This window comes from Aequorivita aquimaris (genome assembly GCF_001573155.1).
Taxonomy (GTDB): Bacteria; Bacteroidota; Bacteroidia; order Flavobacteriales; family Flavobacteriaceae; genus Aequorivita; species Aequorivita aquimaris.
The window spans coordinates 1-57,671 of the sequence record NZ_JRWG01000002.1 but is presented as its reverse complement, the minus strand read 5'-3'; the positions used below and the strand labels follow the sequence as shown (position 1 = coordinate 57,671).

Here is a 57,671-nt window from a genome sequence, read left to right as displayed (position 1 = left end):
TGAAATTTTGATAAAAATAGCTTCGGAAAACACTTCCGAAGAATTATTGCTGGAAATAAAAGACCATTTCCGGGCAAAACTTCGTGTGGCACCAAAGGTTGAATTTGCTACTTCCGAAGAGGTTGAAGCACTTCGCTTTCCGCCATTGAGTAGAAAACCTGTTGATTTGATTGATAGAAGATTATAATATCAATCTTCGATGGAAATACTTTCACTCATAAGTTTCCAAGTATATTTCTTTTCGCTTTTCCTATCCATATCAAAAACAGAATAGTACCGCACGAGCCGCGTGCTATCTTTGGGATCGTTCATAATGGGGGTAAGTGTGTCCGTCACATTGCTTTTATGAATATCAAAGCGGTTTACGGGTTGTTTCCAAAGGGAGTCTTTCCAAACAAAAACATAGTATTCGTTAAAATTGGTATCCTTCAACTTCGCGTTTACCAGTAAAACATCGTTTTGAAAATTCTTAAGTTTTAAAATTTGTAATTGGGCACCAATACTTTCAGGAATAATTATCTCCGGTAATTGCTCATTTTCAAAACCAATCAGCGTGGTTCCGGTTGAAGCGTCAACTTTCCTTACAAAAACATAGATAGAATCTTGGTTTCCCAAAAAGTCAGCTTTAAAGGCGCCTTCGGGTAGGTCAGGTTTTTCAATTACAACAGTAGAAGGTTCTTGAATGGGTAATTCTGACGGGGGGCTCTTCTCACTGATTTTTTTACAGCCAAGAAATAGAAACGGTATCGCAAAAAGCAAATACTTCATTTAAATTTTAAAAGTTATCACCGGCATATTGGCGTGGTTCACCATATCTTCACTAATACTGCCATTGAAGAAGTGCGAAATGCCTTTGCGACCGTGGGTGCCCATTCCTATGAGCTGTGCATTGATGTGTTTGGCAAAATTGAGTATTCCCTTTTCTACGGAAGTGTCATTGTAAATGTTTAAGGTATAGTTTTCAACGCCCATTCCCCTAACAAAATTTTCCATAATGTTTTGTGCCTGAACAGAAGTTTTAAAATCTCCCGGGGTGTTCACAAAGAGTAGGTGCATTTTTGCTCCAAGTTTTTTTGCAAATTTTTGTGCCTTGTCCAATGCCCCACGGCCCTCTTCTGAAAAATCTGTAGCAAATACAAAATCCGTAACGTTGAATTGCTCATGATTGTTTTTAATTACCAGCACCGGTATTTTGGAAGTTCTGACCACTTTTTCAGTATTACTTCCTATAAACATTTCCTTAAAGCCGCTGGCCCCACTGGAGCCCATAACAATTAAATCTATTTTGTTCTTTTTGCAAGCCTCTTCAATATCCTCGTAAATTTCGTTGTGGCCAATGGCTTCATTTACCGTAGTTCCTTTCAGATACGGTTTTGCGCGCATTTCACTAAAACGTTTTTCAGCCAATTTTATAAAAAACAGCGATTCGGGAAGCGTCCCTGAATCACTTGAAGTGGCCAAGTGCAGCGGCATTTCCATAGAATGGAGGACAAATATTTCACTTTTATGCTTTTCGGCGAGTTTGAGAGCTACTTTCAATGCATTTTCAGCTTGCTCGGAAAAGTCGGTTGGGACGAGGATACGTTTCATAAAATTGGTCGGTTTTGTGTTTTTTGGAAGCATTAAAGTACAAAAATAAATCGTTTGCGCTTGGTTTTTATAATATTAAAAAATGTAGTATATTTGCACCGAATTTGATATGAAACTATCTGAGGGGACTAAAGTCCCCTCTTTTTATAGCTTAAAATGATGCGTGAAAAAGTAGCAGAACTGCTGGAAAATGCGCTGGAAGAAAACAAATCACTGTTTTTGATCGACCTAAATATTTCTGAAGACAACCAAATAAGGGTCATCCTGGACGGCGATAAGGGCGTTACGGTTGAAGATTGTATTGCGGTAAGCCGCGCCATAGAGCACAATCTGGACCGCGAGGAGTATGATTTTTCCTTGGAGGTGATGTCAGCCGGCGTTTCAGAACCGCTCACATTGCCCAGGCAGTACAAAAAAAACATAGGCAGAAACCTAAAAATAAAAACCAAGAACGGCGAAAAGCTGGAAGGCGAATTGACCGCCGCAACAGAAGATAGCTTTACCTTAACATGGTCAGCGCGTGAGCCCAAACCTGTTGGCAAAGGAAAGGTAACCGTTCAAAAAGAGGCAACCTTGCCTTACAAAGATATTATGGAAGCAAAAGTGATGATAACATTTTAATTGATATGGAAAACTTAGCACTAATCGAATCTTTTTCGGAATTTAAGGACGATAAACAAATAGACAGGGTAACGCTTATGGCGATACTTGAAGAAGTTTTCAGAAATGCCCTGAAGAAAAAGTACGGGAGCGATGATAACTTTGATATTATTGTAAACCCAGACAAGGGCGATCTTGAAATATGGCGAAACCGCGTAGTTGTGGCCGATGGGGAAGTGGAAGACCCGAACGAGGAAATTTCATTGAGCGCTGCCCGAAAAATTGAGCCTGATTTTGAGATCGGCGAGGATGTTTCGGAAGAAGTAAAACTTATAGATCTTGGTCGCCGTTCCATCTTGGCATTGCGCCAAAACCTCATTTCAAAAATCCACGAGCACGACAATACTATCATTTACAAGCAGTTTAAAGATCTTGAGGGAGAAATTTACACTGCCGAAGTTCACCACATCCGTCACCGTGCCGTTATTCTTTTGGACGATGAGGGCAATGAAATAATTCTTCCGAAGGAAAAACAAATTCCTTCAGATTTCTTCAGAAAAGGAGACAACGTGCGTGGAATTATTGAAAGTGTTGATTTAAAGGGAAACAAGCCGACCATTATTATGAGCCGCGCCAATCCGGTTTTCCTTGAAAAACTCTTTGAGCAGGAAATCCCAGAGGTTTTCGATGGATTAATTACCGTAAAAAAGGTAGTGCGTATCCCTGGCGAAAAAGCAAAAGTAGCCGTAGATTCTTACGATGACCGTATTGATCCCGTAGGTGCTTGTGTGGGTATGAAAGGTTCCCGGATCCACGGCATCGTTCGTGAGTTGGGCAATGAAAATATTGACGTTATCAATTACACAAACAACCTGAACCTATATATAACGCGTGCTTTGAGCCCGGCAAAAGTAACTTCCATAAAGATTGACGAAGAGAAAAAGCGTGCTGAGGTTATTCTTCGTCCAGAAGAAGTAAGTAAGGCAATTGGCCGCGGCGGACACAACATTCGTCTTGCGGGACAGTTGACAGGTTATGAAATTGACGTACTTCGCGAAGGCGCAGAAGAAGACGTAGAGTTGAGCGAATTCTCCGATGAAATAGAAGGCTGGATCATCGAGGAATTCCACAAAATAGGTTTAGATACCGCCAAAAGCGTATTGGAGCATGACATCAACGATCTGGTAAAACGTACCGATCTGGAGGAGGAGACAATCCGCGACGTTATAAATATATTAAAAGAAGAATTTGAAGAGTAGTTGAAACTTTAACTACTTTTATACAAATTTTTTAAAAAGACAAAACAGGAAAAAGCATTTATGGCTGAAGTAAAAACGAAAAGACTAAGTCAGGTATTACGTGAGTTCAACATCTCGTTGGATCGTGCCGTGGAATTTTTGGGTTCCAAGGGGTTCGATGTGGACGCAAGTCCCAATACCAAAATAACGGGTGAAGAATACGAAGTTCTTTTTGAAGAGTTTGAAACCGACAAAAGTAAAAAAGTAGCTTCCAAGGAAGTGGGCGAGGAAAAACGCAAGGAGAAAGAAGAACTTCGTTTGGAACGCGAACGCGAACTGGAAGAAAAGCAGAAAAAAGAAGAATCTTCCCGTGTTATAAAAGCCGAGGCAAAGCTTGATGGCCCAAAGCAAGTAGGTAAAATTGACCTAGATGCTAAAAAACCTAAAAAGGAAGAGCCTAAAGTTGAGGAGAAGCCTGTTGAAGCCAAAAAAGAAGACAAGCCGGAGCCTATAGTTGAAAAGCCTAAGGTAGAAAAGAAAGAAGCTGAAGAAACCAAGCCAGTTGCTCCTGTTAAGGAAGAAAAGGAGAAAAAAGAAGAAAAACCTTCAGCAATAGAAACTCCAGTTGAAAAAGAGGAGCCCAAAGAGGAAGCCTCGAAAGAGTCTGATACGGTTACAACCCAATATCGTAAACTGGATGGGCCAAATTTTACGGGCCAAAAGATAGATCTTACCCAGTTCAAAAAACCCGAAAAGAAAAAAGAAGCCAAGTCTGACGATAAAAAAGACAAAAAGGGCAAGAGACGCCGTATAAGTAAGGAAACTCCCAAAAGTGGAGGTAGTAATTTCAGGGATAATCGCGGCGCAGGCAGAAAGGGCCGAAGCAGCACTCCAAAAGAGGAGCCTAGCGAGGAAGAAGTACAAAAGCAGGTACGCGAAACCTTGGAAAAACTTCAAGGAAAATCTTCCAAAGGGAAAGGTGCAAAATACCGTCGTGAAAAGCGTGACACCCACCGCCAAAAGTCTGAGGACGAACTGGCACAGCAGGAAGCAGACAGCAAGCTTATCAAGGTAACGGAGTTTGTTACCGCCAGTGAAATGGCTACAATGATGGACGTTCCCGTTACTAAGATTATTTCGGCCTGTATGAGTTTGGGAATGATGGTTACGATGAACCAGCGTCTGGATGCTGAAACCTTAAGTATTGTTGCTGACGAGTTTGGTTATGAAGTAGAATTTGTAACCGCAGATATTGAAGAATCAATCGATCAGAAGACCGATGCGCCCGAAGATCTGGAACCAAGAGCGCCGATTGTTACGGTAATGGGTCACGTAGATCACGGTAAAACATCGCTTTTGGATTATATCCGAAAAGAAAATGTGATTGCCGGTGAATCCGGAGGAATTACACAACATATTGGAGCCTACGGTGTAGAACTGGATGGCGGACAGAAAATATCATTTCTGGATACTCCCGGTCACGAAGCCTTTACTGCAATGCGGGCCCGTGGAGCGCAGGTTACAGACCTTGCAATTATTGTGGTCGCGGCAGATGATGATATTATGCCACAGACCAAGGAGGCTATCAGCCACGCACAAGCGGCAGGTGTGCCAATAGTGTTTGCCATAAATAAAATAGATAAACCTACCGCAAATCCTGAAAAAATTAAGGAAGGATTGGCACAATTAAACCTTTTGGTAGAGGACTGGGGTGGAAAAATTCAATCGCAGGATATTTCTGCGAAAACAGGAACAGGAGTAAAAGAATTACTTGAAAAAGTATTGTTGGAAGCCGAGTTGCTTGAATTGACCGCAAACCCAAATCGTCAGGCAAATGGTACGGTTGTGGAAGCCTTTCTAGACAAAGGCCGTGGGTACGTTTCTACGGTACTCGTACAGGGCGGAACATTAAGAGTAGGCGACTACGTTCTGGCAGGCCAGCACAGCGGAAAGGTGAAGGCGATGCAGGATGAACGGGGAAATAACGTTAAGGAAGCCGGTCCATCTACTCCAGTTTCTGTACTGGGTCTGGATGGTGCGCCTCAAGCTGGTGATAAATTCAACGTGTTCGAAGATGAGCGTGAAGCAAAAACAATCGCCACCAAACGAACCCAATTACAGCGAGAGCAATCCGTTAGAACACAGCGCCATATTACACTGGATGAAATCGGAAGACGTATCGCTCTAGGTGATTTCAAGGAATTGAACATTATTCTTAAAGGAGACGTGGACGGTTCTGTGGAAGCATTGACGGATTCGTTCCAAAAGCTTTCTACTGAAGAAATCCAAGTTAATATAATCCATAAAGCAGTTGGACCAATTACTGAAAGTGACGTGCTTCTTGCTTCGGCCTCTGATGCAATCATTATAGGCTTTAACGTTCGTCCTATGGGCAACGCGCGCCAAATTGCAGATAAGGAAGAAATAGATATCCGAACCTACTCCATCATTTACGACGCAATCAACGATGTGAAAGATGCGATGGAAGGTATGCTCTCTCCAGAAATGAAAGAGGAAATAACAGGTACGGCAGAAATACGCGAAACTTTCAAAATATCGAAAGTGGGAACTATTGCTGGATGTATGGTATTAACCGGAAAAATATTCAGAAACTCTGGCATCCGTCTTATTCGTGAGGGAGTAGTAGTCTATACTGGCGAACTGGCTTCTTTGAAACGATTCAAGGATGATGTGAAGGAAGTTTCAAAAGGATATGATTGCGGTATTCAGATTAAAAATTACAACGACATTTATGAGAATGATGTTATTGAAGCCTTCCAGGAAGTTGCTGTGAAGAAAAAGCTGAAATAATTCAAAAATCAAATAATTTGTAGGACGCCTTGAAAATTATTTTTCAGGGCGTTTTTATTTTCTTCTTTCGGGTTTTAGTATAAACGCCGAAGAAAAGCTTTTCTGAATTGCTATAAGGGCTCTTTCGGCTTCTATTCGCGATGCAAAATTTCCGGCCCAGACCTTATAGTTGGGGGTTTCGTATTCAATAGAGGCGGGCCAGTTGCCATAGCTGCCCCTGTACTTTCTTAAAATTTGGTTCGCTTTGTCCAGTTCGCCATAATATAGCTGGATGGTATAACCATCAGAAAGCTTATTTTCCTTTTCCAAATCTTTTTTCAGTTCCAGGAGTTGGGTTATTTTTGGATCTGTATTTATGTTTAATGAGGCACTTTGCCCAAAGCTTTTGCCGCAATAGAAGCTCATTAATATGCTGGCAATAATTATTTTGGAATAGGTTTGTAAATTCATCTGCTTATTTCTTTAAGTGCAAAGGTAAAACTTAATAACTGTGTATGTCCTCAAAATATTATTTAGAACAAATATAAATTAATAGTTAACACTTTGTTTGCATTTTCAAAATCGACTTTATAATGTACTTTTGCTGCTTTATTTGTGGTTTAGGATTAGCAATAGAATTACATTCGTTCCTAACTATTTCTGTACCAAACCATCGACCGTAATTTAATCATTAGTATGAAATGGGCACAATAAGAAGTTTCGAAACCAGCCGAAATAACTTTTTTGCAAATTCCATCTGATCAATAAAAAACTATATAATCAACAGATGAAAAAGGTGAATTTTATACATCTACGCTCAAAATTTGCACTTCTTTTGTTAGTGTTTTTACTAACTTTTTCAACTACTCTATATTCCCAGGATGCTCCTGCTGAGACTCCAACTGAAGCTTCTGCGGATGTTGCTGCTGGTGCTGGTGGTGATGCTGCCGCAGGCGAGGCTTTGTTTAAAGCCAATTGTGCTGCTTGCCATAAATTGGATAAAAAAGCAGTTGGCCCGGCGCTTAGAGGTGTTGGTGAAAAGTTTGATCGAGACTGGCTTTACAAATGGATCCAAAATAGCCAGGCTCTTATTGCCGCTGGAGATGCTCAGGCGGTAAAACTTTTTGAAGAAAATAATAAAGCTGTAATGACCGCGTTCCCTGCGCTATCTGAAACAGATATTGACAATATTCTTGCCTATACCGATCAGCCAAAAGCTGAACCCGTGGCTGTAGCAGGAGGTGAAACAGCAACTTCAAATGCTGGTAATGACGGGGGTTCTGTATCTAATTCAATAATAATTGCTGCTCTAGCACTTATTTTCTTGTTACTGGTTATTATGCTGTTCTTGGTTACCAATACATTGAAAAGAATTGCTGAGGCAAATGGGGTGGTATATGAAGAAAAAGAAAAACGTACCCCGATTTGGAAGGCTTTTGTTCAAAACCAATTTTTAGTGTTGGTCTTTTCAATATTCCTATTGCTTTCCGCAGGGTATTTCGCATATGGCTATATGATGCAAGTAGGCGTAGACCAAGGATATGCTCCGGTTCAGCCTATACACTATTCACATAAAATTCACGCAGGCGATAATCAGATAGATTGTAATTTCTGCCACAGTTCCGCAAGAAAAAGTAAACATTCGGGAATTCCTTCCTTGAACGTTTGTATGAACTGTCACAAAAATATTTCAGAAGTTGCCCCGGAAACAGCTACGGAAGAGTATTCAAAAGAATTCTACGATGGCGAGATTGCAAAGCTGTATAAGGCCGTAGGTTGGGATCCTGCTGAGCAAAAGTATACAGGTAAGACAGAGCCTGTTAAATGGGTTCGTATCCATAATTTGCCAGATTTCGCATATTTTAATCACTCGCAGCACGTAACAGTGGCCGGCATTGCTTGCCAGACCTGTCACGGAGAAATTCAAGAAATGGAAATTGTTGAACAATTTGCGCCACTCACAATGGGATGGTGTATTAATTGTCACCGAGAAACTAATGTAAACTTGGCGACCAATGAATATTATGCCAAGATACACGAAGAGCTTTCCAAGAAATATGGTGTTGAGAAACTAACAATCGCTGAAATGGGTGGATTGGAATGCGGAAAATGTCATTATTAATAAAATTTTAAAGGAAAATTACAGATAGCAATATGGCATCAAACAAGAAATACTGGAAAAGTGTTGAAGAGCTGAAAGAAGACAGCACAATTGTGAAGGCGCTACAGGACAATGAGTTTGTAACCGAAATACCTACAGACGAGTTTCTTGGCGATAAGAAAGCATTGGAATCTTCTTCAACTACGCGTCGTGATTTTTTAAAGTATGTAGGTTTTACTACAGCAGCTGCAACTCTGGCGGCTTGTGAAGGTCCTGTAGTTAAATCTATCCCGTACGTAGTTCAGCCCGATGAAATTGTTCCGGGAGTGGCAAATTATTATGCTTCTACAATGGCCGATGGCTTTGATTTTGCCAATGTTTTGGTGAAAACTCGCGAAGGACGTCCCATCAAGATTGAAAGAAATGATTTAGCAGTAAATGGAGGAAGCGCAAATGCAAGAGTGCATGCTTCGGTACTTTCATTGTACGATAAAAACAGATTGACAGGGCCAATGCTAGATGGTGCTGCTGTTACATGGCCAGAATTTGATACAGCTGTTGCTCAGAAAATGAACGAAATGGCAGGCAAAGACATTGTGTTGCTTACACAAACTTTCGCCAGTCCTTCAACTTCAAAATTAATTTCTGAATTCACTGCCAAATATCCAAATATACGTCACATTGTTTATGATGCAGTTTCTTGTTCAGGAGCTTTGGATGCTTTTCAGAATAAATACGGAACCAGAGCGCTGCCAGATTACGATTTTTCAAAAGCTGAAGTGATTGTTTCCGTTGGGGCAGATTTCTTAGGAGATTGGCAGGGTGGAAGCTATAGTAAAGGCTATGCGCAAGGGCGTATTCCGAAAAACGGAAAAATGTCGCGCCATATTCAGTTTGAGGCTAACTTGACACTTACTGGTGGAAAAGCTGACAAACGCGTGCCTGCCACACCTTCTCAACAAGTAGAAATTTTAAAAGCATTGACCGGTGGAAGTGCTTCAGGCTTGCCCGCAAATATTGCAGATGCAGTTGCTAAGGCTAAAGCACAACTCCAGAAAGCGGGAAGCAAAGCTTTGTTGGTTACAAATTTACCAGACGTTGCATCTCAAACACTAGCTTTAAATTTTAATGCTAATAGTGAAGCAATAGATATAAACAAGCCATTGCTTACCAGACAGGCAAGCAATAGCGAAGTAATGAGTGTGGTGAATGGCGTAATTTCCGGAAGCATCAAAGGTTTAATCACTGTAGGGGTTGATCCTGTTTATTCATTGCCAAACGCAACAGAATTTGCAGAAGGTTACCAAAAGTTAGAAATGAGCCTTGCATTTGCTATGAAGCAAGATGCAACTGCCTCTTTAGCAAAAATGGTTGCCGCAACGCCACATTATTTAGAGTCTTGGGGTGATGCACAAATTAAAAAAGGAACTTATAGTCTTACTCAACCAACTATCCGTCCATTGTTCAATACACGACAATTTCAAGATAGTATTTTGCAGTGGACCGGTAATACACAAAATTATTACGAATACTTAAAAGAAACTTGGACTAGCTCTGTTTTAGCAGGGGGTTCTTGGAGCCAAGCACTTCACGATGGGTTTGTTGCCAGTGATGCTGAAATGACAATGGAGCAAGCAAATGTCGCTACAGAAGGAGCTGGTGTAATAGAAGAGAGTACTTCAAACGGTGCACTATCATTCCTTTCGCAAGAAGGGGGGTATGACCTTACTCTCTATACTTCAATTGGGTTAGGAGATGGTCAACAAGCAAACAACCCTTGGTTGCAGGAATTGCCAGATCCAATTACAAGAGCGTCTTGGGACAATTATCTTACTGTTTCTGCTGCAGACGCAGAAGCTTTAGATCTTGTTAATGAACATGTTTCCAATGGGGCTTTAAACGGTAGCTATGTAAATATTAAACTTGGCAATGTTGTAGTAGAAAACGTTCCTGTAATTATTCAGCCAGGACAAGCCAAAGGCTCTGTTGGTTTGGCTTTAGGTTATGGTAAAAAAGCTGCAATTCAAGAGGAGATGCAAACAGGTGTAAACGCTTATCCTTTATATCAGAACTTCTCCAATATTCAAAAAGTAACTATTGAAAAGGCTAGCGGTATGCACGAGTTTGCTTGTGTACAGCTGCAAAGCACCATGGCCGGACGTAGTGAGGATATTATCAAGGAAACCACCCTTGAAATTTTCAATACAAAGGATAAATCGCTGTGGAATTCCATTCCCGTGACGGATTACGATCACAGTCCTATTTCGGTCCGTGATAAAAAAGCTGATATTTGGAGCCCCTTTGAGGATACGGTGGGCCATCACTTTAATCTTTCCATCGATTTGAATGCCTGTACCGGATGTGGTGCCTGTGTTATTGCTTGTCACGCTGAAAACAATGTTCCCGTGGTGGGTAAAGAAGAAGTGAGAAAATTCCGCGATATGCACTGGTTGCGTATTGATAGATATTATTCTGCTGGAGAAACTTTCAAAGAAGAAATTGAAACCCTTGAAAACCTACCTGCATTCGATACCTATAAGGTAGTTGAAGTTCCTGCTTATGAGAATCCACAGGTGGCATTTCAACCTGTAATGTGCCAGCACTGTAATCACGCCCCATGTGAAACCGTTTGTCCAGTTGCGGCAACATCACATGGTCGTCAAGGGCAGAATCAAATGGCATACAACCGTTGTGTGGGTACGCGCTATTGTGCGAACAACTGTCCATATAAGGTTCGTCGATTCAACTGGTTCTTATATGCTGAGAACGATGAGTTTGATTACAATATGAATAACGATCTAGGGCGCATGGTTCTTAACCCAGATGTGAACGTTCGTTCTCGAGGAGTTATGGAAAAATGTTCGCTTTGTATCCAAATGACCCAAAAAACTATACTCGATGCAAAACGTGACGGAAGACCTGTGAAAGACGGTGAGTTCCAAACAGCTTGTTCCAACGCTTGTGAAACCGGCGCCATGGTATTTGGGGATGTAAATGATAAAGATTCTGAAGTATTAAAACTTAAAGGAAATGACCGCATGTACCACCTCTTAGAAAATGTAGGTACAAAGCCAAATGTTTTCTATCAGGCAATTGTCAAAAACACTTCAGAAGCATAAAAATTAATAAAAAACCAATTATTTAAGAATTAAATATGTCGTCACACTACGAAGCACCTATTAGAGAGCCGTTGGTTCTGGGAGAGAAGTCCTATCATGACATCAGTGTAGATGTTGGGGCGCCCGTTCTGGGAAAGGCCAATAAATCTTGGTGGATTGTTTTTACCATTGCCTTGATAGCATTTTTATGGGGATTGGGTTGTATTATTTATACAGTCTCAACCGGAATTGGGGTCTGGGGATTGAACAAAACCATTGGTTGGGCTTGGGATATCACAAACTTTGTTTGGTGGGTAGGTATTGGTCATGCTGGAACACTTATTTCGGCGGTATTACTACTTTTCCGTCAAAAATGGAGAATGGCTGTTAACCGCTCTGCAGAAGCGATGACCATTTTTGCGGTAGTACAAGCAGGTTTATTCCCTATTATTCACATGGGTCGACCATGGTTGGCGTATTGGGTACTTCCTATTCCAAACCAATTTGGGTCACTTTGGGTAAACTTCAACTCACCGTTGCTTTGGGACGTATTTGCTATTTCAACGTATCTTTCGGTATCACTTGTATTCTGGTGGACAGGATTGCTTCCTGATTTTGCTATGATCCGCGACAGGACTACAAGCCCATTTCAGAAAAAAATATATGGCATCCTTAGTTTTGGATGGAGTGGCCGTGTAAAAGACTGGCAACGTTTTGAAGAAGTATCACTTGTTTTGGCAGGTTTGGCCACGCCGCTGGTACTTTCGGTACATACAATTGTATCTTTTGACTTTGCTACTTCGGTAGTTCCCGGATGGCACAGTACCATCTATCCGCCTTACTTTGTTGCTGGAGCAATATTTTCAGGTTTTGCAATGGTGCAGACACTTTTGATTATTATGCGTAAAGTATCAAACCTTGAAGCTTATATTACAATTCTTCATATTGAGTATATGAACAAGGTAATCTTACTTACTGGTGGAATTGTAACCACAGCATATATTATAGAATATTTTATTGCTTGGTATTCTGGAGTTCCTTATGAAAATTACGCCTATTTATCTTTTGGTGCCGCAACTGGACCATATTGGTGGGCATTCTGGGCACTTATAATCTGTAACCTTATTGTGCCGCTAACGCTTTGGGTAAAGAAATTAAGAAGAAATATTGTTTGGACGTTCATTGTTGCATTGATTATTAACATCGGTATGTGGTTTGAGCGTTTTGACATTATTGTTATTGATTTGAGTAAAGACAGATTGACCTCATCATGGACGATGTTTCAACCTACATTTGTAGATATCGGAACATTTATGGGAACCATTGGATTCTTCTTTGTTCTTTTCCTACTGTACGCCCGAACTTTCCCAGTGATTGCTCAGGCTGAAGTAAAAACAATTTTGAAATCTTCTGGTGAATCATTTAAGAAATTGCGTGCTGTACACGGTGATGATCACAGCCACGTGCAAACTGTAGAACCTTATCCTGCCGATGCAGGACCTTCAGCCAACGTTGAAGATAAAAATTTTGATTCTTCATTTAATGACCTTGATGAAGAAACAGAAAACAACCAAGTAGATTATGAAGCCAATAGAGGCAAAATTGATAACCTGCTTAGCGGTATCGGCACATTTGATCCCGCAACCCAAACACAAGACGATCTTAAAAAGATAAGCGGAGTTGGCCCTGTGATGGAGCAAAAACTTCATCAATTGGGTATTTTTACTTTCGAGCAAGTAAGCCGGATGACGGACCGCGAATACGATTTATTGGACGAGATAATTAGTGAATTCCCTGGAAGAGCCAAGCGTGATGATTGGGCAGGACAGGCACTAATTCTAAAAAATAAAAACTAATTATGGCTTCAAAAAAGATACACGCTATTTATACTGATGACGATCTATTGATGCAAGCAGTTAAGCAAACACGTGCTGCAAACTATCATATTTCTGAAGTTTTTACGCCTTTTCCAGTTCACGGTCTAGACCACGCTGTGGGATTAGCGCCTACGAGAATTGCAATAACTTCCTTTTTATATGGGCTTACAGGTTTAAGCGTTGCGGTGTTGATGCTGAACTATATAATGATTGAAGACTGGCCACAAAACATAGGGGGTAAACCAAGCTTTACTTTCTATCAGAACATGCCAGCTTTTATTCCTGTAATGTTTGAGCTTACCGTATTTTTTGCTGCTCACTTAATGGTTATAACATTTTATATGAGAAGTAAACTTTGGCCATTCAAAAAAGCTGAAAATCCAGATTTACGTACCACAGATGATCATTTCTTAATGGAAGTTGATGCCGAAAACCACGATGTAGAAAAACTTACAAAGTTTTTATATGACACGGGTGCGTCGGAAATTAGTCTAATTGAAAACGAGCAAGACCATTAATATGAAAACATTAACAAACATAGGAATTGCCATTTTTGCCTCAGCAACTATGGTTTCTTGTTTTAACGATAAAAAACCGAACTATCAGTACTTTCCCAATATGTACGAACCGGTGAGTTATGAAACTTATGGTGCATATTCCGTATTTCCAGATGAACAGGAAGCAATGGTTCCACCAGATAATACTGTGCCGCGCGGTTATACGCCTTACGATTATGAAAATAGCACAGCAGGTTTGGAACGTGCAAAAGCGGAGTTGAATAGCCCATATGAAGTAACAGAGGAGAACCTGGCTACTGGAGCGCAACTATATACGCTATATTGCGCAGTATGCCATGGAGACACTGGAGACGGACAGGGAATTTTGGTGAAACGGGAAAAGTTTCTAGGAATTCCAAGCTATGCTGATGCAGGACGTAATATTGTGATGGGAGGTATATATCATGTTCAAACCTACGGTTTAAACGCAATGGGTTCATACGCTTCACAAGTAAGCGAAAAAGAACGCTGGCAAATAGCAATGCATGTTATGAATTTAAAAGCTGCTTTAAATGGTGAACCTGGAATCCTGGAAACCACAAAAGCTGCTCAGGATTCAATAAAAGTTTTGAAAGAAAAAAATATGGAAGCTGTTACTGCCTCCGAAGTAGAAAAAAAGTAAGAAATTAAAGAGAATAGCTAAAGATATGTACACGCTACCTAGTAAATTAAAACTGTTTTCTATCATTATTATGGTTCTTGGGCTTGCAGGAATAACCTATGGTTTTCTTACTGCACCAAAAACTATAGAAGATGTTAAAGAAATAATGGCTGAACAGGATGCTCACCACGGTGGGGAGCACGCTGTTGAAGCTCACGGTGAAGAAGAACATACAGCAAACTTTGTAGATGTTGCTCGCGGTGAAGAAGGCTATTCTGAAGCTGCTATGGAACATGCCACTGATCTAAAACCAGAAGGCCATGGATCAGCTTCTCACGAAGAACATGTGTTGCACCAGTTACAAACAAGACCTTGGTCAGCAACATTTGTTGCAGCATTTTTCTTTTTGATGATTGCACTTGGAGTATTGGTGTTTTATGCAATTCAATATGCATCACAAGCAGGATGGTCTCCAGTGTTATATAGAATAATGGAGGGTATTACAACATACTTGTTGCCCGGTTCTATTATTGTATTTTTAATAGTTGTCTTTGCAGGAACTCACTTCTTCCCATGGCAAAATGAAGAACTTGTCGCTGGGGATAAAATTTTACAGGGTAAATCAGGATACCTTAATTTTCCTTTCTTTGTAATTCGTGCCGTAATTTATCTTTTGGGTTGGAACCTATACCGTCATTTTTCTAGGAAAAATTCATTGGCTCAGGCAGATGCCAATAACTATGATCCGTACAGAAAAAACTTTAAGTTATCGGTGTTCTTCCTTATATTTTTCATAGTAACGGAAGCAACAATGTCTTGGGACTGGTTTATGTCTATGACGCCACACTGGTACAGTACTTTGTTTCCTTGGTATGTTTTTGCAAGCATGTTTGTTTCAGCAATAACTGTAATTGCTTTGGTGACAATTTATTTAAAGAGCCGCGGATTGATTCCCTTTGTAAGCGATAAACACCTACACGATTTGGCAAAATATATGTTTGCTTTCAGTATTTTCTGGACCTATTTATGGTTCAGCCAATTTATGCTTATTTGGTATGCCAACATTCCCGAGGAAGTAACATATTTCATCATCAGAATACAAGAATACAAACTGTTGTTTTTCGGAATGCTTATTCTTAATTTTGTATTCCCAATTCTTGTATTGATGAATAGCGATTACAAGAGAGTGCCTTGGTTTGTAGTTATTGCTGCTGTATTTATTTTGGTAGGTCACTATGTTGATATATTCCTTTTAGTGATGCCTTCAACAGTTGGGCACAACTGGTATTTTGGTATTCCAGAGATTGCAGCATTATTGTTCTTTATGGGGCTTTTCATTTTTGTTGTAGGCACGGGTCTTGGCAAAGTTTCCCTAAGACCGAAAAATGATCCGTTTATTAAAGAAAGTGAAAACTACCATTTTTAATCAATTAGTTTAAAGAAGATATTGTAAGATGACCGCATTTTTAGTTGTATTAGTAATTATTCTTTTTGGAATTTCTGTTTGGCAAATGAGCAGAATATTTCAATTGGCGCAAGGAAAGCCTTCTGTTAATTCCGAAATTGCTTCGGATAAAGACAATAACACACAGGGATACCTGATGATGGGCTTTCTGGCTTTTATCTATATTTTGACCATACTTACCTTTTGGCTTTGGGGAGATGTACTACTTCCAGATTCAGGATCTGAGCACGGTGCCAAAATAGACAATTTGATGCTGATCTCTATGGTCATCATTTTTCTGGTTGGTATACTTACACAGTGGCTACTTCACTATTTCGCGTTTATCTATAGAGGTAACAAGGCAAAAAGAGCAACCTTCTATGCAGATAATGATAAATTGGAATTTATCTGGACCATCATTCCCGTAATAGTACTTGCCGGTCTTATTATCTATGGTCTCTTTACCTGGACAGATATTATGAATGTAGATAAAGATGACGATCCATTGATTGTTGAATTATATGCTCAACAATTTAACTGGAAAGCACGTTATGGAGGCAATGATAATACACTTGGAGAAGCTAATGTACGTTTAATAGAGGGTGTTAACCAACTTGGAGTAGATCCCGCAGATCCTAATGCACAAGATGATAAAATAGTAACCGAACTTCATTTGCCTGTAGGTAGAAAAGTATTGTTTAAAATGCGCTCACAAGACGTACTTCACTCAGCATATATGCCACACTTTAGAGCACAGATGAACTGTGTTCCGGGCATGATAACTCAATTTGCCTTTACCCCAACAATCACTACGGCAGAGATGAGGCAAAACGATAAGATAGTTGATAAGGTTGCACGAATTAATGAAATTCGAAAAAATAAAAGTGTCGCACTTACCGCGGCAGGGGAAGAGCCTTTGGAAACTTATGAATTTGACTATATTCTTTTGTGTAATAAAATTTGTGGTATAAGCCATTATAATATGCAGATGAAGATTGTAGTAGAATCTGAAGAAGATTATAAAGCCTGGTTAGCCGAACAACCTACACTGGGAGAACAACTCAAAAGTAAATAATATTAGCTTAAATAGATATGTCAGCACACGCACAGGTCCACGGAGTAGAAGATCATCACGACGATCACGGGCATCATCATAAAGAAACATTTATAACTAAATATATCTTTAGCCAAGACCATAAAATGATTTCTAAACAATACCTTATTACAGGTTTGTTTATGGGGGTTATTGGTATATTGATGTCATTGTTGTTCAGATTGCAATTGGCATGGCCAGACCATAAATTCACCATTTTCGAAATATTTTTGGGCAAATGGGGTACAGATGGAGTAATGGATCCAAGCGTTTACTTGGCATTGGTTACCATTCACGGAACTATTATGGTTTTCTTTGTTTTGACGGCAGGTTTGAGCGGAACGTTTAGCAACTTATTAATTCCTTTGCAAATTGGAGCTCGCGATATGGCCTCTGGTTTCCTGAATATGGTATCTTATTGGTTGTTTTTCCTTTCTAGTGTCGTAATGTTATTTTCACTTTTTGTAGAGGCTGGGCCAGCTTCTGCAGGTTGGACTATTTATCCTCCATTGAGTGCTTTGCCGCAATCCATTCCCGGTTCAGGCGCAGGGATGACACTTTGGTTAACCTCTATTGCGATTTTCATTGCTTCGTCATTATTGGGTTCATTAAATTATATAGTTACCGTAATTAATATGCGAACAAAGGGTATGTCCATGACCCGTCTTCCTTTGACGATTTGGGCATTTTTTGTAACTGCAATTATTGGGGTGGTGTCTTTCCCAGTATTATTTTCAGCAGCATTAATGCTAATTATGGATAGAAGTTTTGGTACTTCTTTCTTCCTTTCTGATATTTATATTGCTGGTGAAGTTTTACACCATCAAGGTGGTTCTCCAGTATTATTCGAGCACTTATTTTGGTTCCTTGGTCACCCAGAGGTTTATATTGTAATTCTTCCGGCGATGGGGATAGTATCTGAAGTAATGGCAACAAATTCCCGAAAACCTATTTTCGGATATCGAGCGATGGTGGCATCTATTCTCGCTATTGCATTTCTTTCAACAATCGTTTGGGGGCACCATATGTTTATTTCGGGAATGAATCCATTCCTTGGTTCTGTATTTACATTTACCACACTTTTGATTGCGATTCCTTCTGCGGTAAAAGCTTTTAACTGGATTACGACCCTATGGAAAGGAAACCTTCAGATGAATACGGCAATGCTGTTCTCCATAGCATTCGTTTCTACCTTTATCACAGGTGGTTTAACGGGCATTATCCTTGGAGATAGCGCGCTGGACATTAATGTTCACGATACATACTTTGTAGTTGCTCACTTCCACTTGGTAATGGGTATCTCTGCACTTTATGGTTTGCTTGCCGGTGTTTATCATTGGTTCCCAAAAATGTTTGAGGGCAGAATGATGAGCAAGAAATTAGGCTACATCCACTTCTGGGTCACTTCAATTGGAGCATATGGAATTTTCTTCCCAATGCACTTTGTGGGTATGGCAGGTTTGCCCCGTAGGTATTATAGCAATACAGCTTTCCCTTATTTTGATGATTTGGCAGACATTAACGTGGTAATGACAATCTTTGCGATTATAACCATCTCTGTTCAAGTTGTATTCTTGTATAACTTTTTCCATTCAATTTTCTATGGTAAAAAAGGTCCAAAAAACCCTTGGAATGCAACTACCTTGGAATGGACTGCAGAGGTAAAACACATACACGGAAACTGGGATGGTCCTATTCCACATGTATATCGTTGGGCTTATGACTACAGTAAACTCAATAAAGATGAAACCGATTATGTAATTGCTGGTCAGGATTTTATTCCTCAAAACGTTCCGCTGCAGGATAACGAAGATGAATTAGACCATTAATCTTTACAATAAAAATTTTTAAAAGGCCTTTTCAACATTGAAAAGGCTTTTTCTTTCTACGTATAGAATGCGTAGTACTACGTATTATTTTTTTAAAGCTTTTGCCGTATCTTTACACTATTGAGTTAATAATATGTAGGAAGTGAGGAATCTACTGTTTATTTCAAAAGCCATACTGAAAAGTATGGCTTTGTTTTTTCAAGCGTCTTCTAAAGGATTACTATATTTGTGTTATGAACGAACACCTCGATCCCACCGGAGAAAATCTATCACCGCAGGAACTTGATATTGAAAAGAAATTGCGCCCCCTTAGCTTTGAGGACTTTACCGGGCAGGATCAGGCTTTGGAAAATCTTCAAATTTTTGTCCAGGCCGCCAACTTGCGCAGTGAAGCCTTAGACCATACGCTTTTTCACGGCCCCCCGGGATTGGGAAAAACTACACTTGCCTATATTCTTGCAAATGAGTTGGACGTAAACATACGTGTAACATCGGGACCCGTTTTGGACAAGCCCGGAGATCTTGCGGGATTATTGACTAATTTGGAAGAGCGCGATGTGCTCTTTATTGATGAAATCCACCGCTTAAGCCCCATTGTTGAAGAATACCTCTACTCCGCAATGGAAGATTATAAAATTGATATTATGATTGAATCGGGTCCAAATGCGCGCTCGGTTCAAATCAATCTAAATCCGTTCACACTTATTGGTGCAACTACTCGTTCGGGTTTGCTAACTGCGCCTATGCGTGCCCGGTTCGGAATTTCTTCGAGATTACAATACTATACCACCGAATTGCTTACCACTATTTTACAACGAAGTGCGGGAATTCTACAAGTGCCCATAACTATGGAAGCCGCTATAGAAATTGCAGGTAGAAGCCGCGGCACACCCCGTATTGCCAACGCCCTTTTACGAAGAATCCGTGATTTTGCTCAGATAAAGGGAAATGGTAAGATAGATGTTGAAATTGCAAAATTTGGATTGGACGCTTTACATGTGGATGCGCATGGATTGGATGAAATGGACAACAAAATCCTTTCAACCATCATCGAAAAATTTAAAGGCGGTCCGGTAGGAATCACAACTATTGCCACTGCAGTCTCAGAAAGTACTGAAACCATTGAAGAAGTTTACGAACCTTTTTTAATCCAGCAAGGCTTTATTATGCGAACGCCACGCGGCCGTGAAGTTACCGAAGCCGCCTATAAACACCTCGGCAAACTGAAAGGTCCAACCCAGGGCGGTCTTTTTTAACGCTATTTCGCGGTAGAACTTCTCGATTCCAGCAACTTTTAACGGTGAATGACAAATCTAAAAATACAGCCAAAATAAAATCCAAAGCTAAGCGCCTCGGTTTTTTGTCATGTGGAATCAGCAAGGCTGAATTTTTGGAAGAGGAAGCACCCCGATTGGAAAATTGGCTCAACAAGAATATGCACGGTGAAATGGCCTATATGGAAAACCACTTCGATAAAAGGCTGGATCCCACAATTTTGGTTCCCGATTCCAAAAGCGTTATTTCGTTGTTGCTGAATTATTTTCCTTCCGAAGCGCAAGTTGAAAACACCTATAAAATTTCAAAATACGCTTACGGCACCGATTATCATTTCATTATAAAAGATAAACTAAAACAGTTGATGGATTTTATTTCAGAAGAAATAGGCGAAGTCCGTGGTCGCGCCTTTGTTGATTCTGCGCCAGTTTTAGATAAAGCTTGGGCCGCAAAAAGCGGTTTGGGCTGGATTGGGAAGCATAGCAATTTGCTCACCAAACAATTGGGCAGCTTTTATTTTATTGCCGAATTGATCATTGATCTGGATTTAGAGTACGACACACCCGTAACCGACCACTGCGGAAGTTGTACGGCCTGTATTGATGCCTGCCCAACAAACGCAATTGTTGCAGATAGAGTTGTGGACGGCAGCAAATGTATTTCTTATTATACCATTGAATTGAAGAATGAAATACCCACATCCGAAAAAGGAAAATTTGAAGATTGGATGTTCGGTTGCGATATTTGCCAAGACGTTTGTCCCTGGAACCGTTTCAGCAAACCGAACAATGAGCCGCTTTTTAACCCGCATCCGGAACTGTTATCGATGACCAAAAAAGATTGGGAAGAAATTACGGAAGACGTTTTTCAAAAATTATTTAAAAAAAGCGCCGTAAAGCGCACCAAGTTTTTGGGTTTAAAACGTAATATCAACTTTTTGAAAGATTAACCTACAAACTTTCGCCATTTCAACTAACATCATAACTTTGTAAGTTAGTCTTTACAATTATACATTAGTATAATAATTCGTAGAATTATAAATATCCACAGTATCAATAGACCAAAATATGAGCAAACAGAGCAGACGTAGAGAAGCCCTATTATACCACGCAAAGCCGAAGCCTGGGAAAATTCAAGTAGTTCCCACAAAAAACTATTCCACTCAGCGGGATCTTTCGTTGGCCTATTCGCCGGGAGTTGCAGAACCTTGCCTTGAAATTGAAAAGGAAAAAAATAACGTTTATAAATACACTAACAAAGGCAATCTTGTTGCTGTAATCTCAAACGGAACGGCAGTGCTGGGTTTGGGTAACATCGGTCCCGAAGCCTCCAAACCAGTAATGGAAGGCAAAGGACTGCTCTTTAAAATATTTGCCGACATTGACGTTTTTGATATAGAAATAGACACTGAAAACATCGATGAATTTGTTGCCACAGTAAAAAATATTGCGCCAACCTTCGGTGGGATAAACCTTGAAGACATAAAAGCACCCGAAGCTTTTGAAATTGAAAAAAGACTAAAGGAAGAGTTGGACATTCCCGTAATGCACGACGATCAACACGGCACGGCAATAATTTCGGCTGCGGCTTTGCTAAATGCTTTAGAACTTACAGATAAAAATATTGCAGAGGTTAAAATTGTTATCAGCGGGGCAGGGGCAGCGGCAGTTTCGTGTACTCGGCTTTACATGGCATTCGGCGCCAAAAGTGAAAACATCGTAATGCTGGACAGTAAAGGCGTTATCCGTAAAGATCGCGAAAGTCTCTCTGATGAAAAGGCAGAGTTTGCATCGTATAGAAAAATTGATACCCTCGATGAAGCAATGAAAAATGCCGATGTGTTTGTTGGGCTTTCAGTTAAAGATATTGTTACCCCAAAAATGCTGGAAAGCATGGCTCCCAATCCTATTGTTTTTGCAATGGCCAACCCCGATCCTGAAATTGAATACGATTTAGCCATTAAAACTAGGAAGGACATCATCATGGCCACGGGTAGAAGCGACCATCCCAATCAAGTAAACAATGTACTTGGTTTTCCTTTTATTTTCCGTGGGGCGTTGGATGTTCGTGCTACAAAAATCAACGAAGCCATGAAAATGGCTGCTGTAAAGGCGTTGGCAGACCTAGCAAAAGAACCGGTGCCGGAACAAGTGAATATTGCCTATGGCGAGACCAAGCTTACTTTTGGAAAAGATTATATTATTCCAAAACCTTTCGATCCGCGCTTAATTGCCACCGTGCCACCAGCCGTGGCGAAAGCGGCTATGGAAAGCGGTGTTGCCACTACTGAAATTACCGATTGGGAAAAATATCAGGATGAACTTTACGAACGGATGGGTAGCGATAATAAAATAATTCGTCTGTTAATGAACAGGGCAAAACTGAGCCCAAAACGTATTGTCTTTGCCGAAGCAGATCATTTGGACGTTTTAAAGGCGGCGCAAATTGTTTTTGAAGAAGGGATTGGCATTCCCGTACTTTTGGGAAGAAAAGATATTATTCTTGAACTGATGGAGCAGATAGATTTTGATGCAGATTTGGAAATTATCGATCCAAAAAGTGATGAAAACGCTGATAAACTTAAATATTATTCCCAAAAGCTTTGGGAAAAACGCAGAAGAAATGGCATATCACTTTACACTGCCGAAAAGCTGATTCGCGAACGGAATTATTTTGCGGGAATGATGTTAAGCGAAGGCGATGTGGACTGTATGATTTCAGGGTATGCACGTTCGTATCCGTCCGTTGTAGTTCCCGTGTTTGAAACCGTCGGAAGATTTGAAGGCGTTACAAAAGTGGCTACCACAAATGTGATGCTTACTAAACGCGGTCCTTTGTTTATTTCTGATACCTCAATAAACATTGATCCAACTGCGAAAGAACTTGCCAAGATTGCACAAATGACCAACTATACCATGAAAATGTTTGGACTGCAGCCCGTTATTGCGATGATTTCATATGCCAATTTCGGTTCTTCCAAAGATCCGCATGCTTCAAAGGTGCGTGAGGCTGTGGAGTTGTTACATAAGAGTAATCCAGATATGATAGTTGATGGCGAACTGCAAACCGATTTTGCATTGAACCCAGAAATGCTTCAGAAAAAATTTCCATTTTCAAAATTAGCAGGCAAGAAAGTTAACGCTCTTATTTTCCCAAATTTGGATTCAGCAAACAGCAACTATAAATTATTGAAAGAACTTAACGGTGTGGAGTCCATCGGCCCAATTATGCTGGGAATGCGCAAGCCCGTTCACATTTTACAACTGGGTGCCAGTGTGGAAGAAATGGTAAATATGGCAGCAGTAGCCGTAGTGGATGCCCAACAAAAGGAAAAACGCGCAGCGGCGGCAGAAAAGCAAGTAAATACATAGTTTGTTAACACTAATATTTTCACAAAAACCCCAATGGCTGTTGCAAATAATTATACTATATTTGAGCCTTTAAGTTTTCGTTAACACATGATAACCCATATACAGGGCAGACTGGTTGAAAAAAACCCGACCGACGTAGTGATAGATTGCAATGGAGTAGGGTACTTTATCAATATTTCCTTGCACACATTTTCCGAACTCCCCACTAGTGAAAATGTTAAGTTGTTTACCCATTTGCTTATTCGGGACGATGCCCATACACTGTACGGTTTTTCCGGTGTGGCGGAACGAGAAATTTTTAGGTTGTTAATTAGTGTCTCTGGAGTTGGTGCAAGCACCGCTAGAACAATGTTGTCGTCTCTGGCGCCGGAACAAGTGCTGGATGCCATTGCCCAGAACGACATAGCAACAATACAATCAGTAAAAGGAATAGGAGCCAAGACTGCGCAACGTGTGGTTTTGGATTTAAAAGATAAGATTTTAAAAGTGTACGGTTTGTCGTCTATTTCTACCGGAACAAGCAATACTAACAAAAATGAAGCGTTATCTGCTTTGGAGACGTTGGGCTTTGTTCGCAAACAGTCTGAAAAAGTGGTGGATGCCATTGTGAAGGAAAATCCCCAGGCTTCGGTAGAAATGATCATTAAACAAGCTTTAAAAAATTTGTAGAATTTGAAGGCAAAAAATTACGTTTACAAGGGTGGCTTTTTCAAGCTTTTAACAATTTTAAGTTTCATATTGTTCAGCAATGTTTCGCTGGCACAGGATCCCGACACAACGGCCGTAGGGAGTGAAATGGGGAGAATGGATTTACCCACTCCCGTCAGTATTCAGGATCTTTATACCTACGACCCCATAACCGATAGATATATTTATACCCAAACCTTGGGTAGTTTTAATATTACCTATCCTATAATTCTTACCCCTCAAGAGTATCAGCGCCTTATTCAAGAGGAGCAGATGAGAGCTTACTTCAAAGAAAAAATTGATGCAGCAGACGGTAGAAAGGAAGGTTCCGAAGAACAGCAAAAAAACCTATTGCCCACTTTTTATGTGAATTCAAATTTCTTTGAATCCATTTTTGGCGGAAATACAATTGAAGTTATTCCACAAGGTTCCGTCGAGATGGATCTTGGGCTATTGTATACAAAACAGGACAACCCGCAATATTCACCACGAAACCGAAGCAATTTCTCCTTTGATTTTGACCAGCGTATTAGCTTAAGCCTTTTGGCTAAAGTGGGAACCAGGCTTCAGGTTACGGCTAATTACGATACTGAAAGCACCTTCGATTTCCAAAACCAGATTAAGTTGGAATACACCCCAACGGAAGACGACATAATTCAAAAAATTGAGGTGGGTAATGTGAGTATGCCGCTGAATAGTTCCTTGATTCAAGGAGCGCAAAGCCTTTTCGGGGTTAAAACACAACTTCAATTTGGAAAAACAACCATTACGGGAGTTTTCTCTGAACAAAAATCTGAAACCCGTACCGTTACCGCTGAAGGTGGCGCGACTATTACGGATTTTGAACTTTTCGCATTGGATTATGACGATAATCGTCACTTCTTTTTATCACATTATTTCAGGGATAATTATGATCGTGCCCTGGAACAATATCCTTTCATAAACAGCAATGTTCAGATTACCCGTATGGAGGTATGGATTACCAATAGAACGAGTAGAACCGAAAACGTTCGAAATATTGTGGCATTGCAGGATATAGGCGAATCGGATCCATTGAACGTTGGATTGAACACACCTCCGGGAGGCTTTATTCGAGCTGGAAGGAATGCTTATCCGGACAACACGAACAACCTTTTTAATCCGTTCGGTATCAATGGAGGAGAACCCACTTTACTCAATCCACTAATTCGTGATGTTGCGACCGTACGTCAAGGTTTTACGGGAGTTCAAGTAAGTGAAGGTGTAGACTATGTTACACTGGAAAACGCAAGAAGATTGGATCCGGGCGAATATTCCTTAAACTCGCAATTGGGTTACATCTCTTTGAACCAGCGTTTAACAAATGATGAGGTTTTAGCTGTTTCATACCAATTTACCGTTAACGGAAAAGTTTATCAAGTAGGAGAATTTTCAAATGATGGAGTTGAGGCAAATGGAGGTACTCTTCCAGGAACTGGAGGCACAAATCCACCTGTAGAGGAAACTGGCCTTGCCCAAAACCTTGTAGTAAAACTTTTGAAGAGTAGCATAACTAACGTAAATGAGCCTATTTGGGACTTGATGATGAAAAACATCTATCCTATTGGGGCTTATCAACTTGAAAAGGAAGACTTCAAACTTAATATTCTTTATACCGATCCATCTCCTTTAAACTATTTAACTGAAGCCGGTGCTGAACTTCCTCCAGATGTAAAGGACGAAATTCTCTTGAGGGTTTTCAACCTTGACAGATTGAACTTCAATAATGATCCACAACAGGGGGGCGATGGTTTCTTTGATTTTCTGCCGGGGATTACCGTAGATGCACAAAATGGTAGGATTATTTTTACAACGGTTGAACCTTTTGGGGAACATTTATTTGAAAAGCTGGATTTGCCAAGTACCTCGGCTACTTATTCAATGCCTGAAACCTATAATCCAAATCAGTCCAAATACGTTTTTAGAACACTTTATACAGGAACTAAAACCCAGGCTGAGCAGCTAGAGAGCGAAAAGAATAAATTTCAGTTAAAAGGAAGTTATAAATCTACAGGTGCTGATGGTATTCCCATTGGCGCGTTCAATATTCCGCAAGGCTCCGTTACGGTTACTGCTGGTGGAAGAACCTTGGTAGAAGGTGTGGATTATACCGTAAACTATCAATTGGGAAGAGTTCAGATTTTAGACCCTTCACTATTGAATAGTAATATTCCAATTTCGGTTAGTACAGAAAATAACTCACTTTTTGGGCAGCAAAGTAAACGATTTACAGGCTTAAATGTAGAGCATAAGTTCAGCGATAAATTTTTGATAGGTGCAACCTATTTAAACCTTAACGAGCGCCCACTCACCCAAAAATCATCATATGGGGTTGAGCCAATTAACAACACCATCTATGGAATAAATTTAAATTATTCAACCGAAGTGCCCTTCCTAACCCGATTGGTAAACAAACTTCCAAACATTGATACCGATGTGGAATCAAATGTTTCTTTACGTGGAGAGTTTGCATATTTAAAACCAGGGGCTCCAAAAGTTTCAGATTTTGATGGTAAAACAACTGTATATGTTGATGATTTTGAAGCCTCACAAACAGGAAACGATATAAGTTCGCCCTCCAGTTGGTTCTTGTCAAGTACTCCAGTTGGGTATGGTGGTGAGTTGGGAAATGACAATTTAGGTTATAATTACAACCGTGCAAAACTCGCTTGGTACACTATCGATCCTATTTTCTATAGCAGCCAGCGCCCAGAAGGTATAAATGATGAAGATCTTTCTTCACCATTTACGCGTCGTGTTTTTAGGGATGAAATTTTCCCTAACCAAGATATTATTCAGGGACAAACCCAAGCTTTATTCACACTGGATCTTGCATATTACCCATCTACAAGAGGAGAATATAACTACAACCCCGAAGCTGCTGGAACAAATGATTTGCCAAACCCCGAAGATAGATTCGGCGGTATTATGAGACAGCTTACAACTACCGATTTTGAACAATCGAATGTTGAATACATACAGTTCTGGGTGATGGACCCATTCATTTATGATGAAAATAGTGGCAACCCAGGAGGAAATATCAACTTTAACTTGGGAAGCATTTCAGAAGATGTATTAAAAGATGGAAGAAAACAGTACGAAAACGGATTGCCTGAAGATGGCGGTAATGCTAATACAACTGCTACAGCTTGGGGTAAAGTGCCTACCAACCAATCATTAGTTTATACTTTTGATACTGAAGGACAACAACGTACAAACCAGGATATTGGTTTAGATGGTTTGGACAATGCTGGAGAAGCAGCCGAGTATGGGGCTTTTGGAGGCTTGCCAGACCCCGCAAATGATGACTACCAATACTTTCTTCAAGCTGAAGGAAATATTCTGGACCGTTACCTAAAATACAACGGAACCCAAGGAAACTCTCCGGTTGAAGTTACAAACAACAACCGTGGAAATACGGCCCAACCCGACGTTGAGGATATAAATCGTGACAACACCATGAACACGATTGATAGTTATTTTGAATATAACGTACCAGTTTATCCGGGAATGAGCCGTGAAAATAATGAGTTTATCACAGATGTTAAAGAACTGGAGGTAACTACACAAAATAATGATGTAATCCCAGTGCGCTGGGTACAGTTCAAAGTTCCAATAAGCGAACCAGATCAGGCAATTAATGGCATTTCAGATTATAGATCTATTCGTTTTATGAGAATGTTCCTTTCACAATTCTCGCAAAACACCGTTTTGCGTTTTGGTACCATGGAATTGGTTCGAGGCGATTATAGAAAATTCCAAAAAACTTTGGATGATGTAACCCTTGAAGATCCTTCAAATGACAATACCCTGTTTGAAGTTGAAGCTGTAAGTATTGAAGAAAACGAAAACCGAGAGCCAATTCCTTATAGACTTCCCCCAGGGCTTGTTCGTGAGGAATTGAATAACAATAATAATATTATACGCGAAAATGAGCAATCATTAGCCCTACGTGTATGCGGCTTGGAGCCAAATGATGGGCGTGCAGTCTATAAAAACTTTAATGTAGATATGCGCCAGTACAAAAATCTGGAAATGTTCATTCACGCAGAATCATTGCAGAATGAAACGGCGCTAAGTGATGGGCAATTGGTAGCCTTCATGCGTTTGGGTAATGACCTTACAAACAACTATTATGAAGTTCAAATTCCATTAAACCCCACCAATTTTGGAGCAACAAATGCTGAGGAAATTTGGCCAGTCGCAAACAGACTGAATCTTCCGTTAGAACTATTGCAACAAGTAAAAACCAGAACTCCATTAAACTCAACCGAAGTTGTTTATTATACACAATCAGAACTTGAAGGTGGTATATCCGGTGGTGAGAATGAGTTAATAATTGGGATTAAAGGGAATCCAAGTTTTGGAAACGTTAGAACGATTATGCTTGGGGTTAGGAACAAACCTGGAAATACAAGCGAGTTATGTGGCGAAGTTTGGTTTAACGAGCTTAGAATGTCTGAGCTTAAAAATGAGGGAGGCTGGGCCGCCGTTGTGAGTATGGATGCTAACCTTGCAGATTTTGCCACTGTTAGCGCCACAGGAAAAAGAAGTACAGTTGGCTTCGGCTCTATTGAGCAAGGACCAAACCAGCGAAGCCGTGAAGATCTTCAACAATATGATGTAGTTACTAACGTAAACTTGGGACAATTGCTTCCGAAGAAATGGGGGATTCAATTGCCGTTTAATTATGGACGCTCCGAGGAACTGATAACGCCACAATACGATCCGGAATTCCAGGATATTGAACTTGATACCAGACTCGACAACACAGAAGATGAAGCGGAAAAAGATAGAATTAAGGAGCAGGCCGTAGATTATACAAAGCGCCAGAGTGTAAACTTTATCGGTGTGCGTAAAGAGAGAACCGGAGATGGAAAACCTCAGGTATATGATATTGAGAATTTTACAGGCTCCTTCTCTTACAATCAAACAGACCATCACGATTTTGAAGTGGAAGATGCTGTTGAGCAAAACGTTCGGGTTGGTGCTACCTATAATTACAACTTTACGGCGAAACCAGTGGAGCCCTTTAAGAAGAATGATTCATTGTTTACAGGACAATACTGGAGATTCCTGAAAGATTTCAACTTCAATTATTTGCCGACGAATATTTCAGTAAGTTCAAATATTACCCGACAATACAACGAGCAAAAGTTTAGGGAAATAAATTTATTGCCCGGCAACATAGGCTTGCCTACTCTTTATCAGCGTAATTATCTGTTTGATTGGCAATACACCATCAACCATAATTTAACCAAATCATTGCGTTTCAATTTCACCTCTTCAAATAATATGATAGTTAACAATTATTTGGATGATAATGGTTTGATAAATAATGATATCGGAATTTGGGATGGTTTCTTTGATGTGGGTAACCCAAATCAGCATTTCCAGTCATTACAACTAAATTATGACTTGCCTTTCAGCAAGTTTCCTTTCCTAAAATTCCTTAGAGCAACGTATTCCTATACCGGTGATTACCAATGGCAGCGTGGAAGTAATCAATTTAATGAAATTGAAATTGAGTTGAGTGACGGAAGCCGAAATGTGTACAACTTGGGTAATTCGATCCAAAACGCAAGTACGCATCAAATTAATTCTAGTTTAGATATGAATGGTTTTTACCGTTACATAGGCCTTACTAAAATTAAGAAAAGCAAGCCCCGAAAATCTGCCGGCGATGGTAGTGGTGGTGCAGGAGATGAAAAATCATCAAGTGGCGGTGAAGGCAAGGCTAGTAGAGAAAGCAAACTGGAGGAAGAAAAGAACAGTACCCTTTCAAACGGAAAGACGAATACGCCAAACGTACTTGGAAGAGGTGCTGCCAGTCCGGAAGGTGGTTTGAATGCTGGCGACAAGGCCATAAATACGGTAATTGGTCTTGCCACAATGCTTAAAAAGGTACAATTTAACTATCAAGAAAATAATGGTATCTACCTTCCGGGATATTTGCCGTCAATTGGATTTATAGGAACTTTGAAGCCAACCACAGGCTTTGTTTTCGGAAGTCAAGCAGACGTTAGGGAGCTTGCGGCCCGTAAAGGTTGGTTGACTCTCTATCCAGAATTTAATGAGCAATATACCGAAGTAGAGAGCCGTCAAATGGACATTCAGGCCAATCTAGAGCCTATAAACGATTTGACCGTTGATATAAACGGAAGCAGAATTTATTCTGAAAACTATTCCGAAAACTATATTGTAGAGAACGACCTTTATAATTCTTTGACGCCGAATACCTTCGGAAACTTTAATATTTCAACAGTTTTAATAAAAACTGCTTTCAGCGCTAGCGATGAAAATAGTTCAGCTGCTTTTGACGATTTCAGAACCAATAGATTAACTATCGCGAACAGATTGGCAGAGGATTATTACCAAGGTGGAGCCATCCCGAGAGATTCGCTGGGTTATCCTGTAGGTTTCGGAAGAAACAGCCAAGATGTTTTGTTGCCGGCATTCCTTGCGGCATATAAAGGCAGTAACGCTTCAAAAGAAAAGACAGGAATATTTAGAGATATTCCGCTTCCAAACTGGGATATTAAATATACCGGTTTAATGAATATTCCTTGGTTCAAGAAAAATTTCAAACGTTTTTCATTGACCCACGGATACCGTGCAGGATATACTGTAAACCAATTCCAGTCTAATTTGGACTATGACCCGAACGATCCCGAAGCCGTTGATCAAGCAGGAAACTTTAAAGTGAAAACATTGCTTACAAATGTTAACCTGACCGAACAATTTTCGCCTTTACTGCGAGTGGATTTTGAAATGAACAATTCTGTGAAAATACTTGCTGAGATGCGTAAGGATCGTGCACTTTCATTGAGCTTTGCAAACAACTTGCTGACTGAGATAAAGGGTAATGAATACATTATAGGACTTGGTTATAGAATTAAAGACCTTCGTATTGCTACCAATTTTGGAGGAAAAAAATCTGTTATTACAAGCGATTTGAACTTTAAAGTAGATCTTTCCCGAAGAGATAACATTACTATTATTAGGTATCTGGACATTCAAAACAACCAAACTACCGCAGGGCAAACCATATATGGGGCACAGTTGTCTATTGACTATGCTTTGAGCAAAAACTTGACCGCCCTTTTCTATTATGACCATACATTCTCTAAATATGCTATTTCAACTGCATTTCCACAAACAACCATTAGAAGTGGCTTTACATTGAGATATAACTTTGGAAACTAAATAAAATACTTACTTATTTAATTTATTATGAACGTACCATCAAATTTAAAATACACAAAAGATCACGAATGGGTCTTAATTGAAGGAGATACCGCAACAATAGGCGTTACAGATTTTGCACAAGGCGAGTTGGGCGATATTGTATATGTTGAAGTGGAAACTGTTGGCGATACAATGGAGAAAAACGAAGTTTTTGGAACTGTGGAAGCCGTAAAAACAGTTTCCGATTTATTTTTACCTCTTTCGGGAGAGATAATTGAATTCAACGAAAGCTTGGAATCTGAACCAGAAAAAGTTAATTCAGATGCTTACGGAGAAGGCTGGATGATAAAGATGAAATTTTCAAACCCAGATGAAATAGCAGAATTACTGGATGATGCCGCTTACAAAGCACTTATTGGCGGATAAAAGGTTATTGTTTATAGCGATAATTTACAGTTGCTTAATCACAGTACTGTTTTTTATTCCCAGTCAAGATTTACCAAAAACCCAATTATTAGAAGCAGACAAGATAGTTCATATACTTGTTTATTTTATATTGGTAAATCTTTGGATGCTTTATTTGTATGTTAGTAATGATTATCATTTTGAAAAAAAGTGGATTCCCATTCTCCTGCTTTCAATACTGCTTTATGGCATAATAATTGAGATATTTCAGGGACTGTTTACAGTTTCACGCAGTGCAGATATTCTAGATGTGGTCTCAAATTTATTGGGTTCTTTACTTGGTATCTTTTTTTTCAAAATTGTAAAACAAAAATTAAAAGCTTAAAATTTTAATTAAGTTTTAAATTGAACGATAATTTCTATATTTTAGCAACAAGTTAAACACACTATTATGGAACCCAAAAAAAATCCGAAAGCAGACGTAGGCCGAAGAAGCATGCTGTTTTTCCAAATTGGAATGGTTGTTATGCTTTTCTTGGCATGGCAAGCAATTGAATGGAAATCTTACGATAAATCCGATAATGATTTCGGAAAACTTGACGTAGGCGAAGAACTGGAGGAAGAAATTCCCGTAACACAGCAATTAACTCCCCCGCCACCCCCGCCACCCCCGCCACCGGCACCCGAGGTTATTGACGTAATTGAGGATGAGGAAGACGTGGAAGAGACCATAATAGAATCTACTGAAACAAATCAAGAAGAAAAAATTGTTGAAGTAAAGGAAATTAAGGAAGAAGTTGTTGAAGAAGAAATTGCCGACGTACCGTTTGCCGTTATTGAAAATGTACCGGTCTATCCTGGGTGCGAAGGTGAAAAAAGCAACGATGCAAAGAAAAGATGTATGTCATCTAAAATTAGTGAATTCATTAACAAGAAATTTGACACCAACCTTGCATCAGATTTAGGTTTGGAAGGAAGACAGCGTATTGCGGTTCAGTTTAAAATTGATAAGAGCGGAAGAGTGGTTGATGTGCGCGCACGTGCACCGCACCCTAGGCTTGAGAGAGAAGCAATGGATGTGGTACAGTCGCTACCAAATATGACTCCCGGAAAACAACGCGGAAAACCAGTTGGGGTACTTTATTCCCTTCCGATAGTGTTCGACATTCAATAAGTAAATATATTTATATCAAAAGCCCCGTCTTTACTAGTAAAGACGGGGCTTTTTTCGTTTTGGCATAGCAGTTGTGTTTCTAAAGGTGTTAACCTTTTAAGTACTGTATTATGAAAAAAGCTGTAAAAAATTTCGCAAACAAAAGAGAGGATAAAAAACAAATCAACATCAAATGGAATTCACGTCTGTTTTTCCAAATAGGTGTTATAATTAGTCTACTTACTGTTTTTTTTATAATGCAGACTAATTTTGAAATAACATCAGATACGGCAGAGCGACACATTCCAACGACCTTGGAGGAACCTCCAATGATTCACTATGTTTTGGAGGTTGAAAAGCCAAAACCTATAGAGCCAACCAAAAAAATTGTAGAAAAACGCGTGCCTATTCAAAAAGTAGTAAAAAGTGATGTGTTTGATGTGAAATCTAATGATACGCCTATTGATGAAACACCAATCGCTAATACTGATATGCCTGTAATAGAAGCGCCAACAATTACCCATCAAGCTCCAGATAAACCTTCGGAGCCTGCGGTAACAAGAACCGTTATGAATGTAGAATTTGTACCAGTATTTCCAGGGTGCGAGCCGTTTGCTACCAATGCCGAGAAAATTGACTGTATGTCTTCAAAAATAAATGCTTTTATCAATAAAAATTTTCGAAAGGAAATTTTAGAAAATTTGACTCCAAATGAAACACACAGAATTTATGTGAAATTCAAGATTGATTCCAACGGTTTTATCACTGATGTTGCAGCAAATTCACACAATGCCACTTTAAAAAAGGAAGCCCAGCGAGTAATCAATAATTTACCTGTAATGAAGCCAGGCAAACAGGGTGATAAGAACGTAGATGTTGTTTACACCGTGCCTATTGTTTTCAATATTCATTAAAAATTTGAATAAAAAGTAAAAGCTCCCAATAAAATGGGAGCTTTTTTTAAATCCGGTCATTCCAAAAAAACTGTATCTTTCGGGTTTAAACAAGCAAACCTCAAATGAAACATTTTATATTTTTTCTCATATTTTGTTTTCCAATAATTTCTTCAGCGCAAACTGTTTCGGCACAATACGAAAAATACCCCGTCTTTAAAGAATGTGAAGGTACAGAAGTTGAGGCTTTAGAAAGCTGTTTTAAAAATACGTTGCAACAATTCATTTTTAAAAACTTTCAAGTCCCTGAAAAGGTTTTCGCGGAAAATTACAAAGGAAATGTAAATGTACTTTTTGAAGTAACAAAAGAAGGGAAGTTTAAGGTGCTATATGTCGATGGAATCTACGAAGAATTAAAAACAGAGGCGCGTCGTGTTTTTGAGTCACTCCCCCAAATAGAGCCAGCTACCTATAACGGAAAACCAGCCTATGTGCAGTTTACCCTTCCTATTGCCATTCCATTGGTGGCGCCGGGAGAAAGCATTGTCCAAACTTCTAAAATTATAAAGAAAAACGAAAGAGAACAATTGGTTGAAGAATATGATGCTATTGAAAACCTGCCTTATAATAATGAAGAATATAGTAGCAATATTAATATTCCACTTTCGCATCACAACTACAGCTTATTTGATCCTTCTCTTAACCGTGTTGGGCTCAACAATCACACGGCCCAAAAACCTTTTATTTATTCTGAAGTAAACAAATACTATGATTTTGAAGCCGCCAATCAGGAAGTTTTAAAAAATAAGTCTTCGTGGTTCGGCCGTAAACTTTGGAATGAACACCTTATTACCATAAAGGGAAAAGATTATTGGCTAACCTTAGATGCAGGAGTGGATTTGCAGGCCGGAAAAGACTTTGATGCAGAACTAGATACTTACAACAATACGCGTTTGGTTTATACACAGGGTGGAATTGGAAAACAGATTGGATTTTTCGGTGTTATTTATGAAAGTCAAGGGCGTTTTGCAGATTATTTTAATCGCTACGCCGAATCTATTCGACCCGATGGGGGCAATCCAGCAATTATTCCTGGCCGAGGTATAGCAAAACAATTTAGAGCAGATTCCTATGATTATCCAATTGCTACAGGACATATTTCTTATACGCCTTCAAAATATTTTAATATTCAATTGGGCCACGGTAAAACCTTTTTAGGTGATGGATACCGTTCTTTATTGACAAGTGATAATGCGAGTTCTTATCCCTTCTTCAAAATAAATACCACCTTTTGGAAATTGAAATATACCAACACTTGGATGTCTTTGCGAGATGTTCGCCCCGAGGTTACCGAAGACGGTTCTTTTCGAACAAAATATATAGCAAACCACTATTTGAGCTATAACATTACCAAAAGATTGAACATTGGTCTTTTTGAATCTGTTATTTGGCAGAATGATAACGGTAGAGGCTTTGACGTGAATTATCTAAATCCAATTATTTTTTACCGTGCTATTGAATTTTCAACGGGTTCCCGCGGTGGTAATGCGCTTATTGGCCTTACTACAAAGTATAAAGTGAATGACAGAGTGAATATCTATGGGCAACTTATAATTGATGAATTTTCTTCGAGCGATATCTTTGGTGGTGAAGGAAGTTATAAGAATAAAACAGGCTACCAGTTGGGTCTAAAATATTACAATGCTTTTGGATTAAAAAATCTTTTCCTACAAACAGAGTACAATAGAGTACGTCCTTATACGTACTCGCACAATACGGTAGTGCTAAATTATGGGCACAACAATCAATCTATGGCACATACCCTAGGTGCTAATTTTTCTGAACTTATAGGTATAGCGCGCTACCAGAGAGGTAGAATTTATGGAGACGCAAAATTTATAGTTGCCAAGCGGGGTTTTGAATTTAATACGCCGGAAGATTCTTTTTTCTACGGCGGAAATATTTATGGAACTGAAGATGACCGTGTTTCAGACAATGGTAACGAACTGGCGCAAGGAAATACCACAGATTTTTTCCACGCTGAAGTACAAGCGGGTTATATAATAAACCCCGCAACAAATCTAAAGATTTATGGAAGTTTTATTTTTAGAAGTTTTGACCCCGAAGTTGACACAGAAACTGTGTTTAAAAACCAAACTACTTGGGTCAATTTTGGACTAAGAACAGATTTATTTAACTGGTATTATGATTTTTAAAAAGAATTAATTTTTCTCCTTTTCTTTCAATTTTTTTTCTATTTCCTTATACTTTTTCATTGCTTCTTTATTTCTTGCCTCCCTGTCTTCTACGCCTGCGCCTGCTTCTTGGGCCACTTCTTTATAAATCATTTTCAAAAAAGCTTCTGTTTTAATAAATCCATTTCCAAATCCTTTATCATCATATTCTTTAGTTAGATCTGTCGTTTTTATTATTTCCTCTTCTGTTTTCTTGTTGAGGTAGAGGTTATATACGCGCTTATAAAGAATGGATAGCATTTCTATAGTATCTCTTAAATCTTTATACGATCCCATATCTCCGTGGCCGGGAATTACCTTAGTGTCTTCATTTATCACTAAAAGAGCTTTCTCCAAACCTGCGATGTAACCTTTTAAGCTGCCCCCGTTCTCAGTGTCTATGTACGGGTATTTTCCATTAAAGAAAACATCGCCGGTATGTAATACGTTACTTCCTGTAAAATATACCATGGAATCACCATCTGTGTGGGCATTATGAACGTGAAAAACATATATTTTTTCCCCGTTGAAATAAAATGTAAGATCTTCAGCAAAAGTTACGATTGGCAGTGCTTCTTCATCTATTTTTTTTGTTTCCTTGGCAATAACATCCTGAAGGCGGTTTCGAACATTTTCCTGCGAAAAAATTACGGTACCAGTTTCAGCCATCGCAGGATTGCCGCCTGTGTGGTCCCCGTGAAAATGTGTATTCACCAAAAACCGAACAGGTTGATCGCTAACTTTTTTTATTTCATTTTGAATTTGTTCAATACCATCGGCATATTGATCATCAATCATGAACACGCCATCTTTGCCAAAACTTAACCCTATATTGCCTCCCTTACCTTGTAGCATGTAGACTTTGTTCGTGACTTTTATAAGTTTGGTGTTTACTTTTTGTCCGCCATCAGTTTGGGCGAAAACAGTTGATACAGAGAATAATAAGATGGTATTTAGAATAAATTTTGAGAACATATATTTTTAGTTTGAAAAATTGGTTCAAATTACTAAAAATGCTGAAATAATACAGTAAGATTATTGATAATATATTGTGGAAAAAATACAGGAAGCGTATCTTTGCACAGCCTAAAAAAAATAGCTTGTCCGTTTCCCAATCACAGTCAATTAGTCCGTCAGTTATCAGGAATTTTACTGAAATCACTAAGCTTCGGCTTTCGGTGAGTGTTGTGTTTTCTTCGGTTGCGGGTTATCTATTGGGGGCAGATTCAATTGACTTCTTTGTGCTCTTTCTGTTATGTGTAGGGGGTTATTGTATGGTTGGCGCTTCAAATGTTTTCAATCAAATCATCGAAAAAGATTTGGACGCACTAATGGAACGCACTAAAAATAGGCCGTTGCCGGCTGGTCACATGACGGGGCGTTCTGCATTTATACTTGCGAGTATATTGACGGTGGTGGGCATTATTGTTCTTTACACCATAAATCCAGTTACGGCAATGTTTGGCGCCATTTCAATATTTATGTATGTGAGCCTGTATACCCCTTTAAAAACAAAAACGCCACTTTCGGTATTTGTGGGTGCTTTTCCGGGCGCCATTCCATTTATGTTGGGGTGGGTGGCTGCAACCGGTGAATTTGGCATTGAACCCGGAACGCTATTTATGATTCAGTTTTTTTGGCAATTTCCGCACTTTTGGGCTATTGGTTGGTTTCTTTTTGATGATTATAAAAAGGCGGGCTTCTTTATGCTTCCAAACGGAAAACGCGATAAAGGTACTGCCATACAGGTTATTCTTTATACAATTTGGACAGTTCTTGTTTCTTTAATTCCTGTTTTAGGAATTACCGGAAAACTCTATTTAACACCAATATCAGGTGGTTTTATTGGGATTTTGGGGATTGGGCTTTTGTATTACGCAATTAAGCTGTACAAAGAAAAAACTTCAACTGCTGCCAAGCAGCTTATGCTGGCTAGTGTAAGTTATATTACATTGCTGCAAATAATTTACGTTGCAGATAAATTTTTAAGATAACCGCAGCGAAATGTCTTCGGAAAATATATAAGAAATAGAAAAATGGATTTAACACAAGGAAGTGAAGAGTTAAAAACCTCCAGGGCAAAAAAGAATATGCTTTGGTTCGGAATTATTAGTTTAACCATGAGTTTTGCAGGACTCACAAGTGCCTATGTTGTTAGCAAGGAAAGACCCGACTGGATTTCAAGTTTTGAAATACCACAGGCCTTTTACATTGCGCTGGTCTTGATTGTTTTGAGTAGCGCTACGGTTTACTTAGCGCTACGGGCTATTAAAAAACAGCAAAACAAATTAGGAATGGTTTATCTCGTAAGCACTTTTTTATTGGGGAGCTTATTTATCTTTTTTCAGTTCAGAGGCTTCTCTGAAATAATAGCAAGCGGTTATAATTTTACCGGTCCTACCAGTAGCATTACTACTTCCTTTATCTATCTGGTAGTATTATTGCACGTTGCGCACGTTTTTGTAGGGTTGATATCTCTTTTGGTTGTAATTTATAATCATTATAAACAAAAGTATGAAAACGGTAAAACCCTTGGTGTTGAACTAGCTGCAACTTTTTGGCATTTTGTGGATATTGTATGGATTTACCTGTTTTTATTTTTATATTTCGTTAAATAAAAATTAAACGTATTTTTGAACCTTTATTTAAAACCAAATTCTTTTTATGGAAGCTACTGTTGTTAAAACAGGTACCGAAGATAAAACCTGGGGCGGCGGAAACCAACCGTTGAAAGCAAGTTATGGCAAAATGATGATGTGGTTTTTCATCGTTTCCGATGCCTTGACCTTTTCAGGTTTTCTTGCCTCTTATGGATTTTCAAGATTCAAATTTGTAGATGCCTGGCCTATTGCCGATGAAGTATTTACTCACTTTCCGTTTCTTCATGGAGTAGAAGCGCCTATGTATTATGTGGCGTTTATGACTTTTATTTTGATCTTTTCGTCCGTTACCATGGTTTTGGCTGTGGATGCGGGACACAAAATGAAACAGAATAAAGTAATTCTTTATTTGTTCCTTACTATTATTGGAGGCCTTATTTTCTTGGGCTCGCAAGCTTGGGAGTGGGCAACTTTCATTAAAGGAGACTATGGTGCAATTGAAACCAAAGGAGGGCAGATCATCCAGTTTTTGGATAAAGAAGGCGAGCGTGTGGCAATAAGGGATTTTGTGGCAATAAATGATGCTGATCGTATACCCCAGACCCGCGAAAATGGATTGTGGTTTGTACAGGACTCTGAATATTTACCAAGCGTGACCTTTAATCAAGTAAAAGAAGGATTTTTGGCAAATGATAACCTTTTGGTAAGGCTCCAACATAAAGACGAACATGGTCAGCATATTATTTTGTCAAGGGAAGAATCCATTGCCAAAGTAGTTAATGATGGTCAATTGGTTGTAGAGGGTGCAAACCTTCGCCACAACGAATATGGGCATCCACTTTTTGCAAACTTTTTCTTTTTCATTACTGGTTTTCACGGATTCCACGTTGCAACAGGAGTTCTGATTAATATTATCATATTTTTTAATGTAATATTAGGCACCTACGAACGCCGAAACAGTTACGAAATGGTAGAGAAAGTTGGACTATACTGGCACTTTGTAGATTTGGTATGGGTATTTGTATTCACATTCTTTTATCTTGTTTAGATTTCAAAAAATTTAAAAATGGCACACGAACATAAATTAGCAATCTTTAGGGGCGCTGTAAAATTCAAGTCAAACGTTAGCAAAATCTGGGGGGTTTTTATATTCCTTTCTGTCGTTACCATCATTGAGGTAGCATTGGGCATTGTCCGTCCGGACTTTTTAATAGACAATCGTTTCTTGGCTTTAAAGCTGCTTAACTGGATTTTTATCATCCTTACCATCGTAAAAGCATATTACATTACTTGGGACTTTATGCACATGCGCGATGAAACTACCGGCCTGCGTAGGGCTGTAATCTGGACTTCTATTTTCTTGATATCCTACTTAATTGTGCTGATATTGATAGAAGGCGATTATATTTTTGAAGTATATAAATCTGGATTTATTAAATTCGATTTTTAGACAATACCGAAGTTTTTAAAAAGCCCTCATTTTGAGGGTTTTTTTATGGAGTAAACTTATAAAATTAACACCTCAAATATTGCCCAACCCCCTTTTACCCTGTATTTTTGCAAAAGCAAAAAATGCTAGAAATGAAGAAGTATCTCGTCCTTGGAATTCTATTTTTACTGCCCATTACGGCCTATGTTTTTTTTGCTTCCGGAAAAAATAACTTTGCCACTTTGCCACTGCTTACACCTTCAGTCACTGAATTGCAAAATTTTGAAACACTAAACGGAAAACCTGTTCGGTTGGAAAATCATATTACGGTTTTAGGTTTCTTTGGAAGTGATTTGGAAGCGCACAGGGCATATGCTTATAATTTAGCGCATAAAATATATAGTAAAAATCATAAGTTTAACGAATTTCAGTTTGTAATTCTTCTGCCAAAAGGAACCGAGGAGCAAGCCAGAAATATTGAGGAAAAACTAAAACAAATTGCTCCCACCGATGCATGGGTTTTTGCTTTTGGGACCGCAGAAAATATAAAGCAAGTATTTCAATCGTTGAAGTCTAATATAACATTGGATGCCAATATTTCTACTCCGTATGTTTTTATAATAGATAAAGAACGCACCCTTCGCGGTCGTGATGACGATGAGGACGAAGGGGTTATGTACGGTTTTGACTCCAGCAATATAGCAGAGATAAACAATAAAATGAGCGACGATGTGAAAGTGCTTTTGGCAGAATACAGAAGAGCCCTAAAAAAGTATAACACAGAGCGGGAGAAATAAAATAGTAACAGCAACAGGTATCATTTAAAAGATGAAAAAAAATTATTCCTACATCGGTATTTCGTTTATAATCTTGGTTTTTGGAATTTGGGCAGTGCCAAAAATTATCAATACACTTTCAAAACCTGATTTAGATACAATCGGTTCCGTGCCACAATTCAGTTTTACGGACCAAAATGGAAAAACCATCACCAACTATGATTTTAAGGACAAGATATATGTAGTGGAATTTTTTTTCACCACCTGCCCGTCCATCTGTCCTATTATGACGGAGAATATGCTGAAAATACAAAATGAGTTTTTAGGAAATCCCAAAGTTGGCATCGCTTCATTTTCAATCGACCCAGAGTATGACACGCCCCAGGTTTTAAAGGAATATGCCCAAAATAAAGGGATTACCAAACCGCAATGGCATCTGCTCACTGGACCAAAAGAAGAAATTTTCAAACTTGCCAACGAAGGCTTTAACCTCTATGTAGGCGAAGCTCCCGAAGTGGAAGGCGGGTTTGAGCATTCAGGCTTTTTTGCCCTTGTGGATCAAGAAGGAAACATCCGCTCCCGAAAAGATGAAAACGGAAACCCTATCATTTATTATGATGGTTTGGAAGATAAGGGAATACAGATGCTAAAAGAAGATATTAAAAAACTGTTGTAACCTATGCAGGCTTCACCCCAAACAACGAAGAATTATAACTTGTGGATTTGGATATTCTCCATTGTCATTCCGTTGGCTGTTGCCGTTCTTTTTACGGTACGTATTCCCGGAGTAGATCGCCTTGGTTTTTTGCCGCCTATCTATGCCACAATTAATGGATTGACTGCAGTTATCTTGGTTGTTGCAGTGTATCAAATAAGAAAAGGAAACCGAAAGTTGCATGAGCGTCTGATGAAGACAGCTATCGCATGTTCTGTATTGTTTCTGGTCATGTATGTGGCCTATCATATGACCTCAGACTCCACCCCATTTGGTGGTGAAGGATTTGTCAAATATGTTTACTATTTTATCCTTTTGACGCATATATTACTGTCCATAGTTGTTATTCCTTTTGTATTGATTACGTATGTTAGGGGCATTTCGGGACAGTTCTATAAACACAGAAAAATTGCGCGAATTACATATCCGCTGTGGTTATATGTGGCGGTTACCGGAGTAATTGTTTATTTGATGATTTCGCCTTATTATTCATAGACTATGAAACTTAAAATTGCTTATATAATAATTCTTCTTTTTTTAGTGTCCATACTTCCCGCTGAGGCCCAATGCGCCATGTGCCGGGCCGTGCTTGAAAGTGAAGAAGGTGGGCAGGCAGCCAAGGGAATCAATAACGGAATAGTCTATTTAATGATCTTCCCTTATCTGTTAATTGGCGGTATTGGCTATGCTATTTACAGAAGCCGAAAAAAGGCACGCGAAGAAAAAAAATTATAGTTTTTCAAAAGAAGCTGTAACACTTACTCCCTACTATAGTCTTATAAATACTTGAGGCCATTAAAGTTTCCAAGTCTTAACAAGAATTTCACATTTGGAGGGGAATTTCCTCTTTATTTTGTAAATCAACAATTTTCAGGATGATAGAGATCAAAAACCTTCACAAGTCATATCACATGGGCAAAAATTCGCTCCATGTTTTAAAAGGAATAAATTTCACGGTTTCTGAAGGCGAAATGGTTTCAATCATGGGTTCTTCCGGTTCGGGAAAATCTACATTACTGAACATTCTCGGTATTCTTGACGAAGCAGACGAAGGCACCTACACGCTGGACGGCACCTTGATCAAGAACCTGAACGAGAGGGTGGCCGCCCGTTACAGAAACAAATTTCTGGGTTTTATCTTTCAATCCTTCAATCTTATCAATTATAAATCGGCTTTGGAAAATGTGGCCATGCCGCTCTATTACCAAGGTGTAAAACGAAACATTCGTGTGGAAAAGGCAATGCACTATCTTGAAAAAGTAGGTCTTGCCGATTGGGCTACGCATCTTCCCAACGAACTTTCCGGAGGTCAAAAACAACGTGTGGCCATTGCCCGTGCGCTTGCCAGTGACCCAAAAGTATTACTTGCCGATGAACCCACGGGAGCACTCGATACCAAAACTTCTTATGAAGTGATGGAACTCATCCAAGGCATCAATGACGAGGGAAAAACCATCCTCATTGTTACCCACGAAGACGATATAGCGCATATGACCAAGCGTATCGTAAACCTAAAAGATGGAATTATTATAGACGATTCCGTAGTAACCCAAGTACGGGCAAAAAGCGAAGCCTATGTTTAATATTGAACGCTGGCAGGAAATTTTTGAAGCAATTCGGAAAAACAAGTTGCGAACCTTTTTAACGGGGCTTTCCGTGGCATCGGGTATTTTCATTTTGGTAATTCTGCTTGCAATTGGTCAAGGAATGTCCAATGGGGTTGCAAAGGAATTTGAAAACGATGCCACCAACCGCATTAGTGTATGGACAAACGTAACTTCGGTTGAATATAAGGGATTGAACCCCGGCCGGATAATAGAAATGGACAACCGCGATTACGAAATGGCGGTTAACAAGAACAGCGAGAAGATTGAGCTAAAATCTGGCGTCTATAGCAGATGGGGCCAATTGACAACCTATAAAAAAGAAAGCGGGAGCTATAGGGTAGAAGGTGTTCGGGGAGATTATCAATTTCTTGAAAATGAAACTTTGGTCGTGGGCAGGTACATTAACCAGAACGATCTGGATTCCTTTGAAAAAAACGCGGTAATAGGCAATCAGGTCTATCTCGATCTTTTTTTGGGAAAAGAGGCGCTCGGCAAATATATTGACATTGCTGGAATAAAATTTAAGGTGGTGGGCGTTTATACCGACCCGGGCGGCGAACGGGAGGAAACCCGAATATTTATTCCGTTGACTACCGCACAGCGTGTTTACAATGCCGGCGATAAACTTCGGTCGCTTGCCTTTACCCTTCAGAAACACGATAAATATGAAGACGCTCTGGCTGCTTCCGAAGCCTTTTCAGCAGAACTGGAAGCAGATCTAAAAGCAAAACACACCATTGCCCCAAACGATGAAAGGGCCGTAAATGTGAACAATACTCTGGAAAACGCCAAACGTTTCTATGATCTCAACAATATGATCCGTTGGTTTTTTTGGGGAGTGGGTATTTGCACCATTATTGCCGGGATTGTGGGCGTTAGCAATATTATGCTCATCATCGTAAAGGAACGCACGAAGGAAATCGGCATTCGCAAGGCCATTGGGGCGCAACCTTGGTCCATTATTGGGATGATTCTTCACGAGTCTATATTCGTAACTGCCATTGCGGGGTTTGTAGGCCTTATCTTTAGCCTGATATTGCTCCAATTAGTGGGACCATTCATAGAAACAGATTACATACGCAATCCGTCCGTTGATTTTTCCGTAGCCATCACCACGGTAATCATACTCGTTGTGGCGGGAGCCGTTGCCGGTTTTTTTCCTGCGTATCGAGCCGCAAATATTAAACCCATAGAAGCTTTGCGCGATGAGTAAACTATTCAGCAGGGACAGTTGGGCCGAAATTATTGAAGCCCTTAGCAGCAACTGGTTCAGAACAGTGATGACGGCTTTTGGAGTTTTATGGGGAATTTTTATCCTCGTCATTCTCCTAGCGGCAGGCAATGGCTTGGAAAACGGCATTAAGCAGGGTTTCAACGGGATGGCCACCAACTCAATGTTTATGTGGGCCCAGACAGCTTCCCAGCCGTATAAAGGCTTGCCCAAAGGGCGCAGGTACAATTTTAAGACAGATGATGTTGATGCCATAAAACAGCAAGTGCCAGGCTTGCGCTTCGTTTCTCCAAGAAATCAATTGGGAGGCTTTCGCGGAAGCAATAATGTAGTGCGTGGCCTTCAAACCGGTGCTTTCAACGTTTATGGCGATTATCCCGAAATTATCCAACAACAGCCAATGGATATTACTTCGGGCCGTTTCATAAATTATTCTGATATAAATGAAAAACGAAAGGTGGCAATTATCGGCAGCGGGGTTCAATCTGCCCTCTACGAACCCAATGAAGAGGTAATCGGTTCCTATATAAAGATTAATGGCGTTAATTTTTTGGTCATCGGCACCTATAAAAAGAAAGGCAATAATGGCGATCCCGAAGAAATGCAGAAGGAAATCTACGTGCCATTCACCTCTTTTTCACAAGCCTTCAATATGGGCGACATTGTGGGATGGATGGCGATTACCGCGGAAGACGGCTCTTCAATAACCAACTTAAAATCGCAAATTTTCGACGTTGTCAAAACACGCCACACCATAAATCCGAACGACGAAAGAGCGGTGGGAAATTTTGACCTATATCAAGAATACAGCAAAATAAACGGATTGTTTACAGCGCTTAACTTTGTGGCCTATTTCGTTGGGATTTTGGTGCTGCTTTCTGGAATCATTGGTATCAGTAACATTATGTTGATTGTTGTAAAAGAACGCACCAAAGAAATTGGAATCCGCCGTGCTTTGGGGGCAACTCCTTGGAGCATCCGCGCCCAAGTACTGCTTGAATCCATATTTTTGACCATCATTTCAGGGATGGCGGGAATAGTTTTGGCAACTGCAGTATTGTGGTTTGTTAATTATCAACTCAGCGGCATGGACACTAGTGAAATGATGTTCATAAATCCATCGGTAAACATTGGTGTTGTGTTTATAGCGTTGACCATTTTAATAGTTTCTGGGCTATTGGCAGGATTGATTCCCGCGCAAAATGCAATAAAAGTGAAACCTGTGGAAGCATTAAGAACAGAATAAGCCGATAGAAAATGGAATTAATAAGTAATCCAAAAGTGGCGACAGTTTTTGAAAACTATCCAAAAGAAGTGAAGGCACAAATGCATCAACTTCGGGAAATGGTTTTGAAAACAGCCTCTGGAATTGATGGACTTCAAAAGCTTGAAGAAACACTGAAATGGGGTGAGCCGAGTTATTTAACAAAACACGGAAGTACCGTTAGGATGGATTGGAAGGTAAAAAATACTGGGCAGGTAGCAATATATTTCAAGTGTACATCCAAGCTGGTCCCCACATTTAAAACTCTTTATAAAGATAAATTCAATTTTGAGAACAACCGGGCTATCGTTTTCAAACTAAAAGATAAAATACCCGTAAAAGAATTAAAACATTGCATCGCCTTGGCACTTACATATCATAAAGTAAAACATTTGCCCTTGTTGGGCGCATAAAACGGATTAACGAACCATCAATTAAAGTCTATAATTTCAACAATCAAAAAAATGAAAAAATCAAAAACCATAATCATTCTTGTAACAATAGCAGTATTGTTTGCAGTTTCTATGTATTGGCTCTATTCAAAAAATATTGAAGACCCCGTGGTTTATGAAACCGAAAAGCCGGCAATGGGCTCAATAGTTAAAAAAACGGTAGCTACAGGAAGCATTGTTCCGAAGGAAGAAGTTTTAATAAAGCCGAATATTTCCGGAATTATTGACGAAATTTTTGTGGAGGCGGGTGAAATTGTAAAAGCGGGCGACCTGATTGCGAAAGTGAAAGTCGTTCCGAACGTTTCTTCATTAAATAGTGCCAAAAACAACATCAACAGCGTTCGCACCCAAGTGGAAACCGCGCGATTGGCTTTTGAAAACCAAAAAAGCATTTACAACCGTCAAAAAGAATTGTTTGAAAAAGGCGTAATCTCTGCCAATGAATTTGACAATGCACAATTGGCCTATAACCAAGCGCAGCAAAGGCTGAAGCAAGAGGAGGTTAGTTTAAGGGCGGCAAGCCAAAATTATGATATAGTGAGGACCGGAACTACCAGTGGGATGGGGGCTTCGGCAAATACCGAGATTCGCGCAACGGTTTCTGGCATGGTGCTGGATGTTCCCGTTAAAACAGGAAACCAGGTAATAGAAGCCAACAATTTTAACGATGGAACCACCATTGCTACTTTGGCCGATGTGGATAAAATGATTTTTGAAGGAAAGGTGGACGAAAGCGAAGTAGGAAAAATTAAGGAAGGTCTTCCTTTGGAAATAACCGTGGGCGCACTTCCCGACAAAACCTTTGATGCAGAGCTAGACTACATAGCACCAAAAGGCGTGGATGAAAACGGTGCCATCCAGTTTGAAATAAAAGGAACCATGAAAAATTTGGATACTACCTCAACTTTTATCCGTGCAGGCCTTAGTGCAAATGCTTCTATTATTTTGGCTAGGGCTGATGATGTTCTTACCATTAAGGAAGCCTTGGTGCAATATGATCCCAAAACACAAAAGCCCTTTGTAGAAGTTATGGTGGGCGATCAAAAATTTGAACGCAGAGAGATTGAGTTGGGTGTAAGCGATGGTATAGATGTAGAGATCAAAAGTGGTGTTTCCAAAGATGATAATATTAAGGTTTGGAACCAATTAAAACCAGCTACCGGACCAACTGGCAGGGGTTAATAGTTTAATTTTTTAAAATTTTGTAACGCAATGGCAATACAAAAGACTTATTCATCAATAGAAAAACTTATGAAGAAGATAGCAATCCCTTTCTCTTTTTTGATACTCAGCATTTCATTAACCGCCCAAACCAAACAATGGACGTTGCAGGAATGTGTAAACCATGCTTTGGAAAATAATATTTCTGTAAAACAGAGTGAGCTTGATTTAGAGCTTACAGAAGCCGATAAACTTGAGGCAATAGGGAATTTTTTACCTTCCCTCAACGCAAATGCCAGTGCCTCCAAAAACACTGGACTAAGTTTAAACCCCACCAACAATCAGTTAGAGAATACTACATTTGGTTCCGCTTCGGCTGCTATAAACGTTGGACTCACGCTTTTTGATGGATTGCGAAATGTGCGCCAATTGCAGCGTTCCAAACTCTCTGAACTTGCAGCACAATATCGTTTGGACAAGATGAAGGACGATATTGCCCTAGCGGTAGCCAATTCCTATTTACAAGTTTTGTTGAACAAGGCAAATTTGGCAGTGGCAAAATCACAAAATATTGTAACCTTGGAACAATTGGACAGAACCAATAACCTTGTGGATGCTGGTGTACTTCCTCGCGGAGATCTTTTGGAAATCAAGGCTACAGATGCTGCCGAAAAGCAACGCATTGCTGTTGCGGAGAATACGGTAAAGATTTCATTAATCAGTCTTGCACAATTACTTCTTATTAAAGACTATTCAAACTTTGATATAGCCGATGAAGAGTATAAAATTATTGATGGCGGGATTGCCGATAAGGATGTTTCAGAAATAATTGAAAGCGCTAAGGAAACGCGATCAGAAGTGAAGATAGCCCAGAAAAATGTGGATTTGGCCAAAAAAGATCTGCAGATTTCCCGTGGAGCGTATTATCCAACACTTTCGGCATTCTTTGGTTATAATACCCGTTATGCTGACAACGATCCGCTAAACCGAGAATTTATAGACCAACTGTATCTAAATGATGGTATTGGTTATGGGCTTCAACTTAATGTCCCTATTTTTAATGGTTTTACTGTAAGGAGTAATGTAAAACGCAATAAAATCAATTTAAAAAATACGGAGTATCAATTAGAGCAGGCCCAGCTTGATTTGGAGTCAAACGTTTATCAGGCCTATGTAGATGCAAATGGCGCATTGAAGGCTTACGAAGCGGCTACAGTTGCGCTGGAGTCACAGGAGTTGGCATATCAATATGCTAAAGATAGATACGATGTGGGACTTACCAATGCCTTTGACTTTAGCCAATCTAAATTGCGCTACGATAATGCAAAAATTGAAGAAAACAGGACTAAATTTGAATATATTTTTAAATTGAAGGTTCTGGAGCTATACTTTGGAGTTCCGGCCAACGAATTAAAATTTTAAATATGAAGAAAAAAACACTCGTTTGGGTTATTGTTGCAGTAGTAGTACTGATGGCTTTTTTACTTATTGGGAAAAAAGCTGGTTGGTTTGGAAAATCAGGTAATTTCAAAGAGGTGGAAGTTGCCCAGATTTCTGCAATTGATATTGTTGAAACGGTAGCGGCCACGGGGAAAATTCAACCCGAAATTGAAGTTGCACTTTCTTCAGAAGTCTCGGGAGAAATTATTGAACTTCCTGTTAAGGAAGGGCAAACAGTTGAGAAAGGCGATTTGTTGGTAAAAATAAACCCAGACCTTATCCAAGCTGCCGTAAGTCAATCGCAAGCAGGTCTTCAAAACGTTCGGGCACAATATGCACAAGCACAAGCCAGTGAAAAAAACGCTCGGTTGAATTACGAAAGAAACAAAGCACTATTTGAAAAAGGTGTCATTTCCAAGTCTGAATGGGACAGATCTGTTGCAGATTACGATATGGCCAAGGCAAATTCAAAAGCTGCTTATTATAATGTTCAAAGTGCTTCGGCAAACGTGAAGCAGTCTGTGGACAACCTTTCAAGAACAACCATTTATGCGCCCATGAGCGGAACCATTTCAAAGCTTTCTGTAGAATTGGGCGAAAGGGTAGTAGGTACCGCACAAATGGCAGGAACCGAAATCGTGCGTGTTGCCAACCTTCAAAATATGGAAGTGGAAGTAGATGTAAACGAAAACGATATCGTAAAAGTTTCCGTGGGCGATTCTACAATTGTTGAGGTAGACGCTTACTTAAAACGTGAATTTAAAGGAATTGTAACCGAAATAGCCAATAGTGCCGAAAGCGCCCTCACTGCAGATCAGGTTACAAATTTCAAAGTAAAAGTTCGTATTCTTCCTGAATCATACAAAGATCTTACCGAAGGCAAACCTGAAAGTTTTTCGCCTTTCCGTCCGGGCATGACCGCTACCGTTGATATAATTACGAATAAAAAGAAAAATATCATTGGTGTACCCATCAGTTCAGTGGTTATAAAAACTGACACGACAGACACAAAAAAATCATATACAACTAATGAAACTTCAACCGCAACTGCTGAAAAATTTGAGGTTGTATATGTAAAAGAAGGGAATGAGGCAAAGCTACGCGTTGTAAAGACGGGAATTCAAGACGATTCAAACATTGAAATAATCTCAGGACTGAAAGAAGGCGAAACCGTAATCACGGGGCCTTATAACACAGTTACAAAATCGCTGAAACAGGGAGATAAAGTTGAGGTTTCTTCAGCTGAAGAGAATAAAAAAGATAAATAATGGCGGTTATTCTATGTCTTGAAACTGCAACTACCAATTGCTCCGTAGCAATCGCGGTTGATGGTGAGGTAAAAGCAATTCGCGAAGAGAACAATCAAAAATTTTCCCACGCAGAAAAACTTCACGTCTTTATTGAAGAAGTTTTGAGCGAAGCTAAAGTTGATAAAAAAAAGCTTGAAGCTGTTGCGGTAAGCAAGGGGCCAGGGTCTTATACAGGTCTTCGTATTGGCGTTTCGGCCGCAAAGGGATTGTGTTTTGCATTGGATATTCCCCTGATTTCAACGCCCACTTTAGAGGTTTTAGCCCAACAAGTGAATACATCTAATAGCCACATAATTCCACTGCTTGATGCCCGAAGGATGGAAGTTTATTCTGCCGTATTTAATTCAGATAAAAAGCAAGTACGTGAAACTAAGGCTGAAATTTTAAAGGAAGATTCATTTGCCGACTTTTTGGAAAAAGGGAAAACCATTTTTATTGGTGACGGCGCAGTAAAATTTGAAGCAATTTGCAAACATAAAAACGCTGTCTTTCAAAATGATTTGTTTCCTTCTTCAGCAGATATGGTAAGTTTGGCAGAAGCTAAATACAAAATAAGCGACACAGAAAATGTCGCTTATTTTGAGCCTTTTTATTTAAAGGAATTTATGATGGGGTAAACTTATAACAAGGAATCGAAATAGGCAATTGTCTTGACCAAATCTGCTTCCTTATCAAGATCGATATTGTTGTCTTTTATGTATTTTTTCATTTCGTTCTTTTTACTATCCATCATTTTTAAAATCTTGGATTTGCTATTTGGCATCTCCAAAAAACTGCCGTCCTTTACCAAATAATAAGTAGTTGCCTTCACAAATGATGGAGGTGTATCTTGCTGGTATGATGTTTGTGCTTTTTTTGGCTCTCTATATTCGGCTTTTGTTTTTTTATACAAATCATATGTTTTTCCGTCATTCAATACATTGAAATAGCCTCCTTTTTCATTTGAGCCGTTAAAAGGTACAAAAACATAAATTTCGTTCATTATCTTCACGAAGATGTCTGGCGATTTAATGAGCGCACTGTAATTTTCATCAGAAACATTTTTCTTTATTTCAATTTCATCTGCATAAGCGTTGTAACGCATAGGCACATCATCTTTTATTAACTGATCTTCCTGAAATATTTTCCCCTGTAAAAAATTGGGATTTGCATAAGCCTCATCTTTAATAGCAGCAAACTGCGCCTCGGTAAGACCAAAAGCCAATGATTTTTCATTTATGTCAATAGTTCGGTCATAAACACTGGTGTAGCTACTTTGTCTGGCTTGGGAAAACATTGAAATTGCCATTAAGACAAAAGAGGCCGTAAATATTATTTTTTTCATTTTTGATTTTTTAATTTGTTTTATAAAAATATGAATAATTCCTACAAATTTAAGGATTTATTTCTTTAAAGTTTCCAAATTAAAATGGTGTACATCGCGTTGTGGATAAGGTATGGAGATTCCAGCAGCTTCGAGTCTCATTTTTCCTTCCTCCAGAATTAACCAGCGCAGGTTCCAGAAATCTTCATTTTTGGACCAATAACGCACAGTAAGGTTTACGGAGCTATCGCCCAATTCGGCAACGGCGACCATCGGCATTTTGTCTTCAAGTGTTAGGACCGTTTCCTGTTCCGATACCAAATTCAAAAGAATTTCCTTGGCTTGCTTTATATTGTCGTCATAGCCTATTCCAAAGGTCAAGTTTTCGTGCCTAATGCCTTCTATGGTATAATTTATAATATTGTCATTGCTCAGCTTTCCATTTGGGATTATGGCAAGCTGGTTTCCAAAGGTGGTCAACTTTGTATTGAATATCGAAATCTCCTTTACCGTCCCGTCAACACCTTGGGCACTTATAAAATCGCCTACGCGAAATGGTTTTATCAATAAGATAAGGACACCTCCGGCAAAATTGGCCAGTGATCCTTGCAGCGCCAGTCCCACGGCAAGTCCCGCGGCACCAATAATCGCAACCAAAGAGGCAGATTCAACGCCCAGTTGCGTAATGACCAATACGAAGAGGACAATTTTAAGCCCCCAATTAATAAGGCTGGCAATGAAGTTCTCCAGCGTGGGGTCATATTCCTTTTTGTCAAAAAACCGCTTTATAAAACCATTCAGGATTTTTATCAGCCACAGTCCTAGGAACAGCATTAAAACTGCCCCAATAACATTAGGTAAAAAATCTATTAGTTTTTGTCCATACTTTTCAATATAAATATCCAAGTCTTTGAATTTGTCCATAAAGTTTATTCGTTTTTGTTTAATGATTCAATTGCAATTTTTGGGTCCTTTATCGGGAGTTTGCAAGTATTGTTTTTGCAAACATAAATAAGGGTTTCGTTGGGCACAAATCTATTTTGGAATAGCGGCCCGTTGTTTTCTTCTCTGCTGCCCGCAATTATTTTATTGGGAAGATAATGTTTGTTTATGTTTTTTACTTTTTCATCTACATCTTCTCCTATAATTACTACCTCGTAAAAATTGTTTTTAAAGTTCAGCAATAGGTCCAGCCAATTGGAAAATCCGCTGGGATACTGCATAATCTCTGTGGAGACATTCTTTAGCATTTGCTGCGAAATTGCTTCAAAACCGGTATTTTCAAAGTATTTTGAGAGCAGAAATAGGTTTTTTGCCATCGCGGAATTTGAGGCTGGAATTACATTGTCGCGATATTCAAAGTTTCGGCTTACGATGGCTGGGTCCTTTTTTGAAGTGAAATAAAACATGTGTTTTTCCGAATCAAAGAAATTGTCAATCGCATATTCGGTCATTTTCTTTGAAAGGTGGAGCCATTGTTCATCCAGCGTGGTTTGATACAGGGCTATAAAAGCTTCAATAGTGAAGGCATAATCCTCCAAAAAACCGTTGATACTACTTTTGCCGTCTTTGTAATTATGAAACAGTGCTCCGTTTTCCTGCAGTTGTTTTTCAGCAATGAACTTTGCATTTTTAATGGCGCTGTTTAAATACGCTTCTTTCCCAAAAACTTTATAGGCGTCTGAGTACCCTTTAAGCATCAGCGCATTCCAAGAAGTAAGGGTTTTGTCGTCCAAACGCGGTTTTGGCCTTTGGTTGCGATAGGCGCGCAGTGTTTCTTTCCAGCTTTTCTTTTTCTGCTGAAATACTTCGGAAGTAAGTTCAAATTCCCGCTCAATCTCCGCATCCGTTTTTTTTCGGATTAGCACGTAATTGTCTTTTTCCCAATGTCCGAAACTGTTTACATTATAATATTCCTTAAATATTTCGAAATCGTCTTTTAGCAACCGCCGCAATTCTTCCGAAGTGAAAACATAGAAAGCGCCCTCTTCCAGAGCTCCCTTTTTATTTTTGCTGTCTGCGTCGAGCGAGGAGTAAAAACCGCCTTCGCTATTGGTCATTTCACGTGTTATAAAATTTAAGGTTTCCTCAACTACATCATTATAAAGCGGATTTTGCGTAACTGAAAATGCATTGCTGTAAAGAGTGACGAGTTGGGCATTGTCATACAGCATTTTTTCAAAATGGGGCACGTGCCATTTTTCATCGGTACTATAGCGGGCAAAGCCCCCGCCAATTTGATCATAAAGACCGCCGAACGCCATTTTATCCAAGCTCAGGGTTGCGTATGCCAATAGCTCATCATCTTTTTCTGAAACGGCCTGTCTTAATAAAAACTCCAGATTATTGGGCATCATAAACTTCGGAGCGCCTTTGAAGCCGCCATTTCTTTCATCAAATTGGTTGGACCATTTCGATACAATTTCCGCAACCGGAAAATTTTTAAAGTTGACGGTTTCGGTTTTTAATTCAATGAGGTCCATGGTTTTAATGCCTTCTTCCAGTCGGTTGGCGTAGGCAATCAGTTTTTCGGGCTCGCTTTTGTAAACTTCCTGTATCTGCTCCAGCGCATTTATCCAGTCATTTTTTCTGAAATACGTACCGCCCCAAACGGGTCGGCCATCAGGCAGGGTTACCACGTTCAGCGGCCAGCCGGCACTGCCGGTCATCAATTGCACGGCATTTATGTAGGTTTGGTCCACATCTGGTCTTTCCTCCCTATCTACTTTTACGGAAATATAATGTTGGTTCATCACGGCGGCCACCGTGCTGTCCTCAAAACTTTCGTGCTCCATAACGTGGCACCAGTGGCAAGCGGCATAGCCAATGCTCACGACCATCAGCTTTTTTTCCTTTTTGGCCTGTTGTAGGGTTGCTTCGTTCCAAGCCTTCCAGTGTACCGGATTGTGCGCGTGCTGCAGCAGGTAGGGGCTGGATTCCGAAATTAAATCGTTTGTAAATTTGTGTGTTTCCAAATTATTTTTTGTTGAAGAATTGCAACCGATCAGAATTTGCAGTGCCAAAAAAACCAGTATCGATCGCATAATAACTTTTCAGAAAAACAAAAATACGCTTTTGACATATCAAAAGCGTATTGAGTCTAAGCGATAAAAATCTTATTTCACTTCAAAAGTGATCTTAACATTTACGCGAAACTGGGTAATGTTGTCCCCGTCCACAACGCAAGTTTGTTCATTTATATAGGCGGAGCGTATGTTTTTTACACTTTTGGATGCTTCCTTTACTGCGTTTCTGGTAGCGTCTTCCCAGCTTTGGCTAGAGTTTGCTAGCACTTCAATTACTTTTAATACTGCCATAATTATTTTTTGGTTTTGGGTTAAAATTCAGTGAACCCCTAAATTACAATTATTAAGCGCTAATTTTCAGAAAATTAAGTTAAAAGAGAAGTTTCTAAACCTTATCCGTTAATGGCCACCACTTGCTGTACTTGGCCGCGTAGCATTTCCTTCAGCATGGTTTCAATGCCGTTTTTCAGAGTGATCGTGGAAGACGGGCAACCGCTGCAAGCCCCTTGAAGAATTACCTTCACCGTTTTGGTCTCTGTATTGAAAGAATCAAACATAATATGGCCGCCGTCGCTTGCCACGGCCGGTTTCACATATTCATCGAGAATGGAGATTATTTCTTTTTCAAGGTCGGTGTATGCTTTGGGAGAATTTTGGGAAGTATTTGTTGAGGTAGATTTATTTTCAGCAATATTTGTAGCGTTCAATACTTCATCGTTCAATACAGGTTTTCCTTCCTCGATAAATTTTCTGATGAATTCCCGCAGTTCTGATGAAATATCCTGCCATTGCGCTACATCATATTTCATAACCGAAACGTAGTTCGCGCTTATAAAAACTTCTTTCACAAATGGAAAGCTGAACAGGGCTTTGGCCAATGGTGAATGGATGGCTTCGTCAATATTTTTAAATTCAAAAGTTCCCGATGCCAAGGATTTGTTGGCAACAAATTTCATAACACTGGGATTTGGAGTGCTTTCCGCATAAATACTTACCGGAGATTTTTTTACTGTGCTTTCTTCTGAAATTACAGGTTTCCCAGTATTTAAGTACTCTAAAATCGAATTGGCTACTTCTTGTTGAACATCTTCCCATTCAACAATATTATATTTTTCAATTGCGATAAAATTTTGGGAGATATAGACTGTTTTGACGAAAGGCAAATAAAAAAGCTGTTGCGCTAACGCACTTGGTTTTGCTTCATCTATATTTTTGAATTCGTAGCTGGAAGAGCGTGATAGAAAAGAGTTAGCTGTGAATTTAACAATATTCGGATTGGAAGTTTGAGAAATTTCTATGTTAAATTGGGACATTTACTTGTTTTTTTTTGCGAAAATATAAAAAGAAAAACAATGTATTCAATATATTTGGCACTGTAATACCCAGATTTATGAAAAAATTAATACTTCTCTTAACGTTTGTATTTCCTCTTTTCGTTTTTTCACAACCAGTTACGTTATTCCAGCAGTTTAACGGTAGGTATGATTTTACGGCAGTAGGGAATACCTTAAATGCTCAACCAAACTTTAACGGGTATTGTGGACAACTCCTTCAAAGTAGCGCCAGTTTGTCCTTAACGCCAGGTCAAACTTTTGTATCAGCTCATTTGTATTGGGGTTCTATTGGTACTGGAGATTTTGATGTTTCGTTAAACGGAACACCCATTAGCGCGCAGCGTATTTTTAGCCACACTTTTAATGGAGACCCCTATTTTTCTGCCTATGCTGATGTTACTGCATTAGTGGGAGCTACCGGTAATGGTACTTATACCTTTGCTGATATGGATGTACAGTCATTGCTTCCTGGGTATTGTGGAACCAATTTCGGGGGCTGGGCCATTTATGTTATTTATGAAGATCCTTCATTATTGCTAAATCAAATAAGTCTTTTTGACGGTTTAGAAAGCGTTTCGGCCAATAATAATAACCTCAGTATCACATTAACCAATATTGATGTAAGTTCAGATATTCTTTCAAAAATTGGTTTTTTAGCATGGGAAGGAGAAGAAGAAATTGCTAATGGAGAAAGTTTATATATCAATGGAACACTAATAGATAATCCCCCATTAAATCCTTCAAATAATGCTTTTAATGGGACTAATACCTATACAAATTCTAATGTGAATTATAATATGGATTTGGACTATTATGATTTGACAGGAATTGTAAATCAAGGGGATACAACTATCCTCATTGAATTAGAATCTTTGCAGGATTTTATCATGGTAAACAACATCATTACCAGTGTAAATTCTGAACTTCCAGATGCTACTATAGAAATTGATGATTTGGGGGTTTTATGCGATAACAATAATATTGATGTAGAATACACTGTTTATAATGTAAATAGCACCAATGAGTTGCCTGCAAATACTCCTATTGCTTTCTACGCCGATGCAGTGCTTATAGGCCAAACCACTACAACAAATATCATTCCTATGGGTGGTTCTGAAAGTGGAACAATTACACTTAACATTCCGATAGCCACTCCTAATAATTTTAATTTAAGAGCTGTAGTTGATGATATTGGTAATGGAACCGGTATTGTAGCAGAAACCGACGAATCAAATAACGAATTCATTTATCCAGTTGATCTTAGTACGGCTGGTATTTTGCTTGATCCAGGCCCAGCTTGTTTGGGCAGACCGGTTATTTTAGATTCTGGAGTTACCGATCCTCCATTTAACATTCAGTGGTTTAGAAATGGTACCCCCATTCCAGGAGCTACCAATGCTACCCTTACCGTTACAACAGATGGTATATATTCGGTTGAAGCAGTAGATGGTATTTGCAGGGTAGATAGTAATTCAGTTGTAATTACTTTTAGACCCCAGCCGGTTGCTAACCCAGCGGTCGATCTTTACCAGTGCGACTACGGCACGACCGCGGGAGTCTTCAACCTGACGGACAACGACGCGAACATTTTGGGGGCGCAGGACCCTGCATTGTTCACGATAAAGTACTACCAGAGCTACCAGGACAGTTTTGACGATGTCAACGAGATCCTCGGGGGGGTTCACATCATCGTCCCCCCCTCGCCGCAGACGATCTATGCGCGGATCGAGGACAACAGCGGGAGCTGTTTCGACCTTACGGACTTCCGCATCTACTTCAGCCGCGCGATCGCTGGGATCGTTCCCGTGAACGCGAGCTACTGCGATTCCGACGGGGATGGCGGGGAGTTCGTTGACCTTGCGGTGGAGTTCAACTCCCTGGTGCTCGACGGCGAGCCCTCCTCGGGCTACAACATTACCTACCATGGCAGCCAGGCCGATGCGGACAATGGCGTCAATGCCCATCCCAACCCCTATTTCGT

Annotated in this window: 48 protein-coding genes (1 of these 48 running past the window's edge); 39 read left to right on the top strand and 9 right to left on the bottom strand. The window is 39.6% G+C overall.

The genetic code is table 11. The features are described from left to right. Positions 1–187, top strand: partial view of a flexirubin biosynthesis putative acyl-CoA ligase FlxY gene (gene flxY, locus LS48_RS03020; RefSeq protein WP_062620642.1) — the end only. It extends 1,103 nt beyond the left edge of the window; the window shows 187 of its 1,290 coding nt (coding positions 1,104–1,290); its start codon lies beyond the left edge, outside the window; its stop codon occupies positions 185–187. A gap of 2 nt (positions 188–189) precedes the next feature. On the opposite strand, the gene LS48_RS03015 is transcribed toward flxY, so the two are convergent. Both LS48_RS03015 and LS48_RS03010 read right to left on the bottom strand, forming a co-directional pair. Next, on the bottom strand, positions 190–768 hold the full coding sequence (locus LS48_RS03015) for a hypothetical protein (protein WP_062619876.1): 579 nt from the start codon (positions 766–768) through the stop codon (positions 190–192). Beyond that, complete coding sequence (locus LS48_RS03010; RefSeq protein WP_045079322.1) at positions 769–1,590, bottom strand: universal stress protein; 822 nt, start codon at positions 1,588–1,590, stop codon at positions 769–771. 156 nt (positions 1,591–1,746) lie between these two features. On the opposite strand from LS48_RS03010, the gene rimP reads away from it, so the two are divergent. Genes rimP through infB form a run of 3 tightly spaced genes read left to right on the top strand, consistent with a single transcriptional unit; the run spans position 1,747 to position 6,239 of the window. Beyond that, the gene (gene rimP, locus LS48_RS03005; RefSeq protein ID WP_045078976.1) at positions 1,747–2,211 is read left to right on the top strand and encodes a ribosome assembly cofactor RimP; all 465 of its coding nucleotides are present in this window, start codon (positions 1,747–1,749) and stop codon (positions 2,209–2,211) included. A gap of 5 nt (positions 2,212–2,216) precedes the next feature. Next, positions 2,217–3,449, top strand: coding sequence for a transcription termination factor NusA (nusA, locus tag LS48_RS03000; protein WP_045078977.1), 1,233 nt, complete (start codon positions 2,217–2,219; stop codon positions 3,447–3,449). Positions 3,450–3,509: 60 nt separating this feature from the next. Continuing rightward, positions 3,510–6,239, top strand: a complete 2,730-nt coding sequence (gene infB, locus LS48_RS02995) for a translation initiation factor IF-2 (RefSeq protein WP_062619874.1) — start codon at positions 3,510–3,512, stop codon at positions 6,237–6,239. Between the two features lie 54 nt (positions 6,240–6,293). On the opposite strand, the gene LS48_RS02990 is transcribed toward infB, so the two are convergent. Beyond that, complete coding sequence (locus tag LS48_RS02990) at positions 6,294–6,689, bottom strand: SPOR domain-containing protein (RefSeq protein ID WP_062619873.1); 396 nt, start codon at positions 6,687–6,689, stop codon at positions 6,294–6,296. A gap of 316 nt (positions 6,690–7,005) precedes the next feature. Here LS48_RS02990 and LS48_RS02985 point away from each other — a divergent pair, with 316 nt between their 5' ends. The 18 genes from LS48_RS02985 to LS48_RS02900 all read left to right on the top strand — a co-directional run bounded on the left by LS48_RS02985 (position 7,006) and on the right by LS48_RS02900 (position 36,024). Then, positions 7,006–8,340 carry a c-type cytochrome gene (locus tag LS48_RS02985; RefSeq protein WP_062619871.1) on the top strand — a complete coding sequence of 445 codons (1,335 nt, stop codon included), beginning with the start codon at positions 7,006–7,008 and terminating at the stop codon, positions 8,338–8,340. A gap of 32 nt (positions 8,341–8,372) precedes the next feature. Then, entirely contained in the window at positions 8,373–11,438 is a 3,066-nt protein-coding gene (locus LS48_RS02980; RefSeq protein WP_062619867.1) for a TAT-variant-translocated molybdopterin oxidoreductase, read from the top strand. Positions 11,439–11,473: 35 nt separating this feature from the next. After that, on the top strand, positions 11,474–13,273 hold the full coding sequence (locus LS48_RS02975) for a helix-hairpin-helix domain-containing protein (protein ID WP_076692404.1): 1,800 nt from the start codon (positions 11,474–11,476) through the stop codon (positions 13,271–13,273). A gap of 2 nt (positions 13,274–13,275) precedes the next feature. Further along, positions 13,276–13,812 (top strand): DUF3341 domain-containing protein, encoded by a 537-nt coding sequence (locus LS48_RS02970; RefSeq protein ID WP_062619866.1) that lies wholly within the window; start codon positions 13,276–13,278, stop codon positions 13,810–13,812. Between the two features lies 1 nt (position 13,813). Then, positions 13,814–14,473 carry a c-type cytochrome gene (locus tag LS48_RS02965; protein ID WP_062619865.1) on the top strand — a complete coding sequence of 220 codons (660 nt, stop codon included), beginning with the start codon at positions 13,814–13,816 and terminating at the stop codon, positions 14,471–14,473. Positions 14,474–14,498: 25 nt separating this feature from the next. After that, the gene (locus LS48_RS02960; RefSeq protein ID WP_062619862.1) at positions 14,499–15,878 is read left to right on the top strand and encodes a hypothetical protein; all 1,380 of its coding nucleotides are present in this window, start codon (positions 14,499–14,501) and stop codon (positions 15,876–15,878) included. Positions 15,879–15,906: 28 nt separating this feature from the next. After that, positions 15,907–16,971, top strand: coding sequence for a cytochrome c oxidase subunit II (locus LS48_RS02955; protein ID WP_062619860.1), 1,065 nt, complete (start codon positions 15,907–15,909; stop codon positions 16,969–16,971). A 17-nt stretch (positions 16,972–16,988) separates the two neighbouring features. Next, positions 16,989–18,818, top strand: a complete 1,830-nt coding sequence (locus tag LS48_RS02950; protein WP_062619858.1) for a cytochrome c oxidase subunit I — start codon at positions 16,989–16,991, stop codon at positions 18,816–18,818. 233 nt (positions 18,819–19,051) lie between these two features. Then, complete coding sequence (ruvB, locus tag LS48_RS02945; RefSeq protein ID WP_062619856.1) at positions 19,052–20,074, top strand: Holliday junction branch migration DNA helicase RuvB; 1,023 nt, start codon at positions 19,052–19,054, stop codon at positions 20,072–20,074. Positions 20,075–20,118: 44 nt separating this feature from the next. Beyond that, the gene (queG, locus tag LS48_RS02940) at positions 20,119–21,042 is read left to right on the top strand and encodes a tRNA epoxyqueuosine(34) reductase QueG (RefSeq protein WP_062619853.1); all 924 of its coding nucleotides are present in this window, start codon (positions 20,119–20,121) and stop codon (positions 21,040–21,042) included. 118 nt (positions 21,043–21,160) lie between these two features. After that, complete coding sequence (locus LS48_RS02935; protein ID WP_062619851.1) at positions 21,161–23,464, top strand: NADP-dependent malic enzyme; 2,304 nt, start codon at positions 21,161–21,163, stop codon at positions 23,462–23,464. 87 nt (positions 23,465–23,551) lie between these two features. After that, a complete protein-coding gene (gene ruvA, locus LS48_RS02930; protein ID WP_062619848.1) occupies positions 23,552–24,133 on the top strand; it encodes a Holliday junction branch migration protein RuvA in 582 nt (193 codons plus the stop codon). 3 nt (positions 24,134–24,136) lie between these two features. Beyond that, on the top strand, positions 24,137–31,375 hold the full coding sequence (sov, locus tag LS48_RS02925; protein WP_062619847.1) for a T9SS outer membrane translocon Sov/SprA: 7,239 nt from the start codon (positions 24,137–24,139) through the stop codon (positions 31,373–31,375). 27 nt (positions 31,376–31,402) lie between these two features. Further along, entirely contained in the window at positions 31,403–31,783 is a 381-nt protein-coding gene (gene gcvH, locus LS48_RS02920) for a glycine cleavage system protein GcvH (RefSeq protein ID WP_062619845.1), read from the top strand. Next, entirely contained in the window at positions 31,749–32,147 is a 399-nt protein-coding gene (locus LS48_RS15685; RefSeq protein ID WP_078056367.1) for a VanZ family protein, read from the top strand. The genes gcvH and LS48_RS15685 overlap by 35 nt, the downstream gene beginning before the upstream one ends. A gap of 66 nt (positions 32,148–32,213) precedes the next feature. Further along, positions 32,214–32,936 (top strand): energy transducer TonB, encoded by a 723-nt coding sequence (locus LS48_RS02910; RefSeq protein WP_062619841.1) that lies wholly within the window; start codon positions 32,214–32,216, stop codon positions 32,934–32,936. Between the two features lie 110 nt (positions 32,937–33,046). Further along, positions 33,047–33,829 (top strand): energy transducer TonB, encoded by a 783-nt coding sequence (locus LS48_RS02905; RefSeq protein ID WP_062619839.1) that lies wholly within the window; start codon positions 33,047–33,049, stop codon positions 33,827–33,829. Positions 33,830–33,933: 104 nt separating this feature from the next. Next, on the top strand, positions 33,934–36,024 hold the full coding sequence (locus LS48_RS02900) for a gliding motility outer membrane protein RemB (RefSeq protein WP_062619837.1): 2,091 nt from the start codon (positions 33,934–33,936) through the stop codon (positions 36,022–36,024). A 6-nt stretch (positions 36,025–36,030) separates the two neighbouring features. Here LS48_RS02900 and LS48_RS02895 read toward each other — a convergent pair whose 3' ends face one another. Further along, complete coding sequence (locus LS48_RS02895) at positions 36,031–37,017, bottom strand: MBL fold metallo-hydrolase (RefSeq protein WP_062619835.1); 987 nt, start codon at positions 37,015–37,017, stop codon at positions 36,031–36,033. A gap of 125 nt (positions 37,018–37,142) precedes the next feature. Here LS48_RS02895 and cyoE point away from each other — a divergent pair, with 125 nt between their 5' ends. The 16 genes from cyoE to tsaB all read left to right on the top strand — a co-directional run bounded on the left by cyoE (position 37,143) and on the right by tsaB (position 50,644). After that, the gene (gene cyoE, locus LS48_RS02890) at positions 37,143–38,036 is read left to right on the top strand and encodes a heme o synthase (RefSeq protein WP_062619833.1); all 894 of its coding nucleotides are present in this window, start codon (positions 37,143–37,145) and stop codon (positions 38,034–38,036) included. Between the two features lie 42 nt (positions 38,037–38,078). Continuing rightward, positions 38,079–38,660: a cytochrome c oxidase subunit 3 gene (locus tag LS48_RS02885; RefSeq protein ID WP_062619831.1), complete on the top strand. Its 582-nt coding sequence runs from the start codon at positions 38,079–38,081 to the stop codon at positions 38,658–38,660. A gap of 46 nt (positions 38,661–38,706) precedes the next feature. Next, a complete protein-coding gene (locus tag LS48_RS02880) occupies positions 38,707–39,690 on the top strand; it encodes a cytochrome c oxidase subunit 3 (RefSeq protein ID WP_062619830.1) in 984 nt (327 codons plus the stop codon). Positions 39,691–39,708: 18 nt separating this feature from the next. Continuing rightward, positions 39,709–40,092 (top strand): cytochrome C oxidase subunit IV family protein, encoded by a 384-nt coding sequence (locus LS48_RS02875; RefSeq protein WP_062619829.1) that lies wholly within the window; start codon positions 39,709–39,711, stop codon positions 40,090–40,092. A gap of 131 nt (positions 40,093–40,223) precedes the next feature. Beyond that, positions 40,224–40,868: a hypothetical protein gene (locus LS48_RS02870; protein WP_062619828.1), complete on the top strand. Its 645-nt coding sequence runs from the start codon at positions 40,224–40,226 to the stop codon at positions 40,866–40,868. 31 nt (positions 40,869–40,899) lie between these two features. Continuing rightward, the gene (locus LS48_RS02865) at positions 40,900–41,523 is read left to right on the top strand and encodes an SCO family protein (protein WP_062619827.1); all 624 of its coding nucleotides are present in this window, start codon (positions 40,900–40,902) and stop codon (positions 41,521–41,523) included. Between the two features lie 3 nt (positions 41,524–41,526). Next, positions 41,527–42,057 (top strand): DUF420 domain-containing protein, encoded by a 531-nt coding sequence (locus tag LS48_RS02860; protein WP_062619821.1) that lies wholly within the window; start codon positions 41,527–41,529, stop codon positions 42,055–42,057. Between the two features lie 3 nt (positions 42,058–42,060). Then, complete coding sequence (locus LS48_RS02855) at positions 42,061–42,297, top strand: hypothetical protein (RefSeq protein ID WP_062619819.1); 237 nt, start codon at positions 42,061–42,063, stop codon at positions 42,295–42,297. A 140-nt stretch (positions 42,298–42,437) separates the two neighbouring features. Next, positions 42,438–43,145: an ABC transporter ATP-binding protein gene (locus LS48_RS02850; protein ID WP_062619817.1), complete on the top strand. Its 708-nt coding sequence runs from the start codon at positions 42,438–42,440 to the stop codon at positions 43,143–43,145. Further along, on the top strand, positions 43,138–44,382 hold the full coding sequence (locus LS48_RS02845) for an ABC transporter permease (RefSeq protein ID WP_062619815.1): 1,245 nt from the start codon (positions 43,138–43,140) through the stop codon (positions 44,380–44,382). Before LS48_RS02850 ends, LS48_RS02845 begins: the two co-directional genes overlap by 8 nt. Next, positions 44,375–45,646: an ABC transporter permease gene (locus tag LS48_RS02840; protein ID WP_062619813.1), complete on the top strand. Its 1,272-nt coding sequence runs from the start codon at positions 44,375–44,377 to the stop codon at positions 45,644–45,646. Before LS48_RS02845 ends, LS48_RS02840 begins: the two co-directional genes overlap by 8 nt. Positions 45,647–45,657: 11 nt before the next feature. Beyond that, complete coding sequence (locus LS48_RS02835) at positions 45,658–46,077, top strand: DUF1801 domain-containing protein (RefSeq protein WP_062619811.1); 420 nt, start codon at positions 45,658–45,660, stop codon at positions 46,075–46,077. 51 nt (positions 46,078–46,128) lie between these two features. Further along, positions 46,129–47,298: an efflux RND transporter periplasmic adaptor subunit gene (locus tag LS48_RS02830; RefSeq protein ID WP_062619809.1), complete on the top strand. Its 1,170-nt coding sequence runs from the start codon at positions 46,129–46,131 to the stop codon at positions 47,296–47,298. A 69-nt stretch (positions 47,299–47,367) separates the two neighbouring features. Beyond that, positions 47,368–48,699 carry a TolC family protein gene (locus LS48_RS02825; protein ID WP_062620640.1) on the top strand — a complete coding sequence of 444 codons (1,332 nt, stop codon included), beginning with the start codon at positions 47,368–47,370 and terminating at the stop codon, positions 48,697–48,699. 2 nt (positions 48,700–48,701) lie between these two features. After that, positions 48,702–49,985, top strand: coding sequence for an efflux RND transporter periplasmic adaptor subunit (locus LS48_RS02820; protein WP_062619807.1), 1,284 nt, complete (start codon positions 48,702–48,704; stop codon positions 49,983–49,985). Further along, positions 49,985–50,644 (top strand): tRNA (adenosine(37)-N6)-threonylcarbamoyltransferase complex dimerization subunit type 1 TsaB, encoded by a 660-nt coding sequence (gene tsaB / locus LS48_RS02815; protein WP_062619805.1) that lies wholly within the window; start codon positions 49,985–49,987, stop codon positions 50,642–50,644. Before LS48_RS02820 ends, tsaB begins: the two co-directional genes overlap by 1 nt. A gap of 2 nt (positions 50,645–50,646) precedes the next feature. Here tsaB and LS48_RS02810 read toward each other — a convergent pair whose 3' ends face one another. From LS48_RS02810 to LS48_RS02790, 5 genes are all read right to left on the bottom strand, one after another. Next, a complete protein-coding gene (locus tag LS48_RS02810) occupies positions 50,647–51,351 on the bottom strand; it encodes a hypothetical protein (protein WP_062619803.1) in 705 nt (234 codons plus the stop codon). Positions 51,352–51,408: 57 nt separating this feature from the next. Then, positions 51,409–52,254, bottom strand: a complete 846-nt coding sequence (locus LS48_RS02805) for a mechanosensitive ion channel family protein (RefSeq protein WP_062619802.1) — start codon at positions 52,252–52,254, stop codon at positions 51,409–51,411. 5 nt (positions 52,255–52,259) lie between these two features. Next, on the bottom strand, positions 52,260–54,374 hold the full coding sequence (locus LS48_RS02800) for a thioredoxin domain-containing protein (protein ID WP_062619799.1): 2,115 nt from the start codon (positions 54,372–54,374) through the stop codon (positions 52,260–52,262). Positions 54,375–54,446: 72 nt separating this feature from the next. Continuing rightward, positions 54,447–54,647 (bottom strand): dodecin family protein, encoded by a 201-nt coding sequence (locus tag LS48_RS02795; protein WP_045079013.1) that lies wholly within the window; start codon positions 54,645–54,647, stop codon positions 54,447–54,449. A 101-nt stretch (positions 54,648–54,748) separates the two neighbouring features. Beyond that, on the bottom strand, positions 54,749–55,669 hold the full coding sequence (locus LS48_RS02790) for a NifU family protein (RefSeq protein WP_062619798.1): 921 nt from the start codon (positions 55,667–55,669) through the stop codon (positions 54,749–54,751). 77 nt (positions 55,670–55,746) lie between these two features. Between LS48_RS02790 and LS48_RS02785 the strand changes: the two genes are divergently transcribed. Continuing rightward, a partial coding sequence (locus LS48_RS02785) for an FIDD domain-containing protein (RefSeq protein ID WP_131807686.1) occupies positions 55,747–57,671 on the top strand: 1,925 nt, incomplete at its 3' end.

What these genes read in the sequence shown, in the direction of transcription:
- LS48_RS03015 (WP_062619876.1), bottom strand. Translation starts at nt 768, where the DNA reads ATGAAGTATTTGCTTTTTGCGATACCGTTTCTATTTCTTGGCTGTAAA.
- LS48_RS03010 (WP_045079322.1), bottom strand. Translation starts at nt 1,590, where the DNA reads ATGAAACGTATCCTCGTCCCAACCGACTTTTCCGAGCAAGCTGAAAAT.
- rimP (WP_045078976.1), top strand. Translation starts at nt 1,747, where the DNA reads ATGATGCGTGAAAAAGTAGCAGAACTGCTGGAAAATGCGCTGGAAGAA.
- nusA (WP_045078977.1), top strand. Translation starts at nt 2,217, where the DNA reads ATGGAAAACTTAGCACTAATCGAATCTTTTTCGGAATTTAAGGACGAT.
- infB (WP_062619874.1), top strand. Translation starts at nt 3,510, where the DNA reads ATGGCTGAAGTAAAAACGAAAAGACTAAGTCAGGTATTACGTGAGTTC.
- LS48_RS02990 (WP_062619873.1), bottom strand. Translation starts at nt 6,689, where the DNA reads ATGAATTTACAAACCTATTCCAAAATAATTATTGCCAGCATATTAATG.
- LS48_RS02985 (WP_062619871.1), top strand. Translation starts at nt 7,006, where the DNA reads ATGAAAAAGGTGAATTTTATACATCTACGCTCAAAATTTGCACTTCTT.
- LS48_RS02980 (WP_062619867.1), top strand. Translation starts at nt 8,373, where the DNA reads ATGGCATCAAACAAGAAATACTGGAAAAGTGTTGAAGAGCTGAAAGAA.
- LS48_RS02975 (WP_076692404.1), top strand. Translation starts at nt 11,474, where the DNA reads ATGTCGTCACACTACGAAGCACCTATTAGAGAGCCGTTGGTTCTGGGA.
- LS48_RS02970 (WP_062619866.1), top strand. Translation starts at nt 13,276, where the DNA reads ATGGCTTCAAAAAAGATACACGCTATTTATACTGATGACGATCTATTG.
- LS48_RS02965 (WP_062619865.1), top strand. Translation starts at nt 13,814, where the DNA reads ATGAAAACATTAACAAACATAGGAATTGCCATTTTTGCCTCAGCAACT.
- LS48_RS02960 (WP_062619862.1), top strand. Translation starts at nt 14,499, where the DNA reads ATGTACACGCTACCTAGTAAATTAAAACTGTTTTCTATCATTATTATG.
- LS48_RS02955 (WP_062619860.1), top strand. Translation starts at nt 15,907, where the DNA reads ATGACCGCATTTTTAGTTGTATTAGTAATTATTCTTTTTGGAATTTCT.
- LS48_RS02950 (WP_062619858.1), top strand. Translation starts at nt 16,989, where the DNA reads ATGTCAGCACACGCACAGGTCCACGGAGTAGAAGATCATCACGACGAT.
- ruvB (WP_062619856.1), top strand. Translation starts at nt 19,052, where the DNA reads ATGAACGAACACCTCGATCCCACCGGAGAAAATCTATCACCGCAGGAA.
- LS48_RS02935 (WP_062619851.1), top strand. Translation starts at nt 21,161, where the DNA reads ATGAGCAAACAGAGCAGACGTAGAGAAGCCCTATTATACCACGCAAAG.
- ruvA (WP_062619848.1), top strand. Translation starts at nt 23,552, where the DNA reads ATGATAACCCATATACAGGGCAGACTGGTTGAAAAAAACCCGACCGAC.
- gcvH (WP_062619845.1), top strand. Translation starts at nt 31,403, where the DNA reads ATGAACGTACCATCAAATTTAAAATACACAAAAGATCACGAATGGGTC.
- LS48_RS15685 (WP_078056367.1), top strand. Translation starts at nt 31,749, where the DNA reads ATGATGCCGCTTACAAAGCACTTATTGGCGGATAAAAGGTTATTGTTT.
- LS48_RS02910 (WP_062619841.1), top strand. Translation starts at nt 32,214, where the DNA reads ATGGAACCCAAAAAAAATCCGAAAGCAGACGTAGGCCGAAGAAGCATG.
- LS48_RS02905 (WP_062619839.1), top strand. Translation starts at nt 33,047, where the DNA reads ATGAAAAAAGCTGTAAAAAATTTCGCAAACAAAAGAGAGGATAAAAAA.
- LS48_RS02900 (WP_062619837.1), top strand. Translation starts at nt 33,934, where the DNA reads ATGAAACATTTTATATTTTTTCTCATATTTTGTTTTCCAATAATTTCT.
- LS48_RS02895 (WP_062619835.1), bottom strand. Translation starts at nt 37,017, where the DNA reads ATGTTCTCAAAATTTATTCTAAATACCATCTTATTATTCTCTGTATCA.
- LS48_RS02885 (WP_062619831.1), top strand. Translation starts at nt 38,079, where the DNA reads ATGGATTTAACACAAGGAAGTGAAGAGTTAAAAACCTCCAGGGCAAAA.
- LS48_RS02880 (WP_062619830.1), top strand. Translation starts at nt 38,707, where the DNA reads ATGGAAGCTACTGTTGTTAAAACAGGTACCGAAGATAAAACCTGGGGC.
- LS48_RS02875 (WP_062619829.1), top strand. Translation starts at nt 39,709, where the DNA reads ATGGCACACGAACATAAATTAGCAATCTTTAGGGGCGCTGTAAAATTC.
- LS48_RS02870 (WP_062619828.1), top strand. Translation starts at nt 40,224, where the DNA reads ATGAAGAAGTATCTCGTCCTTGGAATTCTATTTTTACTGCCCATTACG.
- LS48_RS02865 (WP_062619827.1), top strand. Translation starts at nt 40,900, where the DNA reads ATGAAAAAAAATTATTCCTACATCGGTATTTCGTTTATAATCTTGGTT.
- LS48_RS02860 (WP_062619821.1), top strand. Translation starts at nt 41,527, where the DNA reads ATGCAGGCTTCACCCCAAACAACGAAGAATTATAACTTGTGGATTTGG.
- LS48_RS02855 (WP_062619819.1), top strand. Translation starts at nt 42,061, where the DNA reads ATGAAACTTAAAATTGCTTATATAATAATTCTTCTTTTTTTAGTGTCC.
- LS48_RS02850 (WP_062619817.1), top strand. Translation starts at nt 42,438, where the DNA reads ATGATAGAGATCAAAAACCTTCACAAGTCATATCACATGGGCAAAAAT.
- LS48_RS02845 (WP_062619815.1), top strand. Translation starts at nt 43,138, where the DNA reads ATGTTTAATATTGAACGCTGGCAGGAAATTTTTGAAGCAATTCGGAAA.
- LS48_RS02840 (WP_062619813.1), top strand. Translation starts at nt 44,375, where the DNA reads ATGAGTAAACTATTCAGCAGGGACAGTTGGGCCGAAATTATTGAAGCC.
- LS48_RS02835 (WP_062619811.1), top strand. Translation starts at nt 45,658, where the DNA reads ATGGAATTAATAAGTAATCCAAAAGTGGCGACAGTTTTTGAAAACTAT.
- LS48_RS02830 (WP_062619809.1), top strand. Translation starts at nt 46,129, where the DNA reads ATGAAAAAATCAAAAACCATAATCATTCTTGTAACAATAGCAGTATTG.
- LS48_RS02825 (WP_062620640.1), top strand. Translation starts at nt 47,368, where the DNA reads ATGAAGAAGATAGCAATCCCTTTCTCTTTTTTGATACTCAGCATTTCA.
- LS48_RS02820 (WP_062619807.1), top strand. Translation starts at nt 48,702, where the DNA reads ATGAAGAAAAAAACACTCGTTTGGGTTATTGTTGCAGTAGTAGTACTG.
- tsaB (WP_062619805.1), top strand. Translation starts at nt 49,985, where the DNA reads ATGGCGGTTATTCTATGTCTTGAAACTGCAACTACCAATTGCTCCGTA.
- LS48_RS02810 (WP_062619803.1), bottom strand. Translation starts at nt 51,351, where the DNA reads ATGAAAAAAATAATATTTACGGCCTCTTTTGTCTTAATGGCAATTTCA.
- LS48_RS02805 (WP_062619802.1), bottom strand. Translation starts at nt 52,254, where the DNA reads ATGGACAAATTCAAAGACTTGGATATTTATATTGAAAAGTATGGACAA.
- LS48_RS02800 (WP_062619799.1), bottom strand. Translation starts at nt 54,374, where the DNA reads ATGCGATCGATACTGGTTTTTTTGGCACTGCAAATTCTGATCGGTTGC.
- LS48_RS02795 (WP_045079013.1), bottom strand. Translation starts at nt 54,647, where the DNA reads ATGGCAGTATTAAAAGTAATTGAAGTGCTAGCAAACTCTAGCCAAAGC.
- LS48_RS02790 (WP_062619798.1), bottom strand. Translation starts at nt 55,669, where the DNA reads ATGTCCCAATTTAACATAGAAATTTCTCAAACTTCCAATCCGAATATT.